The organism is Campylobacter sp. US53 (assembly GCF_004378995.1).
In the GTDB taxonomy this organism is placed as follows: domain Bacteria; phylum Campylobacterota; class Campylobacteria; order Campylobacterales; family Campylobacteraceae; genus Campylobacter_D; species Campylobacter_D jejuni.
Genome location: NZ_RYYH01000002.1, coordinates 114280 through 170494, shown reverse-complemented (window position 1 = coordinate 170494; position 56215 = coordinate 114280). Strand labels below are relative to the sequence as shown.

The following is a 56215-nucleotide window of genomic DNA, read 5'->3' as shown; positions in this document are numbered from 1 at the left end:
ACCAATTTTTTTACGGAAATATTCTGGTTTAACAAAAAGCATTTGAATACACTCTTCATCTGCCCCTAAAAATCCTACAAATTCATCATTTTCATAAGCAAATAAAAAGTTTAAATCTTTAAAATCGGCATTTTGTAAATATTCTTTGATGGTCTGAAAATTTTTTTCATCCAAAAAATCATGCGTTGCCTTAACACTTTGCTCCCAAATTTCTAAAAGTCCTTTGGTTTGTTCTTGATTTAAATTTTCATAATGTTTTATCATTTTCACAATACTTTATATTTTTTATATTTAATCTTATCTTTAACCCCTGCTTTTTCAAAACCTCTTAAACGAAGCAAACAGCTATCACACTCCCCGCAAGCTTCATCTTCACTCTCATAACAAGACCAAGTAAGTTCTAAAGGCACATTTTCTTTTAAGGCTAGTTCTACAATTTTAGCTTTATTTAGTCTAATAAGCGGAGTTTTTATACAAACTTTAAAATTCTTACTCGTGCCTTCATTGATAAATTCTTGTGCCTTTTGTGCAAACTCATCAGTACAGTCAGGATAACCACTGCCATCTTCTTCTACCACCCCTATAAAAATACTCTCACAATTTTCCTTTTCAGCCAAAGATCCTGCTATGCTTAAAAAAATTCCGTTACGAAAAGGTACATAAGTAATAGGTGGAGTATCACTTACACAAAGCTCATTTTTAGGAATATCTATATTTTTATCGGTTAAGGCATTACCCCCTATATCTTTGATAAAACTTACATCTAAAATATAAGATTTTTCTACTTTTAAAGCCCTGCAAATTTGCTTAAAACATTCTCTTTCTTTCTCTTGAGTGCGTTGTTCATAGTCAAAATGCAAAGCAATGATTTCATAACCTTCTTTTTTGGCTAGATAAGCACACAAAGTGCTATCCATACCACCACTTATAATACAAAGTGCTTTTTTACTCATTTTTATCCTTAAATTTGCTATAATTTCGCAATTTTAACGAAAATTTTTAAATTTAAATTGCAAAAAAGGCAAAAGCATGATAAACATAAAACTCATAGAACACATTTTTAAAGCCGCTTCTATCAGTCGTTGGAATGATTATCCAAGAATGGCAAATTTGGTTGAACTTGACAAACAAGCTCATAAATTCATCATTGCATATTTTATCGCTAAAATGGAAAAAGATGTGGATATGAGAGTGATTATAGAAGGGGGAATTTTTGAGTTTTTAAGTCGTGTGGTAGTAACTGATATACGCCCTGATGTGTATCATGAAATCGTGCGTCAAAAAAAAGCTGAAGTTAATGCTTGGGTTTTAAGCAAAATCGAACCTATGATAGAAGATATAGAAGAAGGAGAGTTTTTAAAGCGTTTTGAAGCGTATTTAAACGGCAATGCTTATGCTAAAGAAAGACTTATCTTAAAAGCAGCTTCGTATTTTGCTACAAGATGGGAATTTAACATAGTTTATCAAACCTCAGCTTTTTTAAATGATATTGATGAGATTAAAAACAAAGTTGAAGAAGAATTAGAAGATTACTATGAACTTATAGGAGCTAGAAAAATCGCTTTAAATCAAAAAATTGCAAAAATTATTGATCTTAGCGGAAGACTTCGCTTTCAAAAGCGTTGGGCTCAAACTCCACGCATACCAGAAACTGCAGTTTTAGGACATATGCTTGTGGTGGCGATTTTGGGATATTTTTACTCACTAAAAATCAAGGCTTGCGATAAAAGACTTGAGAATAATTTTTATTGTGCTTTATTTCATGATTTACCAGAGTCTTTAACGCGTGATATTATAAGCCCTGTAAAATACGGCATTGATGGGCTTCATGATATCATAAATGATTATGAAATGAAACTTATTAATGAAAGAATTTTACCCTTTGTACCTGAGGGTTTAAGGGCTGAGTTTTCTTATATTTTAGGCATTAGAGAAGGTAGAAACGATGAGTCAAATTTTGTAAAAAATGAGTTTGAAAATCGCACCTATAAAAATGCTAAAATAGAACTTTGCAGCGGAAGTTTAAGTTCTTTTAATGAAAATGAATTTGGTGCTATAGATGGTAAGGCGCTTAAATACTGCGATAAAATCGCCGCTTATATAGAAGCAGGACTTAGTATAAGCTATGGTGTAAAGTCTAAAGAACTTGAAAGTGGTTTTTTAGGAATGCATGAGTTTTTTAAAGAAAATCCTACTATAGATGGGGTGAATTTTTTTGAAATTTGTGAAAGTTTAAGAGAGTATTTTAAAATTTAAATAAGATTTTTATACTCCTATTTTCAATATATTTTAAATAAAAATATTATAAATTCAAATTTTATTTTGTATAAAATATAAAGGAGTTATTATGAAAAAATACTTTCAAAAGCGCTATACTTTAGCCTTTTTTATAGGTATATTAGCGGGTATTTTCGGAGCTATTGTTAAATGGGGTTGGGAAGTACCTTTTCCTCCAAGAAATCCCAATGTTTTTTGGCCAGTAGATGCCTTAGAACGCGTTACTCCGCCTAAAATTTTTCTAGAACAACTAGGCTTGCCTACTGATTGGACTTATATGTTTTCAGGTATGCAAATGCCTTTGTCAATTTTTATAGTGCATGTCGGTTTTTCTATTGTTTTTGGAGTGGCTTATTGTATGATAGCAGAAAAATGGCGCCGTATTACTATGTGGCAAGGTGCAGTTTTTGGATTTTTTGTTTATCTTTTTGCCCATGTTATTGTAATGCCTTTAATTGCAGAAGTTCCACCACTTTCTGAAATTCCTTTTGATGAACACCTGTCTGAAATTTTTGGCCATATTGTTTGGCTGTGGGGTATGGAAATAGTTCGTAGAGATATAAGAAATCGTATAACTAAAGAAATAGAAGAATGAAAGGTTTCCTTTCATTCCATATCCAAAACCGCACCTTTACTAGCATTGCTAACAAGTTTTTGATACATTCTAAGCCATCTTGAAGGCACTTCTTTTTGAGGTAATACAAATTCTTTTTTGCGTTTAGCGATTTCTTCTTCGCTTAAATTTGCATGGATGGTATAAGCATCTACATCAATTTCTATTTCATCTCCATCTTTTAAAAGTCCTATAAGACCACCTTCAGCTGCTTCAGGGGAAATATGACCCACGCTTAAACCCCTTGTAGCCCCGCTAAAACGACCATCAGTGATTAAAGCCACATCAGCACCCAAACCCATACCCATTAAAAGTGAAGTAGGGCTTAACATTTCTTGCATACCAGGACCCCCTTTTGGACCTTCATAGCGTATTACACAAACATTTCCTTTTTGTACCTTGCCTTTGATAATGCCTTTAATAGCTTCATCTTGAGAGTTAAAACAAACAGCTTTGCCTTTAAATTTTCTTTCTCCGATTATTCCTGCGGTTTTTATAACACAACCTTGCTCAGCTAAATTTCCAAACAAAATAGCAAGCCCACCTACTTTTGAGTAAGCATTATCTACTTTACGAATGATATTTTCATCTTTGATTTTGGCATTTTTTAAGCGTTCTTTGAGACTTTCTCCTGTGATAGTCAGTGCATCAAGTTCTAAAATATGTCCTTGTCTGCTTGAAATTTCAGCCATAACTGCACTCACACCACCTGCTTTGTGGACATCATCCATATAAACACTATTTAGCGATGGGGCTATTTTTGCTATGTGTGCAACTTTACTTGAGATGAAATTTAAATCTTTAATATCTAGTGCCACCCCTGCTTCACGCGAAATGGCAAGCATGTGTAAAACAGTATTGCTACTTCCACCCATTGCCATATCTACTACCATGGCATTACGCACGGCTTTTTGAGTGATGATATTGCGAATTTTAAAACGCTCATCTAAGGCGATTTCACAAATACGACGCGCTGCTTTTCTTAAAAGCTCTTCTCTTTCTTTGCTTAAGGCTAAGATGGTTCCATTACCTTCTAGTGCTATACCCATAGCTTCGCACAAGGTATTCATGGAATTTGCTGTAAACATTCCCGAGCAAGATCCACCACTTGGACAGGCTGAACATTCTATATCTTTAAATTCTTCTTCGCTAATTTTTTTGGCTTCATAAGCTCCTACAGCTTCAAAAACAGAGCTAAGACTGATCTTTTCTCCTTTTTTGGTTACTCCTGAAGCCATAGGCCCACCACTTACAAAAATGGTTGGAACATTAACCCTTAAAGCTCCCATTAACATACCAGGAGTGATTTTATCGCAGTTTGGGATACAGATTAAAGCATCAAGTTGATGAGCATTCATCACCGTTTCAATAGAATTTGCGATGATTTCACGACTTGGTAAAGAATAAAGCATACCTTCATGCCCCATAGCTATACCATCATCTACACCTATGGTATTAAACTCAAAAGGCACACAACCATTTTTGCGTATCTCATCTTTAATGATTTTAGCATAATCATTTAAAAAATAATGCCCTGGGATTATGTCTATATAGCTATTTGCTACACCTATAAAAGGTTTGTCAAAATCTTCATCTTTCAAACCACAAGCACGAAGTAAAGAACGATTAGGCGCTTTTAAATGTCCTTTTTTTATCGCATCGCTTCTCATTGTAACTCCTGATAATAATTTTTTAAAATTATATTTAGCAAAGCTTAATTTTTGTGAAATTTATTTTGATATACATTTTCATAAATGATAAAAATTATTAATTGACAAAAATATTTTTTTATAATACAATGCTTTTTGATAATCAAAAAAGGAGTCAAAATGAGACAATATGAAACCTATAAATGCCAAAAATGTGGCAATGAAGTAGAAGTTCAAAATGTAGGTGGCGGTAAGCTTAGCTGTTGTGGTGAAGAAATGAAATGTATCACTACAGATTTAACTGCAGTAAATTTGATGAAAGCTTTTGCAGGTGAATCTATGGCAAGAAACAAATACGATTTGTTTGCTGATGTGGCTGAAGAAGAAGGTTGGCACGCGGTTGCTAGACATTTTAGAGAAGCAGCTGAAAATGAAAAATGGCATGCAAGAGCAGAATTTAAAGCTTATCATGAAATCGTTGATGGCAAACCTTTAGAAGTAACTACTAAAAACCTAGTAAGTGCTGCAGAAGGTGAAAACTATGAACACACAACTATGTATCCAAATTTTGCAAAAATCGCTGAAGATGAAGGTAAAAAGGCTATAGCAAGATTATTTACAGCTATTGGTAAAGTAGAAATCGAACACGAAAGAGAATATCTAGCACTTAAAAAAATGCTTGAAGAAGAAGAATTTTTTAATAGCGAAGTAGAAGAATTATGGGTTTGTGAAGTGTGTGGACATATACATCGTGGCAAAAAAGCTCCAGCAGCCTGTCCTTTATGTAAAGCACCAAAAGAGTATTTTAAACGCGAATTTTTGGGTTAAGTTAAGAAATTCTTATCCTTTTTAAGATAATATTATAATTATTTTTTAATAAAAGGATAAGAAAATGAAAAAATTACTATTTTTATTTTTTGCTTTAACGGCTTTTCTCTTTGGTGCTGTAAATATCAACACTGCAACACTAAAAGAATTAAAAAGTTTAAATGGTATTGGCGAAGCTAAGGCTAAAGCGATTTTAGAATACCGCAAAGAAGCAAATTTTACAAGTATTGATGATCTTAAAAAAGTTAAAGGCATAGGTGATAAGCTTTTTGAAAAAATCAAAAATGATATCACAGTAGAATAAAAGGGCATTTTTGCCCTTCTTTTTAGAAAAATTTTGAAAACTTTATTTGACACAAAAGAACTTTTAAACGAATTTGATATAAATTTAATCGGTATTGATGAAGCAGGACGCGGTGCTTTAGCAGGTCCTATGATGATGGCGGCTTGTAAACTGAACAAAAAACTTGATGGGTTGTGCGATTCTAAAAAACTAAGCGAAAAAAAACGCGAAGAACTTTATGAAATCATCATCAAAAATTCAAATTATCTCATACTTTCTTTTTCTTCAGAACAAATCGACGCACTAGGCTTAAGCACTTGTTTAAAAACAGGCTTAAAGCTTATAAAAAAGCATTTTAAAGCAGAAAATAACTTCTTATATGATGGAAACACCAACCTAGGCATAAACGGAATAAAAACACAAATCAAAGCCGATGCTAGCATTTTGCAAGTAAGTGCAGCTAGCATACTTGCAAAAGTTAGTAAAGATAGGGCGATGAATTTCTTAGCTAAAGACTTTCCTTGTTATGAATTTGAAAAAAACAAAGCCTACGGCACAAAAGCTCATAAAGAACTTATAGCTAAATTTGGAATTTGCAAACTCCACCGAAAAAGTTTTAAACTTTTATGATTATTTTGCTAAATTTTGATGCAAACTCAAAGCACATTCTATACCATCTTTTATAGCCCAAACAACTAAAGATTGTCCTTTTCTAGCATCTCCACAAGCAAAGATTTTTTTATGAGTGGTTTGGAAATTTTCTGTGCTTATGTTGTTTTTCTCATCTAATTTCACTCCAAAATTTTTAGAAATAGCTTCTTCGCACCCACTAAAACCCATAGCTAAAAGTACTAAATCCGCTTTATAAGTTTTTTTAGAATTTGAAATTTCGACATTTATAGCTTTGCCTTCTTTAAACTCGCGTTTTAAATCATTTGCTTCAACACCTTCTACATGAGTTTTTCCTAAAAATTTCTTTGTCATTTTTTGATATTCCCTAGGATCTTTGCCATATACACCAATGGCTTCTTCTAAACCATAATCAGTAGTAAAAATGTCAGCTTTTAAAGGCCAAGGATTGTTTTGGCCTCTTTGCAAAGGTCTTTTTGGACTTCTTTCAAAACGCACTATAGATTTAGCTCCTTGTCTTGTCGCTACAGCGATACAATCCACACTTGTATCCCCGCTTCCTATAACCAAGACATTTTTACCTTTGGCCGTATCTGCACCCTTGCCTGTTTTTAACAAAGTTTTGGTATTTTGCGTTAAAAAATCAAGAGCAAATTCAACCCCTTTTAGTTTTCTACCTTCTATATCAAGATCTATAGGCTTACTTGCTCCTGTACAAAGTACCAAAGCATCAAATTCTTTTAGAAGTTTTGAAACCTTATCTTTGCTGTCTATATTTTCATTCACTTTAAATTCAATCCCACTTTTTTTAAGCAGATCCACCCGTCTTTGAACTATACTTTTATCAAGCTTCATATCAGGGATGCCATACATCAAAAGTCCGCCTATTTTATCGCTTCTTTCAAAAACACTTACTTTATAACCTAATGAATTTAAAGTATTAGCACAAGCAAGCCCAGCAGGCCCACTTCCTATAATAGCGATTTTTTTGCCATTGTATTGCTTAGGTTTATTTACTCTTACTAAATTTTCCTTAAAAGCATTTTCTATGATGGATAATTCATTATTTTTTATGCTCACACTAACACCATTTATCGCACACACACAAGAATCCTCACAAGGAGCAGGGCAAACACGACCGGTAAATTCAGGAAAAGGATTGGTAAGATCAAGTCTTTCATAAGCTTCTTCCCATAAAGAATGATAAATAAGATCGTTCCATTCAGGAATGAGATTATTTAAAGGACAGCCCACATCTTTTCCTTCGCTCATCACACCCGTATGACAAAAGGCCACACCACAATCCATACATCGTCCGCCTTGAATTTCTTGTTCTTTTTTATCCAAAGGTATAGTAAATTCTTTGAAATTTAAAACCCTTTCCTTAGGAGCAATTTTTTTAAAATCCATTCTTTTAAAGTCTAAAAAACCTCTTGCATTTCCCATTTTTACTCCTTATTTTTGTGTGATTTTCAAAAATGCTGCTAAATTTGGATCTTTTTCATTTTTACAAAGATCAAGCATTTTTAACATCTTTTCATAATCTCTTGGCATGACTTTAAAAAAGTCTTTTTTATCGAATTTTTCTAAGATATCTTTAGCCTTTTTAGAATCTGTATAAGCGATATGTTTTTCTATCACAGCTTTTAATTCTTTTTCATCCTTAGCATTAAGATCTTTAATATCCACAAGCTCGGTATTTACATGAGCTTCATTGTGTCTTCCAAAGATATAAACAACGCCCCCACTCATACCAGCAGCGAAATTCGCACCCACATCTCCAAGAACTACAACTTTTCCACCTGTCATATATTCACAACCATGCACGCCTGTTCCTAAAACCACAGCCAAAGCTCCTGAATTTCTTACGCAAAATCTTTCCCCTGCTATACCATCTAAATACACTTCGCCTTTTGTAGCTCCGTATAAACAAGCATTTCCTGCGATGATATTTTCTTCAGGTGAAAAAGTGGCTTCATTTGAAATTTTTGCTATGATTTTGCCACCACTTAAACCCTTGCCTAAATAATCATTGCTATCGCCTATAATCTCAAGTTTAATGCCCTTTAACAAAAATGCTCCAAAACTATTGCCTGCATTGCCTATAGCTTTGATATGGATACTATCTTCATCTAAAGCATCTTTTCCATAAGTTTTTAAAATTTCACTTGAAAGCATAGTTGCAAAAGTACGACTTTGATTTCCTACTTCTAAAGAAAGTTTGATAGGCTCTTTTTTCTCCACAGCATTTTTACAAAGCGGAAGTAAAATTCTATAATCAATCGTTTTTTCAAGCTTGTTATCTTTATAGTCTTTAAAATGCACAGCGGTTCTATTATAAGTAGGCAAGGATTTTAAAATTTTATCCAAATTTAGTTTTCCTGCTTTACCTTGCACACTTTTTTGGCGGAGTTTATCCACGCGACCTATCATATCATCTAGGCGTTCAAAACCAAGCCTTGCCATATATTCTCTAAGCTCCTCAGCTATAAAATACATAAAATTAATCACATCATCTACTTTGCCTTTGAAACGATCTCTAAGTTCTGTATCTTGAGTAGCTATACCAAAAGGACAGGTATTTAGATGACAAACTCTCATCATCGTACAACCTAAAACAATCAAAGGTGCGGTTGCAAAACCAAATTCTTCAGCTCCTAAAAGTGCTGCTATGGCTAAATCACGCCCATTCATAAGCTTTCCATCAGTTTCTAATCTTACCCTATCTCTAAGCTTATTTAAAATCAAAGTTTGATGCGTTTCAGCCAAACCTAACTCCCAAGGAATTCCTGCATGCGGTATAGAAGTTCTAGGACTTGCACCCGTACCTCCATCATAACCTGAAACAAGGATTAAATTCGCTCCTGCCTTAGCCACACCTGCAGCAACCGTTCCTATGCCATTTTCGCTTACAAGTTTTACTGAAATTTTAGCGTCTTTGTTAGCATTTTTTAGGTCATAAATAAGTTGAGCCAAATCTTCTATAGAATAAATATCATGATGAGGAGGTGGGGAAATCAGCGTCACACCTGCAGTAGAATGTCTAGCCTTGGCTATCCAAGGATAGACTTTAAAGCCCATTAATTGTCCGCCTTCACCTGGTTTTGCGCCTTGAGCGACTTTGATTTGAATTTCTTTTGCATGACTTAAGTAGTTTAAATCCACGCCAAAACGCCCACTTGCTACTTGCTTAATGGCTGAGTTTTTATCCACACCCTCTTTGATTTCATAGCGTTCTTCATCCTCGCCACCTTCACCTGAATTTGATTTAGCACCTATTTTATTCATAGCCTGTGCTAAACACTCGTGTGCTTCTTTAGAAATAGAACCATAACTCATCGCTCCTGTTCTAAAGCGTTTAACTATACTTTCTACACTTTCAACCTTATCTATACTGATAGCTTCACTAAAATCAAATTCCATCAAAGAACGCAAATTAACTTGTTTTTCATCTACTAAAGCCGAGTATTTTTTAAAGCTTTTATAGTCTTTGTTGCGACAGGCTTGCTGAAGATTAAAAATCACAAGTGGATCGATTAAATGTTCTTCTTTAGCACTTCTAAAACCATGAATTCCTTTAGAATCTAAAGCCTTATGTGTATCGTTAAAAGCATGTTTGTGTAAAGCAATGAGCTCTTTTTCAAAATCTTCTAAATCCATACCTTCAATGCGTGAAGTTGTAGAAGTGAAGTATTTATCAATCACCTTAGAGCTTAAGCCCAGACATTCAAAAAGTGCAGAGCCATTATAACTTTGCAAGGTAGAAACTCCCATTTTAGAAGCAATTTTGACTATGCCACTTGAACTTGCCTTGATGAAATTTTCTACCGCCTTTTCATAACTTAAATTTAAATCTTTATTGGCAATGAGTTTTTGTATGCTCTCATAAACCAAATAAGGATTAATAACAGTCGCACCATAACCTAAAAGACATGCAAAATGATGAATTTCTCTAGGTTCACCACTTTCGATGATAAGACTTGTGTGTGTTCTTAAATTTTTTCTTACTAGATGATTATGCACTCCAGAAACAGCAAGCAAAGCGGGGATATAAGCGTTTTTTTCATCCACTCCTTTATCGCTTAAAATGATAATAGAAACACCTTTTTTAACCTCATCTTCTATCTTAACGCAAAGCTCATCTAAAGCCTTTTCTAAAATTTTTTTAGAATAATCATAAAGTATAGAAAATTCTTTAACTTGAAATTTATTTAAAGCCTTAACTTCAAAAAGTTCTTCATTGCTTATCACAGGCAGGGCTATTTTTACGCGTTTTGCATTGTTTTCATCGGGTTTTAATAAATTGCCTTCGCTTCCTAGATAAATCCTTGTAGAAGTAACGATCTCTTCTCTTATGGCATCAAGAGGAGGATTAGTTACTTGTGCAAAAAGTTGTTTAAAATAATTATACAAAGGTTGATAAGTTTTAGAAAGTATAGCCAAAGGAGTATCTACACCCATAGCTGCTATAGCTTCTTTGCCATTTTGAGCCATAGCAGCCACACTCATTTTAAGCTCATCATAACTCCAACCAAAAGCTTTTTGAAGTTTTAAAACCTCATTTTCTTTTAAAAACTGATGTTTATAAACTCCGCTTTTTTGTTTTTCAAGTTCAACTAAATTTTTAAGCCATTTTTTATAAGGCTTAGCATTAGCATAATGCTCTTTGATTTCATTATCAGCTATAACCCTACCTCTTGCTGTATCAACGAGTAAAAGTTTTCCAGGTTCTAAGCGTTTTTTGGCTTTGATATTTTTTTCATCAAGTTTTAAAGCCCCTGTTTCACTTGAAAGTATGAGCATATCATCTTTTGTAAGATAATACCTTGAAGGACGAAAACCATTTCTATCCAAACTCGCCCCCATAATGACTCCATCAGTAAAAACTATAGCAGCAGGTCCATCCCAAGGCTCCATCAATAAAGAATGATATTCATAAAAAGCACGCTTTTTGCTTTCCATATTTTCATTTTTATGCCAAGGTTCTGGCACCATCATCATAAAAGCTTCTTCTAAAGTGCGACCATTTAGAGCTAAAAATTCTAAAGTATTATCAAACATTGCAGAATCACTGCTAGGTTTAGCTATGATGGGAAAAATTTCATCTAAATTTTCAAAATACTCACTTTGCATCAAGCCTTCTCTAGCTCTTGTGCTATCAACATTTCCGCGTATGGTATTAATCTCTCCATTATGTACCATATAGCGGTTTGGGTGGGCTCTTTCCCAACTTGGAAAAGTATTAGTCGAAAAGCGAGAATGCACCAAAGCGATGGCTGATTTCATATTGACATCTTTAAAATCAAGATAAAAATCGCTCAATTGAGTTGAAAGAAGCATTCCTTTATAAACTATGGTACGTGAAGAAAAACTTGAAAAATAAAATTTTGGCACATTAATAGCTCTTTTTTCTATAAGTCGACGCGTACTATAAAGCACTCTTTCAAACTCAAGTCCTGCATTTATTTTACTTGGTTTTTTCACAAAGGCTTGTAAAAAATAAGGCATAGCTTTTAAAGCACTTGCACCTATATCGCTAGGATTAAAAGGCACTTCTCTAAAACCTAAAAATTCAAGTTTTTTATCCTTTAAACCTTGTAAAAATATCTCTTTTGCTTCTTCTTTTGCATCAGTATTGGGTGATAAAAACATCTGTGCTACAGCATAATCACCCTTTTTAGGAAGTTCAAAACCCAATTCTTGAGTTTTAAAAAAATCATGTGGAATTTGGATCAAAATCCCCGCCCCATCACCTGAATTTTCTTCAGCTCCTGCACCACCTCGGTGTTCAAGATTCATCAAAATTTCTAAAGCATCACAAATAACCTTATAAGAGGCAATACCGCGTATATTAGCAACTGCAGCGATACCACAGGCATCGTGTTCGTTCTTTGGGTGATATAAACCTATGCTTTGATTATTTTCTAGGATATTTTCTAAATCCATTTTGCTCTCCTTATAAGACTGATTTAAATTTTGTTAGCTTTATAAGGATTATAGCATACATTTTTTTAAAATCGATATAATTTTTATCTTAAAAATAAATAAATTAAAAAATATTTTGATAGATTTGTAAAAATTATAAAAACATGGCGATAATACTACCTAAAATCAATAATGGACCATTATAAAAAATAAAAGTTGGTATGCAAGTATCTTTAATGTGATCGTGTTGTTTATCAGCATTTAATCCTACAGTAGTTCCCATGGTTGTTTCACTGGCTGGACTTCCTGCATCTCCTAAAGCTCCTGCTACTCCTAAGATAAATATAATAAGTGCTGTACTAAAACCAAGTTCCAAACAAATAGGACAAAAAAGCGTAGCTATGATAGGTATAGTTCCAAAAGAAGTACCTATACCCATAGTGATGATAAGTCCTATTAAAAGCATGAAAAATACTGCTAAAAATTTACTTTTCTCCATCCAAGGAACGACTGAATTTACAAGATCTACTACTGATCCACTTTCTTTTAAAACTTCTCCATATCCTGCAGCAACAAGGATAACAAAAGCTATAAAACCCATCATTTTAAGCCCATCATCAAAAACTTCATTGACTTTTGAAAATTCAACTCCACCCAAAATAACCATTAAAACAAAACCCAAAAGCCCTGATAAAGGCAAATTCATAGTCAAAATTTGCAAAATTAAAGTTAAAACAAGCCCAGCTAAAACGCCCCATTCCTTACGCGTCATTTCAAGATTTTCTAAATCCACTTTAGCAATTTCTACTTCTTGATACTCTCTTGGCTTACAATAAAACACAAAAAGCGCTAGAAAAAGTCCTGCTATCATACAAATAGCAGCAAAATACATAGTATTTGTAACATCATTTAAAGATACACTTACATTATTTGCATTTAAATTATCTTTTAAAAGATCTTGAAAAGTAAGCCCAAAACCTACTGGCAAAACCATATAAGGCGTAGTAAGGCCAAAAGTTAAAGCACAAGCAACCGCTCTACGATCAATTTTAAGTTTATTAAAAAGACTTAAAAGAGGTGGAATCAACAAAGGTATAAAAGCTACATGAATAGGAATTAAATTTTGAGAAAAACAAGAAATCAAAGCTATAGACAAAAGCAATAAATATTTTTTATGAGATATAAAATGACTTACTATCTTGATCAAATATGCAGTTAAATTTGTCTTTGAAATCGCTGCGGCAATGGCCCCTAAGAGTATATAGCTAAGAGCTGTTTTTAAATTTTCTTTCATTCCGCTTATAAGTATATTCATAGTATCTACGAGTTCAAGATGAGAAAATACACCTGCAACAAGAGCTGAGATCAAAAGACTCAAAAGCACATTAAAACGAAACAAACAAAGTAAAGTCATCAAAACAACACTGATAATGATAGGATTAGTAAGTAAAGTCAAAATCATTCCTTAAATAATTTTAAAAATTTAATTGTAGAAAAAACTTAGTTAAAATGTAATAAAACTCGAACATATAATGATTTTATTTTAATATGCAAAATTATAAAAATAATTAATTTTTTTAATCAAAAAGATTAATATAATCAATTATTTAAATTCCTAAAATTTATAATAAAATAAAAAAATCATAAAAATATAAGGATATTTCAATGAAACAAAACAATCAAAAAGAAGATCGCAGAGATTTCTTAAAAAATATAGGATTTGGTTTGCTTGGTATTAGCGTATTGTCAAATTTTTCTTTTGAGAATTTTTTAGGAAGTAAGGCTTTGGCAAAAGAATTGCCTGATTTTAAAATAGAAGGTAAAAAAGATCTTATCTACCATGGCGAAAAACCATTAACAGCAGAAACTGAAATTTATGCTCTTGATTCTGATTTTACCAAACCTGAAAATTTCTTTGTTAGAAATAATGGCTTACCACCAAGCCTAGAAACGATAAAAGAAAGACTTCACAAAGGTTGGACTTTAGAAATTGATGGAGAAAGCATTATCAATAAAAAATCTTACACCATAGAAGATTTAAAAAAGAAATTTAAAACCTATACTTATGCCTTAACAGTTGAATGCGGTGGAAATGGTAGATCCGAAGTTATACCTAGCACAAAAGGAACTCAATGGGGTTATGGTGCAGTAGCTTGCGGTAGATGGACAGGAGTGCGTTTAAAAGATATTTTAAAAGATTGTGGCATCAAAAATAATGCAGTTTATATCGGATATTATGGCATAGATACAAAATTAAATGGTGAAGAAACTTCACCTATTAGTAGAGGAGTTCCTATTTCTAAAGCTTTACAAGATGAAACTCTAATAGCTTGGGCTTATGAAGGCAAAGATATTCCTTTAGTCAATGGCTATCCACTTAGACTTGTTTGTGGTGGTTACCCTGCAAGTACAAGCGGTAAATGGCTTTATAAAATTTCAGTAAGAAATAAAATTCATGATGGTGAAAAAATGGAAGGTTCTTATAAAGTTCCTGTAAATCCGGTAAAACCAGGAGATTTTAACTATAAAGGCGAGATGAAAATCATAGAATCAATGCCTATAAGATCTGTAATTACTAATATCAAAAATGGTTCTGAAATAAAAGCAAATAAAAAATTTGAAGTTAGAGGTAAAGCTTGGGCTGGAGAACTTGAAGTTAGTGAAGTTTATGTAAGCAATGATTATGGCGTAACATGGACTAAAGCAAAGGTAGAAAAACCATTAAATAGATTAGCATGGCAAAAATGGAGTGCTCAAATATCAATACCAACAAAAGGATATTATGAAATTTGGGCAAGAGCTATCGATAGTCAAGGTAACAGTCAACCTATGGTTTTAGCACAGTGGAATCCAGGAGGATATATCAATAATGCATGCCATAGAGTTAATGTTTATGGAGTTTAAGTATGAAAAAAATTATATTGATCTTAGCATTGTTTTTAAGTGCAAGTTGGGCTCAAAATCTTGAAATTAACCCTGATACAGGATTGATTATCGATCCTGATTCACCTTTAGTGGAAGCAAATTGTTTAGCTTGTCATGGATCTAATCTCATTACCAATATGCATGCAAGTAGAAAAGCTTGGTTAGCAGCTATAAGATGGATGCAAGATAGTGAAGGACTTTGGGAAATAGAACCTGAAGATGAAGAAAAAATTTTAAATTATCTTGAAAAATATTATGGAGAAAAATACGATACAAGAAGAAGAATTCCTCTAGCTATACTCTTACAAAACAAAACTCATTGAAGAAATCATTTCTTCAATGATAAATTTACACATCCAAATGCTTTACATCTTTAGCGTGTGCTTGGATATAATCGCGTCTTGGTTCAACCTCATCACCCATAAAGAGATTAAAGGTATCATTTGCACTTTGTGCATCTTCAATAGTGATTTTTAAAAGTCTTCTTACGCTTGGATCCATTGTGGTTTCCCAAAGTTGCTCAGGATTCATTTCCCCTAAACCTTTATAGCGTTGTATAGTAGCACCTTTTTTAGCATTGGTTTCAACATCTTCAAGAACTTCTAAAATATCTTTATCAAATTCCAAGCCTCTATCTTTAATCTTATCAAAAATATAATTTGCTTCTTCATATAATGGATGAGTGAAAAGTTCTTCATTGATCACAAGTTCTTCTAAGCCATTTTGAGTTTGAACGAAAGCTCGAATTTCATTTTCGTTGATATAATGATTTAAGATATTGTGTCCTTGTGTTTCTAAAAATTGTTTGATTACACTAAATAATTCTTCATTATTTCCTTTAACTAAATTTGAATTTTCTATCATATAGCGTATTACAGAAATTACATTAAAACGCTTTTCAAGATCTTTTAAAATCGCACGATAAGCTGCAACGATTTTTAAATAATCTTTTAAATCATTCATTCCTATACCTTCATAGTTTAAACCTTCTATTCCTGTTTCTATCAGGTATTCGCTCAAAGCTTTTTCATCTTTTAAATAAATTTGCTTTTTAGCTTTTTTATAAAGATATAAAGGTGGTTGTGCTAGATAAATATGTCCATTTGCTACAAGTTCATTCATAAAACGGAAGAAGAAAGTTAAAAGTAAGGTTTGTATATGAGATCCATCAACATCCGCATCTGTCATGATGATGATTTTATGATATCTAAGTTTTGAAAGATCAAAATCTTCACCTATACCACAGCCAAAAGCGGTAATCATATTTTGAATTTGCTCAGATTTTAAAATTTTATCTAATCTTGCTTTTTCAACATTTAAAATTTTACCACGCAAAGGCAGTATAGCTTGGAAAGATCTTTCCCTACCTTGTTTTGCAGAACCTCCTGCAGAATCCCCTTCCACAAGATAAATTTCACTTTCACTTGGATCTTTACTTTGACAATCAGCTAATTTCCCTGGTAAAGTTCCTACGCTTAAACTTTCTTTTTTACGCGTTAATTCTCTAGCTTTTTTCGCTGCTTCTCTTCCTCTAGCTGCCATTAAGGCTTTGTTCATTATAGCTTTAGCTTCGATAGGATTTTCTTCAAAGTATTTAGTCAAATACTCAAAACTTGCTTTTGAAACTATAGGACGCACATAAGTTGAACCAAGTTTTCCTTTGGTTTGTCCTTCAAATTGTGGTTCAGGCACCTTTACACTTACAACAGCGATCAAACCTTCACGCACATCTTCACCCGTGATTTTATTGTCCTTTTCTCTAGCACTTGCATTTGCTTCTATATAGTTACTTATCACACGAGTTAAGCCCATTCTAAAACCAGCTTCGTGTGTTCCACCATCTGGGGTTTTGATATTATTTACAAAAGAGAGTAAATTTTCACTATAAGTATCATTGTAAAGCAAAGCTACTTCAACATTCACATCTTCTTCATCTACGCTAAAAAAAATTGCTTTAGTTAAAGCTTCTTTTTTATTTAAGTCTGTAACAAACTGAGAAATTCCACCTTCAAAGTGAAAACTTTCATGTTTGCCTACGCGGTTATCTTTAAAATTTATAGTGATTTTTGGATTTAAGTATGCAAGTTCACGAAATCTTTTAGCCAAAATTTCATAATCAAATTCAGTTACTTCAAAAATTTGATCATCAGGCCAAAATTCTATAGTTGTTCCTGTTTTTTTACTTTTTCCTATCACACCAAATTCACTGATAACTTTACCTTCTGAAAATTCTTGACGATAAATTTCTCCATTTCTTTCAACTGTAGCTACAAGTTTTTTAGAGAGTGCATTTACAACCGAAACCCCAACACCGTGCAAACCACCTGAAACTTTGTAAGTATCTTTATCGAATTTTCCCCCTGCATGAAGGACAGTTAAAACAACAGTTAAAGTTGGCATATTTTCAGTTGGGTGCATATCAACAGGAATACCACGACCATTATCACTAACTATACAGCTTCCTTCAGTAGTGATTTCTACATCTATAGTATCACAATGTCCTGCCATAGCTTCATCGATAGAATTATCCACAACTTCATAAATCATATGATGAAGTCCGCCTATGTTTGTATCTCCTATATACATACCTGGGCGTTTTCTAACAGCTTCTAGGCCTTTTAGGACTTTAATATTACTCGCACCGTAATTTTCTTGCATATTTTTCCTTTATCTTTTACTTGTTTTATTACAAAATCATAGGCATGATAATCATTGATAGTCCTTGGGATTTGACTATAAATGCTGAATTAGGTTCATTTACACTTAAAGTGAATTTTTCTTCTTCTATAGAAGTTAAAAAATCAAGTAAATATTTGATTTTTATAGTAAGATTAAATTCTTCACTTACTCCTGTTTGAATTTCAAGTTCTGTTTTTGCTTCCATATTGTCTAAACTTATACCTTCAAAGATGATTTTATCTTTGTTAAAATGAAGTTTCATTTTTTCAGTTACAACGCTGATTTTTTTAAGACTATCTATAAAATCTTCAGTTGAAAAACTGAGTTCTTGTTTGAAAGTTTTTGGTATAACTTTTTCATAATCTGGAAATTTATCATTGATAAGTTTTGTAAAGAATTCAAAATTTTCATTTTTAGCGATAAGCATATTTTGATCATAAAAAATTTCTATTTTTTCATAGAAAAGTTTTTGCATTTCCATAATAGCTTTTTTAGGGATACTAAAACTAAATTCTTGATTATTTGCTTTTTCTAAAGTATAGATTGCAAGGCGTTTTGTATCAGTTCCTACGAAGTTAATTTTATCTGTTTTTATATCTAAAAATGCACCATTTAAGGAGTATTTTGGGTTGTTTGTATCAATACTTGGTAATATCTTTTTAAGAGAACGACTTAAGTCACTTGAATCAATATCAAATTGGTTTTTTCCTTCTGTATTTGGAAAATTTGGAAAATCTTCATGATTAAACATAGGAAGTTTGTATTTTGTGCTTTTTTGTCTTATAAATAAAAAATTATCAATGGTTTCTAAAACAACTTCTTCATTGTTTAAGCTTTTAATAACATCTGCAATACTTTTTGCGTTTGCAGTAGCAAAACCACTTGATTCTACGCGGATTTTTTTTATCTTATAGTTGATACCTATTTCATAATCACTAGCTCTAATAAGAAGTTTATCTTCATCAGCATGAAAAAAAAGATGAGAAGTAATGGTGCTTGAATCTTTTTTTTCTACATAAGCATTACATAAAATCACTGCAGATTCTAAAGTATTTTTATTGATACTTAACTTCATTTTTTCTCCTTGGTTTATTTTAATTTTAAATTCGTTGTAATAATAAGCTTGTTGAAATTGTGAAATTCTTCAAAGCAAAATAATCAAATTTGTATTTTATCATACTTTGCTTAATTTCTTTTTTTCACACTCTAGAATTTATTTTTCACATCCTTTCACTTAACTTTGACTTTTAACAAGAATTTTGTTTTTAAGTTCTTCGATTTTTGCTTTTAAAGAAGCATCATTTTCTATCATTTCTGTGATTTTTTTAACATTATGTGAAATAGCTGTATGATCTTTCATTTCAAAATAATTCGCAAGTTGTGGCATAGTCAAAGCTGTAAGTATCCTAGCTAGGTAAATCACAATGCGTCTTGCTGTGACTATATTTTGAGTTTTTTTATTGGATTTCACATCGCTTGGTTTGATGTTAAATTCCTTACATACCAAAGATAAAATGTCATCTATAGTGATATTTTCTTTCTTTTCTTTGATATGATCTTTCATCACACTTTTGGCAAGTTCGAGTGTGATTTCTTGTCCTAGTATGGTTGCATAAGCATTTAAACTTATGATGATACCTTCGATTTCTCTTATATTATCCCCTAAAGAAGTGGCGATATAGTTTATGATATCATTAGAAAGATTGATATCGTTAAATTCACATTTTTTTCTTATGATGGCTATTTTTGTATCTAGTTGAGGTGGAGTTATATCAGCTATGATCCCATGTGCAAAACGACTTTTTAAGCGTTCGGTTATACCTTTTAGCATGTTGGGTGGATTGTCTGAAGTCATGATGATTTGTCCATCGTTATTTTTGATTTCATTAAATATAAAGAAAAATTCTTCTTGAATTTTATCGGTTTTTCCTAAAAACTGCACATCATCTATAAGCAAAACATCGCAGTTTCTATACTTTTCATGAAATTTATCTAAAGAGCCACTTTTTAAATTTGAAGTAAAATCATTGATAAAATTTTCACTGGTAGCGTAAATAACTTTTTTTCCCATTTCTAAGCTTGCATTTCCAACTGCTTGAAGTAAATGTGTTTTTCCAAGTCCTGTAGGCCCATAAACAAAGATAGGATTATAAAGTTTTCCAAGCTTGTCTTTATGTGTTATAGCTTTACATGCTCCATAAGCGTATTTGTTAGAATCCCCCACAACAAAACTTTCAAAAGTAAAAGAAGGATTTAAAATCGTGCTTTGTGCCTTTATATGAGCTATGTCGATTTTTGTGCTTTTGTTACTTTGTTTAGCACTTTGTGCTTGTATGTTTATGATAGCTTTATTTCCGCTTTGCACTTCATAAAAATGCGCAATTTTTTTGCCGTATTTTGTTTGTATGAATTTAGCCATGAGTTCATTTGGAGCGTTAAAAACCAAAAGATCTGCTTTGCTTTGCTTTTCGTTGAATTTTAAATTTGATAGGTAGTTTTCGTATTCATTTTCGCTTAATTCTTTTTTTAAATTTTCAAGTATTTGGCTTGGATTCATAATCTCTCTTTAAATTTTGCATAATGTATAAATTTTATCTTAAATTTCATAAAAAAAGGTTAAAATCCGCTTTTGTATTTTATTTTTCAAAAGGTATGAATTTGAAAATTTTAGGTATAGATCCAGGTTCGAGAAATTGCGGTTATGCTATCATAGAAGCCAACAAAGGAAAAAACATTCTCATAGAAGCAGGACTTATAAAGATAAAGCCGAGTACCTTACAGTATCAAATCACAGAGCTTTGTGAGGGTTTGGATTTAATTTTTAAAAACCATTCTTTTGATGAGGTAGCCATAGAAGATATCTTTTTTGCTTACAATCCAAAGACCGTTTTAAAACTCGCACAATTTCGTGGAGCTCTATCTTTAAAAATTCTTCAAATTCATGGAGATTTTGCAGAATACACTCCCTTACAAGTGAAAAAAGCCGTTACAGGAAAAGCTAAAGCAACCAAAGAACAAGTTGCTTTTATGGTAAAAAGACTTTTAGGACTTAGTAAAGATATCAAGCCTTTAGATATCACAGATGCTATCGCAGTGGCTTTAACCCATGCAGCAAATTTAAGAGTTAGGGTATGATTTTGGTAATTTTCATTACATAAAAGTCCAAAGCTTCATAAACTCCTAAAATACCTTTAAATTTTTTCTATATTTTTTATAAAATTTCCTAAAAAATTTTAAAAGTTGGAACAGAACTTGCTTGTAAAATTTCACATAAACGCAAAAGTTTTTTAAAGCCAAAGCGTTAAATTTTTAAAGCAATATTTTATAAAGGATTTAAGATGATGAGATCACTTTGGTCTGGCGTAAGCGGACTACAAGCACATCAAGTTGCGATGGATGTTGAAGGTAATAACATTTCAAATGTTAATACGACTGGTTTTAAATACTCTCGTGCAGATTTTGGAACCATGTTTAGCCAAACTGTGAAAATCGCTACAGCACCAACTGACGGAAGAGGTGGATCAAACCCACTTCAAATCGGTCTTGGTGTTTCAGTAAGTTCTACTACAAGAATTCACTCTCAAGGTTCAGTTCAAACTACAGATAAAAACACTGACGTTGCTATCAATGGTGATGGTTTCTTTATGGTAAGTGATGATGGGGGTCTTACAAACTATCTTACAAGAAGCGGAGACTTTAAGCTTGATGCTTATGGAAATTTTGTTAATAATGCAGGCTTTGTGGTTCAAGGATGGAATATAGACTGGGGTACTCAAAGTATAGATAGTTCAAGAAGCCCACAAAATATTTTCATCGATCCAGGTATGCATATCCCTGCAGCACAATCAACCGAAGTTGCAATAAAAGCAAATTTAAATAGTGGGCTTAGTATAGGCACAGCTAGTACCCCTTTATATGCACTTGATTCTGTTCATGGATATAATGTAAAAACAAGTGAAACTAAAGATGAAAATGATACAGGAACAACTCAGTTTTATACTACTTCTAAAAATTCAGTTGAAGTAACTGAAAAAGGTGTGGATGCGGCTTCTTTATTTAATTCTAATGGCCAAGGCTTAAATTTAAGAGATGGACAAGGAATTTGGGTTTCATATACAGATGCACAATATTCTACCAATAAATTAGGTGTAAGTGCTTTTGATTCAAATTTACACCAAAACCAAACTGCAGCCTTTTGGGGAAATGGCAATCAAAAAACAAAATTAAGCATAGTTCTAAATGGTGTTAAAATAGAAAATGAAAATATAACAAGTATAGATGAAGCTATAACTTATATTAACACTTTCACAGCTTCTAATGACACAAGAACAGGAACAGGAGTAAAAGCAGTTAAAAATAAAGATGGAAGTGGAATTGATTTTGTCAATACAAATTCTGATGGTACCACAGATAGTATGAAAAATATCAATCTTGTAGTAAATTCTGATAATACTGCAGGTGAAGTTTGGACAGCAACTTGGAAAGATGGAGAAAATGGAGCTGAAGGTTCATTTAGTTATGCAAAGGTAGATCAAAATAATGCTTCTTTATGGACAGCTACTGGAGGTAATGGTGGGCAAGCTAATAATTTAACAGGTGGTAGAAATGCTCAAGTTATCACTGCACATAAATACATTTATAGTTCTTCAGCTCAAACTCTTCCTCCTATGTATAATCCTGATGGAGGTTATGCTTATGTTCAAGGAACAGGAGATAATGGTACTACTTGGGCAGGAACGGATACTGCTAGTGTAGGTTCGCAAAATTATTATAATGCAGTAATGAATGGATCTTTATTAAATACCAATGTAAGGACTTTTCACACTACTGAGGATTTAAGAGAACTTTTACAAAGAGATGCAAGATATGGGGTGGATTATGATGGAAGTGGAACATTTGCTGCAGCAGATGTAAATGAAAATGTTAAAGTGGTGGTAAATTCATCAGGAGCTTTTTCTATCACTAATGTTAATGAAACTTCAAAAAGCCCTGTTTTATCAAATAAACAAGAAGCATTAACTTTTAATGCTCACAATATGAATTTTAACATTACTTCTTATACAGATGAGAAAGGCACTGTAAGTACCAATGATGCTTTTACAAAGATCTTTAAAGGTCTTGATGGATCTTTTCCTGCAGGAAATCAAGTTAAACAAAGCGAACTTTTAAAACTTAGCGCTTTTTCAGCTGGACTTGAAATTTATGATTCTTTGGGATCAAAACACACTTTAGAAGTGCAATTTGTCAAACAAAGCACTACTCAAGATGGGGGTAATGAATGGCAAATGATTATCCGTGTACCTGAACCTGCAGAGATTAACACTACAGGAGAAGGTCCGAACAATATTATCGTAGGTAGTGCAAGATTTAACAACGATGGATCTTTATCAAATTATACTCCAAGAACTATAAATTTCTCACCAAATAATGGTGCTGCACCAAACCAACAAATCAAACTTTCTTTTGGAACAAGTGGAAGCAATGATGGTCTTGTAAGTTCAAATTCAGCTTCAACTTTAACTTCTCAAGCAACTGATGGTTATACTTCAGGAAACTTAAAACCTGATGCAATCCGCGTTGATGATAAAGGTAATATCTTAGGTGAATTTACCAATGGTAAAACTTTTGCAGTAGCAAAAATAGCTATGGCTTCAGTGGCTAATAACTCAGGTCTTGAAGAAATAGGTGGAAATCTTTTCAAAGTCACTGCAAATAGTGGTTCTATAGTAGTAGGTGAAGCAGGAACAGGTGGTCGTGGTGAGATGAAAACCTCAGCTCTTGAAATGTCAAATGTGGATTTAAGCCGTTCTTTAACTGAACTTATCATCATTCAAAGGGGTTATCAAGCAAACTCTAAAACCATTTCAACGAGTGATCAAATGCTTCAAACCTTGATCCAGCTTAAACAATAATTTAAGCTTTAATATTCTATAAAATATTGTTTTTTGCTCCCTTAAAGGGAGCAAGCCTTGCTTTACAAGCCTATCTTGGTAGTCTTGTAATACTAGGCTTAGGCTTGAACTGCCTTCAATTTATTGCTAACTCACTCTTGCTAGGAGTGAGTTGCAATAAAATTGCATTTTCTTATCTGTATCATAATCGTTTTAAAAACTTATTTTGTTATAATTTTTGCTTGAATTTAAATTTTTAAGGAAAATCTATGCGTTATGGTGAAAAAGAAATCAAAGAATTTGATGTAGAAAATATGGAAATTTGGCCAAATGATGCGAAAAATGACTATATCATTAAAATCACTTTACCTGAATTTATGTGTACTTGTCCGCGTTCAGGTTATCCTGACTTTGCGACGATTTATCTTGAGTATATGCCTGATAAATTTGTGGTTGAGCTTAAGGCGATAAAACTTTATATCAATACTTTTATGTATAGAAATGTTTCACATGAAGCAAGCATCAATGAAATTTATAATACTTTAAAAGATAAATTAAAACCAAAATGGATTAAAGTTGTGGGGGATTTTAACCCGCGTGGAAATGTACATACGGTAATAGAATGTCGTAGTGATATAGTTGTTCCAAAATAATATTTGAGTAAAATATTCACATATTTTTATGTAAAGATTAAATATTTTATAAAAAGATCTTATTTAACCTTTGAAGAATATATAATATAAAAAGATCTAAATTTTTTAGATCGAATTTTATTATAAGGAGTTAGGTTATGAATAAAAAATTATTAAGCATTGTCGCAAGTGCTACTTTGTTTTCAAATTTAGCTTTAGCAGATGAGAATTCTGGTTTTTTTATAGGTGCTGATGCAGCTTTTTTACATACTAAAGTAAAAAGCGATCTTAAGCATAATGGGAATAAAAGTTCAGTGATCAATGGAGATATGATAGAAAATATTCCGGTTTTAGATTTGAAAATAGGATATCGTTTAAATCAACTTCATAGAATTTATTTTCTTTATGCTAATTCTGATGGCTTTGATGATTTTATTACAACTCCTCAGTTTAATATAGAAGCTGATTTTTCTATAAATAAATTTTTATTAGGTTATGATTTTACTCCAGAACTTTTTGAAAAAACAAGAGGAGTTTTAGGTGTGTATTCTGGTTATGCAAGAACAGATATTGATTTAAAAACTTCGCGTTTATCTTTATCTAAAAAATTTGATGGTTTTGTTTATGGAGTTAAAGCAGGCGCTATATATGAGCTAACTGAACACAATGAAATAGAACTAGGTGTTAAAGCTGAACAAATAAGATATAATTCTAGAAATTTTTATGAAAATAGCATTGGATCAAATTTTTATGATCCTAAACAAACAAACTATAGTATTTATTTAGGATATGCTTATAAATTTTAAAAAAATGCAACTTAAAGTTGCATTTTATCAACCTCCACCAATAAAGTATTTTTCAACATCATCAAGTAATTTTTCACAAATTTGAGAATCTGTGCTTTTTTCTACTATAAGATTTATATAAGTTTTAGTATCTCTAAAGCTTCCTGCTGATTTTGAATTTTCGCGAGTGAGTTTTTGAGTATCTCTAGTGTATTCTATATTGATGTTAAATTTTAGTGCAGCACTTGCTTCACCTAAATTCGTTTTTACTACTACATTCATTTTAGAAGCTTTAGCGAGTGTAGCTTGGGTTTTATTTATGATTTCTTTAAAGCGTTGGCAAGATCGTATGAGCGTAGCAATAAATTTGTTATCAAGTCCCTCATAAGCTACTTTGAGTTTGTTTTTGATATCTTTTGTACTTTCCTTTTCAGGGGCGACAAAAACCATGTAAAAACCGTTTTTTATAGCTACATTGTCTGTTTTTACATCGCGTCCACTTGACATAACTTTAACATAAATGGCATTATCAAGATAAACACGATCTACCATAGGGCCATAAATTTCGTATTCTTTTTTTCGGACTATGACTTCACGGGCTAGCATATTTAATTTTACATTGGCTTCGTGAATAACAGGTTCCATTTCTTTTTTAATCTCTAAGAGTTCTTTTAACATCAACATCCTTTTTGTTACTTAAAATTACAATTATATCAATAATTTTCTTAATTTAAGAATTTTACAAATACATTTACTAAAAATATGATACATTAAGGATTGATTTTAAACAAAGGAGGAAAAGATGAAACAAATTTTTGAAATTTCAAATTCAGTCCAACAAAAAAGTAAAGATACTTTTAATCTACTACTGCAACTCTCACTCTAAAACTCAATTTTATTTTTAATCATTTTTTATATTTTTAAGTTTTTATCATTGTTTGTCAAGTTTTTGAATTTTTTAAATTCATTTAGTCTGTTTGGTTTTAAAGGATTAAATCATGAAAGATAATAAAATCATAATCTTTGATACCACTTTGCGTGATGGAGAACAAGCTTTAGGTAGTTCTTTGGGTATCAATCAAAAATTACAAATTGCTTTAGCGCTTGAAAATTTAGGCGTAGATGTGATAGAAGCAGGTTTTCCGGTATCTTCACAAGGGGATTTTAAAGCGGTGCAAAATATCGCTTCTAAGGTTAAAAATTCAACCATTTGTGCACTTTCTAGGGCATTGGATAAAGATATAGATATGGCTTATGAAGCTTTAAAAGTGGCAAAGCATTTTAGAATTCATACTTTTATAGCCACTTCGACTTTACATATACAAGATAAATTAAAAAAAGATTTTGATGAAATTTTGTCTATGGCAAAAAGAGCGATTATAAGAGCAAGATCTTATACTGATGATGTAGAATTTTCATGTGAAGATGCAGGAAGAACTCCTATAGACAATCTTTGTTTTATGGTAGAAAATGCGATAAAAGCAGGCGCTAAAACCATAAATATCCCAGATACTGTGGGCTATACCTTGCCAAGTGAATTTGCTAATATCATCAAAATTTTATTTAACAAAGTGTCAAATATAGACAAAGCTATCATTTCTGTGCATTGTCACAATGACTTAGGTATGGCAACGGGCAATAGTTTAAGTGCTATTTTACAAGGTGCAAGACAGATAGAGTGCACTATAAATGGACTTGGCGAAAGGGCGGGCAATTGCGCTTTAGAAGAAGTGGTTATGGCGATAAGAACTAGGAAAGATTATTTAAAAGGTTTTTATACTGATATTAAATGTGAAAATATCTCTAAAACTTCAAAATTAGTTTCAGCTATCACTAATGAAAGCATACCTTCGCATAAAGCTATAGTTGGTAGCAATGCGTTTTCTCATAGTTCAGGCATTCATCAAGATGGAGTGCTTAAAAATAGGCAAACTTACGAGATCATAAGCCCTAGTGCCATAGGAATTCATGAAAATCGTATGCTAATGACAGCAAGAAGCGGAAGGGCTATGATAAAAACTTGCCTTGAAAATTTAGGCTATGATGAAAATACTTATAATTTAGATGATGTTTATGAGCGTTTTTTACGCCTTGCGGATAAAAAGGGTCAAGTGTATGATTATGATTTGGAAGCTTTGATGTTTTTAAGCTATGAAAATGAAGAAGAAAATGAATTTATACTTGAAAAATTAAGCGTGATTAGTGGCAATATCCCAACCGCTTGTGTTTGTATGCGTATCAAAGAAGAGCTAAAAACTGAAGCTTGCACAGGAAATGGTCCTGTTGAAGCAGTTTTTAACTGCATTGCTAGGATAACGAATTTAAAGCCTGTGTTAAAAGCTTATAGTATCAATGCAAAAAGTTCAGGGGTAGATGCTCAAGGACAAGTGGATGTGGATTTGGAATTTAAAGGGAGAAAATTCCATGGAAAAGGACTTTCAACAGATGTTATAGAAGCTTCAGCACAAGCTTTTGTGAGTGCTTACAATGCGATTTATCGCTCTTTAAAAGTAGAAGAAAGGAAAATGGCATGAAAACTTATAAAGTAGCTGTTTTAGCAGGAGATGGCATAGGGCCTTTGGTAATGAAAGAGGCTTTAAAAATTTTAACTTTTATCGCGCAAAAATACAATTTTAGTTTTGAATTTAATGAAGCTAAAATAGGTGGTGCAAGTATAGATGCTTATGGAGTGGCTTTAAGTGATGAAACTTTAAAGCTTTGTGAGAAAAGTGATGCGATTTTATTTGGTTCTGTGGGTGGGCCTAAGTGGGATAATTTACCCATAGATCAAAGACCTGAAAGAGCCTCGCTTTTGCCTTTAAGAAAGCATTTTAATTTGTTTGCAAATTTGCGTCCTTGTAAAATTTATGAAAGTTTAACTCATGCTTCACCTTTAAAAAATGAGATTATCCAAAAAGGAGTGGATATTTTATGTGTTAGAGAGCTTACAGGTGGGATTTATTTTGGTAAGCAAGATTTAGGTAAAGAAAGTGCGTATGATACTGAAATTTACACTAAAAAAGAGATAGAAAGGATAGCTCATATCGCTTTTGAAAGTGCAAGAATAAGAAAGAAAAAAGTCCATTTAATCGACAAGGCGAATGTTTTAGCAAGTTCTATTTTGTGGCGAGAAGTGGTGGCAAATGTTGCAAAAGATTATCAAGATATAAACTTAGAGTACATGTATGTGGATAATGCTGCGATGCAGATTGTAAAAAATCCTAGCATTTTTGATGTTATGCTTTGTTCAAATCTTTTTGGTGATATTTTGAGTGATGAGTTAGCTGCTATTAATGGATCTTTGGGTTTGTTAAGTTCAGCAAGTTTAAATGATAAAGGTTTTGGACTTTATGAGCCAGCAGGTGGAAGTGCGCCTGATATAGCTCATTTAAATATAGCCAATCCCATAGCTCAAATTTTAAGTGCGGCTTTGATGTTAAAGTATAGTTTCAAAGAAGAACAAGCCGCACAGGATATAGAAAATGCTATATCTTTGGCATTGGCACAAGGAAAAATGACTAAGGATTTAAATGCTAAGTCGTATTTAAATACCCATGAAATGGGGGATTGTATTTTAGAAATTTTAAAGGAGAATGACAATGGCTAAAACTTTATATGAGAAAGTCTTTGATGCTCATGTGGTTTATGAAGGCAAAAACGAACTTCCTATACTTTATATTGATAGACATTTAATCCATGAAGTAACAAGCCCTCAAGCATTTTCAGGGCTTAAAATGGCTAAGCGTAGAATGGCAAGAGCGGATTTAACTTTGGCTACTATAGATCATGATGTTTCAACTAAAAGTATGGATTTAAATGCTTGTTCTGATATGGCAAAAGAGCAAATTACAACTTTGATGCAAAATACTAAGGAATTTGGAGTAAGGCTTTTAGGACTTGGAGATAAAAATCAAGGCATAGTTCATATAGTAGGTCCTGAGCTTGGCTTTACTTTACCTGGGGTTACTTTAGTTTGTGGGGATTCTCATACGGCAACACATGGGGCTTTTGGAGCTTTAGCCTTTGGTATAGGCACGAGTGAAGTAGAGCATGTCATGGCAACGCAAACTTTAAAACAAGCCAAACTTAAAACTATGAAAATCGAATGTAAAGGGCAGTTTCAAAAAGGCGTTTATGCTAAGGATTTGATTTTGTATTTGATCGCACAATACGGCACGGCAAAAGGCACAGGCTATGCTATAGAATTTTGCGGAGAACTTATAAGAAATTTAAGTATGGAAGCTAGAATGACTCTTTGTAATATGGCTATAGAATTTGGAGCTAAAGTAGGTATGATAGCTCCTGATGAGATCACTTTTGAGTATATTAAGGGAAAGGAATTTGCACCTAAAGGAGAAGAATTTCAAAAGTATTGTGAGTATTGGAAGAGTTTAAGAAGTGATGAAGGAGCAAAATATGATGAGAGTATTACTCTAGATGTAAGCAAGATACAACCACAAATTAGCTATGGAACAAATCCTTCGCAAGTGATTGGTATAGATGAAAAAATTCCAAAAATAAGTGATTTTAAAAATCAAAGTGAGCAAAAATCTTTGCTTGATGCTTTATCTTATGTAAATTTAGAGCAAGATCAAGTTATAGAAGGGGTAAAAATCGACATTGTATTTATAGGATCTTGCACAAATGGGCGTTTAGAAGATCTTAAAATAGCCGCTGATATCTTAAAAGGGCATAAAATTCATAAAAATGTTAAAGCTTTAATCGTGCCTGGTTCAATGCAAGTAAGAAAAGAAGCTGAAAATTTAGGGCTTGATAAGATTTTTATTGAGGCAGGGTGTGAGTGGAGATATGCAGGGTGTTCTATGTGTCTTGGTATGAATGATGATAAAGCAAATTCAGGTCAAAGAGTTGCTTCAACTTCAAATCGTAACTTTGTAGGCAGACAAGGTAAAGGTTCTATCACTCATTTGATGAGTCCTGCAAGTGCGGCAGCTTGTGCCATAGAAGGTGTTATTTGTGATAATAGAAAGTATTTAGGAGTTTAATATGCAAAAATTTATTATACATAAAGGCATAGCTTGTCCTTTAGAATATGCTAACATAGACACAGATCAAATTATACCTAAGCAATTTTTACTTGCAGTGTCTAAGCAAGGTTTTGGTAAGCATTTGTTCCATGATTTGCGCTATTTGGATGATAAAGAAAGTGTTTTAAATATGGATTTTAATCTTAACAAAGAAGAATATCAAAATAGTTCTATTTTGGTAAGTTTTGAAAATTTTGGTAGTGGATCTTCAAGAGAGCATGCGCCTTGGGCTTTGGTTGATTATGGTATTAGAGCTATTATCGCACCTTCTTTTGCGGATATTTTTAAAAACAATGCCTTAGGAAATGGTTTGCTTACCATAGAACTTGTTAAAGATGAGGTTTTAGAAATAGTTGAGGAGTTAAAAAAATCCCGAGATAAAAATATAGAAATTTATTTATTGGAAAAAAGAGTAATTTTTAAAGATAAGACTTTTTCTTTTGATTTAGATGATTTTCACAGAACTTGTCTTTTGGAAGGACTTGATAATATAGCTTTGACTTTAAAACATGAAGCACAAATCAAAGCCTATGAAAAAAACTCAAAAAGCTTTTTGGTTTAGAATTTTTTCATAAGCTAAAAAAGGATCTTGGTAATTAGGTATGTCAAAGTTTCCACAAAAATTAAAATCAAGCTTTTTAAAAAGCGAATTCATAGGAAAATTTTTACCATGAGTATCTGCTCTTAAACTTGCCTTGTGATTTTCCAAGGCAAAATTTTCGCAAAAATTTAAAAGTTTTTGTGCTACGCCTTTGCCTTTTGCATTTTGTTTGACGGCTAAACGGTGTAGATAAAAGGCTTTATCATCATAATTTTTGTTAAAAATAACTTGTTTGTAAAATTCAGGTTCAAATTTTTCATTGATGCAGATAAAGCCTAAAATTTCATCATTTTCTTTAAACACATAAAGTTCTTGTGCTTGTATATCTTCTTGAAAAACTATTTCATTGGGATAATTCTCATCCCATTGGTGAAAATTCATAGCTTTCATAGCATTTAAAGCATCTTTTGTGATTTCAAGTATAGAATTTAAATCTTTATGGACGGCTTTTTGTATGATAGTGTTTTGCATGATAATCCTTTGTATAAGGAAGGGTGATGGTGGCTCCGATTGGACTTGAACCAACGGCCACTACCATGTCAAGGTAGTGCTCTACCAGCTGAGCTACGGAACCATATGGTGGAGCATAGCGGGTTCGAACCGCTGACCCCAACGCTGCCAGCGTTGTGCTCTCCCAGCTGAGCTAATGCCCCTTTATAAGTCTGAGATTTTATCGCAATATTACTTGTTTTTGGCTGAAAACTAAAATCAAATTTTTAATTTATGATGTAATATATGTATAAAAAGATTTATTTTTTATGAAAAATTAGAGAATTAATGAGAGTAATTTTACTATTTGATTAATTCTAAAATATCTCTTTTTTTGTTAAGTTCAAGTTGTCTAGAATAATAAAAATATTTGGTCAAAACCAAAATTCCTATATGGAATTCTTTTTTCTTATCTAAAAATTTCTTAATATATTGATGAGCATTATTAATAATTTCCAATGCATCTTTTGGGCGACTTTAAAATATTCAATTACTGCTGACAAATTCTCATTATCAATCAAAGCAAAGTGATAATTTGGTTTTAAAGTTCCTTCCATAAACCAAGTTTCGCAAGTTATTTTTGGAGCTAAAACTAAAGAATTAGAATTCATAGCCCATTTTAAGTTGCTTGCTACATCGTTACCCTCTAAAGAAATTATAAATTTATATTTCATTTGTTCTTTTTTGTTTAAAAAGTTTTTTTCCATTGGCTAGGTTGTTTTGAAGTATCTCCTATATCGCAAAAAGTTCTACTAAAATAAGAATCAAAAAATTCTTTTCTATGTTTTTGATATACTGCTCCTCTAAATATTGCTATATCCTTTTTATTTTCATAGTTTATGTTATCTTTTAAAAAGCAAAAGTGCCTATTTTTATCAAGTTTTAATAAAATATTATTTATATTATTTTCCAAAGATCTCGATTTGCAAATAGTTGCTTCTTTAAAAGTATGTCTTACATCGCCAAATTCTTTATTCCATAAAAATTCATCTTTAAAGTATTTACTGATTTCATAAGCATCAAAAGCATAAGAGGTGCTTTTAAAAGGAAATTTTCCTATTTTTTCCTTTGCTGTAGGTGTAAAAAATTCATTTATTTGATTATAATATTTAACTCGAGCTTGTATTTCTTCTAAGTCTTTAATATTGTATTTTAAAATATCATTAAAAATTTTATCTAAATTTATTTGAAAAAAATTTCTTGGTATAAAAGATATTCCTATTCCTTTTAAATTCATCAAAAGTCTTGATTGTAGCATTATAAAAAACCTGATAAATAAAATTTTTAAAATTTTATCAAAAATTTAAGAATTTATAAACAATAAAATAACTTTTGACAAAACAATAATATTTTAAATATTAAAAATAAGAATGGCAGACAGGAAGGGATTCGAACCCTCGAAAGCTTGCACTTTACACGCGTTCCAGGCGTGCTCCTTCAACCGCTCGGACACCTGTCTATGAAATAAAGAATTCATTATATCTATAAAAGCTTTAAAAATAAAGAAATTTTTTAAATATTGAAAATAAAATTATTTTTTAAAAAATCAGAAAATTTTTAGTAAAAAGTAGTATAATTATATTTTTATTTTTAGTCAGGGTAGCTCAGCTGGTTAGAGCGCTGGTCTCATAAGCCGGAGGTCGGGAGTTCAAGTCTCCCCCTTGACACCATTAAGTGTAATAATTATTTTTTTTCTTTTGTTACTACAAAAACAATTCCACCAAAACCTATAATCACAACAGCTGTTATAAAAACGATTTCGAAAATATCTAGTATTGTCATTGTTCTTTTGCCCTTTCTTTAAGCTGTCCACAAGCAGCTGAGATATCAAGTCCTTTACTTTCTCTTATAGTGCAAGTTACACCTTTATTGCTGAGTAAATCTTGGAATTTAATCGCATTTTCTAAACTAGGACGTTTATATAAACTTCCTTCATGTGGATTAAAGAGTATTAAATTTACTTTAGCTTTAATGCCATTTAAAAGTTTAACTAATTCTTTGGCGTGTTCAAGCTTATCATTGATACCATCGATCAAAAGATATTCAAACATTATTCTTTTTCTTTGATCTATAGGAAATTCACGCACCGCATCCATAATCGCAGCGATATTATAAGCTTTATTGATAGGCATGAGTTCGGTTCGAAGCTCGTCATTAACCGCATGTAATGATATAGCAAGTAAAACACCTAAATTCATTTGACCTAATTCTTTGATTTGTTTTGCCAAACCGCTAGTACTGATGGTTTGACGGCGAGGACTTATGGCAAGCCCATCATTTTGTGCTAAAATTTTTACCGCTTTGGAAACATTTTTAAGATTATCCAAAGGCTCGCCCATACCCATATATACTATATTTACACGGTGTTCATAAGGGATATTATTTTGTTTTTTGATCCATAAAATTTGTCCGACTATCTCCCCTGCACTTAAATTTCTTTTCAAACCACCCTTGGCAGTAAGACAAAAACTGCATCCACTTTTACAACCCACTTGAGAAGAAACACAGATAGTGTATCTTGCATGAGAAATTCTTTTGCCTTCTGCATCTATTTTTTCTTCTTTCATAGGCAAAAGCACACTTTCTACCCTTAAACCATCAACGAGTTCAAAAAGATATTTTATACTTCCATCTTTACTTTGCTCATTTTTAACACATTTTACAGGGGAAAAATGAAAATTTTGCGCAAGTTCTAAACGCAAATCTTTTGGCAAACTTGACATATCGGAAAAATTATTGGCATATTTTTGATAAATCCATTGATAAATTTGTTTCACGCGAAACATCGGTTTGATTTTTTCTCCTAATTCTTCAGGTAAAAAATCTAAAATATTAACAAGCTCTTTCAAAATTATTTTCCTTTTTGAATTTTTAAATATAATGATATTTTTTTAAGTATTCTTCTAATTTTTCTTTTGCCTTTTGATGATTTTTTATAAAATCTTCGTGAGCGTTTTCATTGCAAAAATTTGTTGCACACAAAATACACTCTGCATCAATATTTAAATTTTTAGCTACACTTAAAACAGAAAAGGCTTCCATATTTTCTGCAAAAAAACCTAATTTCGAAAATTCTTTTGCTGCTTTTGAATTTTGACAAATATAATTTGAAGAATTGATCTTGATTGTTTCACGAGAAACATTTTCTTTTTCTAAACAAATTTCATATTTTGTAGGAGTATAAAAAGCATGTGAAATTTTAGAAAATTCTACATTAAAAGCGTGTGAACTTTTGTAAATTTCTAAAATTTTACCCTTATCGTAAAGCCCACAAGTTCCTATAAATATAAGTTTTGATGGTTTTTCTTTGAAGCAAAGTTGACTCAAATGAAAAGCTGATTCAACCAAACCTATACCTATAGCTTTTGCAAAAGAAAAATTTTCATTTCCACCCGCACAAACAATCATTTTGATCCTTATGAAATTTTACAAAAAATAATTCTACCTAAAAAGACTTAATTAAGAATTTTTAGATAAAATTATTTCTTATGGTTAAAGCAAAAAAACAATACGGACAAAATTTTTTAATCGATAAAAGCGTATTAGCAAAAATCATCCAAGCCATACCCAAAGAGATGAACAATATCATTGAGATTGGGCCTGGCTTAGGTGATTTAACGCAAGAACTTTTAAAAATTTCTCAAGTAAAAGCTTATGAAATCGATAATGATCTCATACCTATTTTAAAAAAGAAATTTCAAAAAGAACTTGAATGTGGAAAATTTAACTTGATCCATCAAGACGCAAGCGAAGCTTTTAATCCTAGTCTTGATGAAAAACCATATTTTTTGGTTGCAAATTTGCCTTATTATGTTGCAAGTCACATTATATTAAAAGCCTTAGAAGATAAAAATTGTCTAGGGCTTATTGTAATGGTGCAAAAAGAAATGGCTGAAAAATTCTGCGCTAAAGAAGGAAATAGTGAGTTTTCTTCCTTAGGTGTTTTAAGTGCAATGATTTGCGAAAGAAAAATGCTTTTTGATGTTGATCCACAATGTTTTAATCCTCCACCAAAAGTTATGTCAGCGGTGATGAGTTTGATTAAAACTAAGGATTTTGATGAACTTTGCGAAATAGAAAATTTCAAAAATTTTCTAAAAGACTGTTTTAAAGCTCCTAGAAAACAACTCTTAGGAAATTTAAAAACATATAAAGCAAAAGTTTTAGAAGTTTTAAGCACCCTTGGCTTAAAAGAAAACATCAGACCACATGAAATTTGCGTTGATTCATACCTTAAAATTTATGACAAATTAAAGGATGAATATGGACGAAAACAAAGAGATAAATAAAAACGAACAAAATCCGAACTCAAATTCAAAAAACAATAAACGCTATAAATATAAAAATCGCAGAAAAAAATTAGCTGATTCTTTGCAAAATGAAAACGATATTCCAAAAATCGATCAAAATTCCAACAAGGAAAATTCTCAAAACTCAGAAAATAAAACTGATAAAAAAAAGAAGAAAAATCGTAATCTTCCTTCAAAACTCACAGGCAATGAAGATTGGCAAATCGCTCTTGCAGAATGTATAGAAGCCAACCGTGTTTCACATGAAAACCGCTTGCACCCTTTAAAATATAATAATTCTAGCGAACATAAAATCCGCATCACTCCTTTAGGGGGCTTAGGAGAAATTGGTGGAAATATCAGTGTTTTTGAAACCAATAAAGACGCAATTATAGTAGATATAGGTATGAGTTTTCCTGATGGAACTATGCATGGGGTAGATATTATCATCCCTGATTTTGACTATGTAAGAAAAATTAAAGATAAAATTCGTGGTATAGTGATCACTCATGCACACGAAGATCATATCGGTGCGGTGCCTTATTTCTTTAAAGAATTTCAATTTCCTATCTACGCTACACCTTTGGCTTTAGGAATGATTTCAAACAAATTTGAAGAACATGGCTTAAAAGCAGAACGCAAATGGTTTCGCCCTGTAGAAAAACGCAAAGTTTACGAGATAGGTGAATTTGATATAGAGTGGATCCACATCACGCATTCTATCATTGATGCTTCAGCACTTGCGATCAAGACAAAAGCAGGAACGATTATCCACACAGGTGATTTTAAAATCGATCAAACTCCAATTGATGGCTATCCAACAGACTTAGGACGTTTAGCATATTATGGAGAAGAAGGGGTTTTATGTCTTTTAAGCGATAGTACAAATTCTTATAAAGAAGGCTATACAAAAAGTGAAAGCTCGGTAGGACCAACTTTTGATCAAATTTTTTCACGCACTAAAGGCAGAGTGATCATGAGTACTTTTAGTTCTAATATCCACCGCGTTTATCAAGCTATCACTTATGGTTTAAAATACGGTAGAAAAGTTTGTGTTATCGGTCGTTCTATGGAAAGAAATCTTTATACTACAATGGAACTTGGTTATATTAAGTTAGACAGAAAAATTTTCATCGATGCTGATGAAGTAAGCAAATATAAAGACAATGAAGTACTTATTGTAACCACAGGAAGTCAAGGCGAAACCATGAGTGCGCTTTATAGAATGGCAACAGATGAGCATAAATTTATAAAAATTAAGCCTACAGATCAAGTGATCATTTCAGCTAAAGCCATACCAGGAAATGAAGCAAGCGTTTCTGCTGTGCTTGATTATCTTTTAAAAGCAGGAGCTAAAGTAGCATATCAAGAATTTAGTGAAATTCATGTAAGCGGACACGCTAGTATAGAAGAGCAAAAGCTTATGCTAACCCTTACTAAGCCTAAATTTTTCTTACCAGTTCATGGAGAATACAATCACATCACCAAGCACAAAGAAACAGCGATGAAATGTGGTATCCCTGAAAGAAATATTTATCTTATGAGTGATGGCGATCAAGTAGAACTTTGCCAAAAATATGTCAAACGCATAAAAACCGTAAAAACAGGTAAAGTTTTTGTGGATAATCAAATCAACAAACAAATCGCCGATGATGTAGTTATAGATCGTCAAAAACTTGCAGATAGTGGTATAGTGGTTATTATCGCACAAATTGACAAAGCCACAAAAACACTGATCAACAAACCAAGAGTATTTAGCTATGGGCTAGTAGCTGACAAACACGATCATGCTTTTAGTAAAGATATGGCTGAAGTTTTAGGACAATTTTTCATCAATGTTAAAGATGAAGTACTCAATGATCCAAGATTTTTAGAAAATCAAATCCGCCAAGTTTTAAGAAAACACATCTTTAGAAAGATTAAAAAATACCCAACCATAGTTCCAACTATTTTTGTAATGTAAAAAAGGGCAAAAACGCCCTTTTTAAGGAAGATCAAATGAGAATTAATAAATTTATATCCCATAACACCCGCTATTCACGCCGTGAAGCTGATGAACTTATCAAACAAGGCTTAGTAAAAATAAACAACAAAATTGCCCTTTTAAGCGATGAAGTTAAATTTGATGATAAAGTCTTTGTTAAAGGTAAAAGAGTACAAAAAAGAACGCAATTTAGCGTGATAATCTACCATAAACAAAAAGGTGAAATTGTCAGTAAAAAAGACGATCGTGGAAGAAAAACTATATACGATACCTTGCCAAGACAATTTAGTACTTGGCTTAGCGTAGGTAGGCTGGATTATGCAAGTGAAGGCTTACTTTTGCTTACAGACTCTCCTGTGATTGCCGATGCTTTAATGCATAGCGATTTAGAAAGAGAATACTACCTTAAAGTTAAAGGCACGGTGAGCAAACAAGTCATCGAAGCCATGCAAAATGGACTTGAGATTAAAAATGAAAAAAAAGGCGCACATGCAAAAACTAAAATTACCTCTATGAGTTTTGCTCCTTTTATAGACTTTGAAATTTTTGGATCAAGTGGAGGCTATACCAAGCTTAGAGTGGTTATAAATGAAGGTAAAAATAGAGAGCTTAGACGCTTTTTTGGACATTTTGATCTTGAAGTCATGGATCTTAAGCGTGTTGCTTTTGGGGCCTTAGATCTTGGTATGTTAAAGGCAGGAAAACATCGTTATTTAGAAAATGGCGAATATGAAAAATTGAGAGATTTTTTAAAATTTAATGAAATAAGATATTGACCATTATATACAAAAATTTAAAAAATAATGATAATTTTTAAATTCTAAAAATTCTATTTTTGTCCTTTTTAAAAGGAAAATAATAGAAAAATTTCATCAAATTCCTTGACTTTGAAAACAAGATTTTATATACTCTCATTTCAATTTTTATAAATTGGTTAGTTTTTAACTAACGAGTTCTTTTTAAAGGAAATATTATGGAAAGAATTAGGCTTAAGCTAAAAGCTTATGACCATCGAGTACTAGACAGAACAGTTGCAGCAATCGTAGAAGCTGTTAAAAGAACAGGTGCGGATATCAGAGGTCCGATACCAATGCCTACTAAAATCAAACGCTATACAGTTTTAAAATCTCCACACATTAACAAAGATTCTCGTGAGCAGTTTGAAATAAGAATTCACGCGCGTATGCTAGATATAGTAGCAGCGACTCCAGATACAGTTGATTCTTTAACTAAGCTTGATTTAGCGCCAGAAGTAAGCGTTGAAGTAAGAGCTATGGGTAAGTAAGGATAAGATATGGAATATATTGTAGAAAAAATCGGAATGAGCAGAACAATTACTAATCCAAGTATCGCTGTAACTTTACTAAGAGTTGTAAATGCAAAAGTATGTGAAGTTGAAGGCGGAAAGGCTTTAGTAGCATATCCAAAAGGTAAAGCAAGTAATAAATGTGTCGCAGGACAACAAAAAAAGTATAATCTTTCTGCAGAATACAATAGATTTGCGACTTTAGAAGTAGCAAATACTGAAGCAGGAGATTTAGATGAAACTCCATTAAATGAAGCAAAAATTTTAAAAGTAAGCTTTAACACTAAAGGTAGAGGTTATAGCGGTGTTATGAAAAGACATAACTTCGCAGGGGGTCCAGCAAGTCATGGTTCGAGATTTCATAGACGCCACGGATCTATTGGTAATAGAGAATGGCCAGGTCGTGTTCAACCAGGTATGAAAATGGCAGGACATTATGGAAATACTAAAGTAACCGTTAAAAACGAAGTTGTATCTTATGATGCTGAAAACAAAATTTTAGTAGTTAAGGGTGCAGTACCAGGTTATAATGGTGCTATGGGTAAAATAAGGATTGCAAAATGAGTAAAGTAGTTGTTTTAAATGATAAATTAGAAAAAGCAGGTGAACTTGATTTACCTTCAAAATATGCGGAAGTAAATCCACACAATCTTTACTTATATGTAAAATCTTACCTTGCAAGTTTAAGAGCAAATACAGCTCATACTAAAGGTAGAAGTGATGTAAGTGGTGGTGGTAAAAAACCTTGGAGACAAAAAGGTCGTGGCGGTGCTAGAGCGGGTTCAACAAGAACTAACGTTTGGGTAGGCGGTGCGGTTGCTTTTGGTCCAACAAATGAAAGAAACTACTTCCAAAAAGTAAATAAAAAACAAAAAAGATTGGCGCTTGAAAGAGCTTTAGCAGATAAAGCAGCTAAGGGTGCGTTATTTGCTACTGATTCTTTAGCTATTGAAAGTGGCAAAACAAAAGATGCAAACGCTGTGATTAAAAAACTTGGCGTCAAAGATGCTTTAATCGTTAAAGATTTACTAGATGAAAAAACACTTTTAGCTTACAGAAATTTAGCAAATTGCTATGTAGTTGATGTAAGCGAAGTAAATGCTTATTTAGTATCTGTATTTAATGCTGTTATCATAGAAAAATCAGCGTTAGAATCTATTACAAAAGAGGGATAATTATGGCAGATATTACTGATATAAAGACTATACTTTACACAGAAAAAAGTTTGAATTTGCAAGAGCAAGGTGTCGTAGTTATTCAAACTTCACCAAAGATGACTAAAACAGGCTTAAAAGCGGTTTTAAAAGAGTATTTTGGTGTAACTCCAAAAAGCATCAATTCTTTAAGAATGGATGGAAAAGTTAAGCGTTTTAGAGGTCGTTTAGGTCAAAGAAACGATTACAAAAAATTCTATGTTAAGCTACCTGAAGGTGTTAGCTTAGAAAATACGGAGGCTTAAGATGGCAATTAAAACTTATAAACCATATACTCCAAGTAGAAGATATATCACAGGTTTAAGTTCTGAAGATATTACAGCTAAACCAAGTGTACGCTCACTACTTGTTAAACTTCCAGCACACGCAGGTCGTAACAGTTATGGAAGAATTACAAGTCGTCATAAAGAAGCAGGTGCTAAAAAACTTTATAGAATTATTGATTTTAAACGTCGTAAATTCGGTATAGAAGGCAAAGTAGAAGCAATCGAGTATGATCCATATAGAAATTGTAGAATTGCTTTGATTGCTTATAAAGATGGGGAAAAAAGATATATTCTTCAACCACGTGGATTAAGCGTTGGAGATATTGTTGCAGCTGCTGAAAGCGGACTTGATATTAAACCAGGTAATGCAATGAAACTTAAAAACATTCCTGTGGGTACTATTGTTCATAATGTTGAGTTAAAACCAGGTAAAGGCGGTCAAATGATCCGTTCTGCGGGTGCTTATGCACAACTTATGGGTAAAGAAGAAAAATATGTTATTTTAAGACTTGCAAGTGGCGAAATGAGACAAGTTTTAGCTGAATGTATGGCAAGTATCGGCGAAGTTGGAAATGAAGAATGGGCTAACGTAACTATCGGTAAAGCAGGTAGAAATCGCCATAGAGGTATCCGTCCACAAACTCGTGGTTCTGCTATGAACCCAGTAGATCACCCGCACGGTGGGGGTGAAGGTAAGAAAAATTCAGGCCGTCATCCAGTAACTCCATGGGGTAAACCAACTAAAGGTGCGAAAACTCGTCGTAAAAAAGCTAGCGATAAGCTAATAATTTCAAGAAGAAAAGGAAAGTAAGATGGCTAGATCACTAAAAAAAGGTCCTTTTGTTGATGATCATGTAATGAAAAAAGTCATCGCTGCTAAAAAGGCTAATGATAATAAACCAATTAAAACTTGGTCAAGAAGAAGCACAATTACTCCTGATATGATAGGACTTACATTTAATGTTCATAATGGTAAAAGTTTCATTCCGGTTTATATTACTGAAAATCACATCGGTTATAAACTCGGTGAATTTGCTCCAACACGCACATTTAAAGGGCATAAAGGCTCTGTGCAAAAGAAAATTGGTAAGTAAGGGATAAGATATGAGTAAAGCATTAATTAAATTCATAAGATTATCTCCAACTAAAGCAAGATTGATTGCTAGAGAAGTTCAGGGGATGAATGCAGAATTAGCTATGGCTAGTTTAAAATTTATGCCAAATAAAGGTGCAAAATACATCGCAAATGCAATTTCAAGTGCAGTAGCAAATGGTGGCTTTGAAGCAAACGAAGTGGTTGTAAAAAGTTGTCGTGTTGACGCAGCTGCGGTATTAAAAAGATTTAGACCAAGAGCTAGAGGAAGTGCAAGTCGTATTAGAAAACCAACTTCACATATTTTAGTAGAAGTGGCAAAAGCAGAAGTGAAAGCTGAAGAGAAAAAAACAGTAGCTAAAAAAGCTCCAGCAGCTAAAAAGACTACTACAACAAAAGCTCCAGCTAAAAAAACAACAAGCACTAAAAAAGCAACAGCGAAAAAGGAAAGCTAATGGGACAAAAAGTTAATCCAATTGGTCTAAGACTAGGAATCAATAGAAACTGGGAATCAAGATGGTTTCCGACTAAAGCAAATTTAGTAGAAAATATCGGTGAAGATTACAAAATCAGAGCTTTCTTAAAAAGAAAACTTTATTACGCAGGAATCAGTCAAATTTTAGTAGAAAGAACTGCTAAAAAACTTCGTGTTACTGTAGTTGCTGCAAGACCAGGTATCATCATCGGCAAAAAAGGTAGTGATGTTGATAATTTAAGAAAAGAATTGCAAGATTTAATTGGTAAAGATGTAAATATCAATATCAAAGAAGAGAGAAAAGCAGGAGCTTCAGCTCAACTTGCTGCTGAAAGTGTTGCAACTCAACTTGAAAAAAGAATTGCTTTTAGAAGAGCAATGAAAAAAGTAATTCAAGGTGCGCAAAAAGCAGGTGCTAAAGGGATTAAAGTTTCAGTTTCTGGTCGTTTAGGCGGTGCTGAAATGGCAAGAACAGAATGGTATCTTGAAGGACGCGTTCCACTTCATACTTTAAGAGCAAAAATCGATTATGGTTTTGCAGAAGCTAGAACTACTTATGGAAACATAGGGGTTAAAGTATGGATCTTTAAAGGTGAAGTATTACACAAAGGTATGCAACCTGAAAAAACTGAAGAAAGTGCTCCAGCTAAAAAGCCAAGACGCACAAGAAGGGGTAAATAATCATGTTAATGCCAAAAAGAACTAAATATCGCAAAATGATGAAAGGGCGTAACAGAGGTTATGCTAATCGTGGAACAGAATTTACTTTTGGTGAATTTGCATTAAAAGCAACTGAAGCAGGACGCATTAACTCACGCCAAATTGAAGCAGCGCGTATCGCTTTAACTCGTTTTGTTAAAAGACAAGGAAAAACTTGGATTAGAGTTTTCCCAGATAAGCCTTTGACAAAAAAACCTTTAGAAACTCGTATGGGTAAAGGTAAAGGTGCTGTTGAAGAATGGGTAATGAATATCAAGCCAGGTCGTATCATTTATGAAATGGCAGGAGTAAGCGAAGAAATGGCAAGAGAAGCATTGACTTTAGCTATGCATAAACTTCCATTTAAAACTAAGTTTGTTACAAGAGAGAGCCAAAATGAAATATACTGAGATTAAAGATAAAACAGCAGCTGAGCTTGCAACAATGCTAAAAGAAAAAAAGGTGCTTTTATTCACTTTAAAACAAAAGCTAAAAACAATGCAACTTACTAATCCAAAAGAGATTAGCCAAGTAAAAAAAGACATTGCTAGAATAAATACAGCAATTAACGCTTTAAGATAAGGATAGAAAATGGCATTTAAAAGAGAAATTCAAGGCGTTGTTGTTAAAATCGCTGGTGAAAAAACCGCAAGTGTTTTGGTTGAAAGAAAAGTGGTTCATCCAAGATATAGAAAAATTGTTAAACGCTTTAAAAAATATCTAATTCATGATGAGAGAAATGAAGTTAAAGTGGGTGATACTGTTGTTGCAGTAGAATGCAGACCACTTTCAAAAAGAAAATCATTTCGCTTAAAATCTGTATTAGCTACAGGAGTTGAGTAATGATTCAAAGTTTTACAAGACTTGCAGTTGCTGATAATAGCGGTGCAAAAGAATTAATGTGTATCAAGGTTTTAGGGGGTAGCAAAAGAAGATACGCTACCGTAGGTGATGTAATCGTTGCATCTGTTAAAAAAGCTTTACCAAATGGAAAAGTTAAAAAAGGTCAAGTGGTAAAAGCGGTTATCGTTAGAACTAAAAAAGAAATTCATAGAGATAATGGTTCTTTGATTCGTTTTGATGAAAACGCTGCAGTTATTCTTGATAACAAAAGAGAGCCTATCGGAACTCGTATCTTTGGGCCAGTGGGCAGAGAAGTTAGATATGGTGGCTTTATGAAAATCGTTTCACTAGCACCGGAGGTATTATAATGGCGGTTAAATTAAAAATCAAAAAAGGTGATAGCGTTAAGGTTATCACAGGTGATGATAAAGGTAAAACAGGTAAAGTTTTAGCGGTATATCCAAAAACACTTAAAGTGGTAGTTGAAGGATGTAAAATCGCTAAAAAAGCTATTAAGCCGAGTGAGAAAAACCCAAATGGTGGTTTTATCAATAAAGAAATGCCAATGGATATTTCCAATGTGGCAAAAGTTCAGGAGTAAGCGATGATGAGATTAAAAGAAAAATACAATCAAAGCATTAAACCTGCATTGGTTAAAGAATTTGATATCAAAAATCCTATGCTTATCCCTGTGATCGAAAAAGTAGTTATCAGCGTAGGTGCTGGTGAGTTGGCTAAAGATCAAAAAGTATTGCAAAATGTTGCAGATACGATTTCTTTAATTGCAGGACAAAAGGCTGTGATTACTAAAGCTAAAAAATCAGTTGCAGGATTTAAAGTTCGCGAAGGTTTTCCTGTGGGTGTAATGGTAACTTTAAGAAAAGAAAATATGTATGCTTTTCTTGATAAATTAATTTCTATTGCTTTGCCAAGGGTGAAAGACTTTAGAGGTTTAAGTAGAGATGGTTTTGATGGACGCGGAAACTACAACTTCGGTCTTGATGAGCAGTTGATGTTCCCAGAAGTGGAGTATGATAAAATTTTAAGAACTCATGGTATGAACATTTCTATAGTTACAACAGCACAAAATGATAAACAGGCACAAAAGTTATTAGAACTTATCGGTGTGCCATTTACAAAAGGAAAGTAAGATGGCTAAAAAATCAATGATTGCAAAAGCGGCACGCAAGCCTAAATTTAAAGTTAGAGCTTATACAAGATGCCAAATTTGTGGGCGTCCGCATTCGGTTTATAGAGATTTTGGAATTTGCAGAGTTTGCTTAAGAAAAATGGGTAACGAAGGTTTGATTCCAGGTCTTAAGAAAGCAAGTTGGTAAGGATAAAATATGATAAATGATATTATTTCAGATTCACTCACTCGTATCAGAAATGCAGGAATGAGAAAGCTTGAAACAACCAAGCTTTTACATTCTAAAGTTGTAGAAGCTTTAGTTGGAATTTTTCAAGCTAAGGGCTATATTGAGAGTTTTAATGTTATTGAAGAAGATAAAAAGAAATTTATCAATGTAGTTTTAAAATACGATGAAAAAGGTAAGAGTGTTATCAATGAGCTTAAAAGAATTTCTAAGCCTGGTCGTCGTGTTTATAAAGGTAAAGATGAAATCAAGCGTTTTAAAAATGGTTATGGTACTATCGTAGTTAGCACAAGTCATGGTGTTTTAGCTAATGATGAAGCTTATAAAGCAGGTGTTGGCGGCGAAATTTTATGTACCATTTGGTAAAAAATCTGCTTTTTATGGCATTGGGTATCCATTCTTTTAAAAAAGTAGAAATATCCTAGACAAATAAAAAGGAAAAATATGTCTCGTATAGGTAAACAACCGATTGCTATTCCAGCAGGAGTAGAAGTAAAATTAGAAGGAAATTTGCTTAAATTTAAAAAAGGAAATTTGGCAAAAGAACTTGATACTAAAGCAAATGTAAATGTTGAGATTAAAGATAATAATATTCTTTTTTCTCCAAAAGGTGAAGACAGACAAAGTAGAGCTTATTGGGGAACTTACAGAGCTTTAGCTTACAATATCGTTGTAGGTTTAACTCAAGGTTTTTCAAAAACTCTTGAAATCAATGGAGTTGGTTATAAAGCAGCTTTAAAAGGTAAAGTTTTAGAACTAAGCCTTGGTTTTTCTCATCCTATTAATTATGATATTCCAGAAGGAATTGAAATTGTAGTGGATAAAAATACTATTGCAGTTAAAGGAAGTGATAAACAAGTTGTAGGTCAAGTTGCTGCTCAAATTCGTGAATTTAGACTGCCAGAGCCATATAAAGGAAAAGGCGTTAAGTATTCTGATGAACGCATTATCCGCAAAGCTGGTAAGACATCTAAGAAGTAAGGGTAGAATATGAGAGCAAATGTATTAAAAAGAAAACTAACTTTAAGAATCAAAAGAAAAAAAAGAATTAGAGCGAAAATTTCAGGTTGTGAAAATTTTCCAAGAATTTCTGTATTTAAATCAAACAGAACTCTATATATCCAAGCGATTGATGATGTAAAAGCTGTAACTTTAGCAGCAGTTGATGGACGCAAACTTGGCGTTAAAGCAAATAAAGAAGGTGCTAAAAAAATCGCTGCTGAATTTGCTAAAACTTTAAAAGCTAAAAAGATAGAACAAGCTGTTTTTGATAGAAATGGTTATGTATATCATGGTGTTATCGCAGCATTGGCTGAATCTTTAAGAGAAAATGGCATTAGGCTATAAGGGGTAAATCGATGGAAAAATATAATAGAGAAGAATTTGAAGAAGTAATCGTCGATATCGGCAGAGTTACTAAGGTTGTTAAAGGTGGTAGAAGATTTAGATTTACTGCTTTAGTTATCATTGGAAACCGCAAAGGTTTAGTAGGTGTTGGTTATGGTAAGGCTAAGGAAGTTCCAGATGCTATCCGTAAAGCTGTTGATGATGCGTTTAAAAATATCGTTGAAGTTAAAACTAAAGGCTCAACTATCGCTCACGATGTAGAGGTAAAATATAACGCAAGTAGAATTTTACTTAAACCAGCTAGTGAAGGTACAGGAGTTATCGCAGGTGGTTCTACACGCCCTATCGTGGAACTTGCAGGTATTAAAGACATCTTAACCAAGTCTTTGGGTTCAAATAATTCAGCTAATGTGGTTCGTGCTACAATCAAAGCTTTAACAATGTTAAAAGGATAAGAAGATGAATTTAACAAAAGCAGCGGGTTCAACGCATAAAACTAAAAGAATTGGCCGTGGTCAAGGTTCTGGCATGGGTAAGACTGCTACTAAAGGGGGTAAAGGTCAAACTGCTAGAAAAGGTTATAATGAAAAAAGAGGTTTTGAAGGGGGTCAACAACCACTTCAAAGAAGACTACCAAAAGTAGGTTTTACTTCTAAAATTCAAAAACCTTATGTGATCAATGTTGAAAAAATCACAGCTATAAAAGAGCTTAGTGAAATTACATTTGAGAGCATTAAAAGTGTTCACAAAATTTCAAAATCTGTGAATAAAATCAAATTAATTGGTGTAAGTGCAAAAGACTTAGTATCAAAAATCAAAGACGAGAATATTAGCGTCACCGGATCAAAATAATGAATAGAGCATTGACGAATAAGATTTTAATCACCTTAGCATTTTTGTTTGCTTATAGGGTTCTGGCTTATGTGCCAGTTCCTGGCGTCAATGCTGATGTGATTGCGGAATTTTTTAATAACAATCAAAACAATGCTTTGGGTTTATTTAATGTTTTTAGTGGTGGAGCGGCTGAACGCTTTTCTATCATTTCTTTAGGTATTATGCCTTATATTACTGCTTCTATTATTATGGAGCTTCTTGCAGCAACTTTTCCAAATATCGGTAAGATGAAAAAAGAGCGTGATAGTATGCAAAAATATATGCAAATTATCCGTTATGCGACTATTGTGATTACTTTGGTTCAAAGTATAGGCGTTGCTATAGGTTTGCAAAGCTTACATGGTCGTGGTGGTGCAGGGGCTATAATGGTGGAAGATTTAAATATGTTTATCGCACTTTGTGCTATTTCTATGCTTGCAGGAACTATGCTTTTAATGTGGCTTGGTGAACAAATCACACAAAGAGGTATAGGAAATGGTATTTCTTTAATCATTTTTGCAGGTATTGTTTCAGGTATTCCAAGAGCGATTTCAGGAACTGTAGGGCAAATCAATTCAGGCGAGATGAATTTCTTAACCGCTTTTGCAATTTTTGCTTTGATTTTAATCACCATAGGCGTGATTATTTATGTAGAACTTGGAGAAAGAAGAATTCCTATTTCTTATTCTCGTAAAGTTGTAATGCAAAATCAAAACAAACGCATTATGAATTATATTCCTATTAAACTCAATCTTAGTGGGGTTATTCCACCGATTTTTGCTAGTGCGATTTTGATGTTTCCAACAACGATTTTACAAACTAGTACAAATCCTTATCTACAAGCTATTAATGACTTTTTAAATCCAAATGGTTATTTGTTTCATGTTTTAACTTTCTTGTTTGTGATTTTCTTTGCTTATTTTTATGCTTCTATCGTATTTAATGCTAAAGATATAGCAGAAAATTTGAAAAAACAAGGTGGTTTTATCCCTGGAATTCGTCCAGGTGAAGGAACTTCAAGTTATCTTAACGAAGTAGCTTCTCGTTTAACTTTATCAGGTTCTATTTATTTAGGGCTTGTTGCAACCTTACCTTGGGTTTTGGTGAAATTTATGGGTGTACCTTTTCATTTTGGCGGTACTTCTGTACTTATTGTAGTTCAAGTAGCACTTGATACGATGAGAAAAATTGAAGCTCAAATTTATATGAGTAAATACCAAACTTTAAGTGCGGTAGGTTTGTAATATATTTCAACAAGGGTAATTTTCCTTGTTGAAATAATTTTTTTATTTTATTCTTTTTCTTGTATGTTTTATTTTTATCAAATGTGTAAATAATCTACAAAAATTTAAATTAGCTTTTAAAATTTTTCTATTTTTTTTAAAAAATACTAAAAATATGTAATACTAAAATTAGATTTGTTTAGGAGCAGCCATGAAGAATACTTTAAAAAAGAATTTTTTCACTTTGATTTTGCTTTCTTTTTGTGGCTCTATTATTTATGGTTTGCCTTATTTTAGAAAGTATTATTATGATGATTATATGGCTTTATATCATTTAGATAATTTTCAAATGGGTTTATTAGGTAGTGCTTATGGTTTGTTAGGACTTTTTTCTTATGCTTTGGGTGGATATTTAGCAGATCGTTTTGCTCCTAAGAAGCTTTTGATCTTTTCTTTGGTGGCTACAGGATGTGGGGGTTTGCTTCATCTTTATTTTACTTCGCTTAAGGCTCTTATGATTATTTATGGGCTTTGGGGTATTACTTCGCTTCTTACTTTTTGGCCTTCTTTGATGAAAATCATACGCACTTTAGCCAGCGAGCAAGAGCAAGCAAGAGCTTATGGGGTCTTTGAAGGGGGTCGTGGTGTGGTTAGCGCTATACATTTAGCTATTGCTACGGCTATTTTTGGCTATTTTCAAACCAAGGCTTTAGCTTCTAAGGGTATAGAGATGATTATCATTTTTTATTCTTTAGCTCCTATAATTAGTGCAGTGATTTTGTTTTTTCTTTTAAAAGAGAGTAAGCATGAGAAAAGTGAAAATTTAAAATGGAGTGATTTTTTATCTCTTATTAAAAATCCTGCTTTATGGCTTGTGGTGGCCATCACTTTTTGTACTTATTTTTTCAATATGAGTTTTTATTATTTTACCCCTTATGCGAGTAATGTTATAGGCACTTCTGCTGTATTTGCAGCTATTTTAGCGGTTTTAGCCTCTTATATACGCCCCATTGCTTCTATAGTAGGTGGTTTTGTAGCTGATGGTTTTGGAAAGGCTAAGGTTATGTTAGTGGGTTTTGTAACTATGGGACTTGGAGTGGTGCTTTTAATGTTTAGTGCTTATTGGGGTGGTTTTATACAAATGGTGGCTTTAACCTTAGCTTGTGTGATTGTTTATGTGGCTATGTATTCTAATTTTAGTATTTATTATTCTTTATTAAGCGAGGGTAAAATTCCTGTACATTTAGCTGGTATGGCCATAGGTATAGTTTCTACTTTTGGATATTTACCTGAAGTTTTTGCACCTGTTTTAGCCGGAGATTTGCTTGATAAATATCAAGGAGTAAAGGGTTTTCATATCTATTTTAGTATCATGATTGCTATGGCTATTATGGGTGCTATTTTTTGTTTGCTTTGGATAAAAAAATACAATAAAAAAGGAAAAAAATATGAAGAAAATAATTAAAGATTTTAAATTTAAAGTGAAAGTGATAGAAAATATTTGGATCACTTTAAAAGATGGCACAAGGCTTTCTTCTAGAATTTGGCTTCCACAAACCGATGAAAAACTTCCTGCTATTTTAGAATACATTCCTTATAGAAAAAATGATGGTACAAGAACAAGAGATGAACCTATGCATGGCTATTTTGCAGGCAATGGTTATGTTGTTGTAAGAGTGGATATGAGAGGCAGCGGGGAATCTGATGGACTCTTAAGAGATGAGTATTTAAAGCAAGAACAAGATGATGCCTTAGAGCTTATAGAATGGATAGTCAAACAAGAATGGTGCAATGGCAAAGTAGGCATGATGGGTAAGTCTTGGGGTGGTTTTAATTCTTTACAAGTGGCTGCTAGAAGACCTAAGAATTTAAAAGCCATTATAGTAGTGGGTTTTACCGATGATAGATATAACGAAGACATACATTATAAAGGCGGGTGCTTACTCAATGATAATTTTTGGTGGGGCAATATCATGCTTGCTTATCAAGCCCGTTTTGTAGATCCAAAAATCGATCCAAATGGAAGAGAGAAATGGCTTCATAGACTTGAAAATATGCCTTTATGGCCTGCTTTATGGATGGAACATAATTTAAAGGATAAGTATTGGAAACATGGCTCGGTGAGTGAAAATTATGAGGATATACAAGTACCTGTTTTTGCTTTAGATGGATGGGCTGATTCTTATACCAATCCTGTTTTTACTCTCATGCAAGGTTTAAAGGTTCCAAGAAAAGCCATTATAGGCCCTTGGGCTCATGTTTATCCGCACGATGGTTTTCCGGCTCCTGCTATGGGATTTTTACAAGAAGCTTTAAAATGGTGGGATAAATGGCTAAAAGATGAAGATAATGATGTTCTTGATTGTCCTATGATACAAGCTTATATAGAAGATCCTTTAAAACCTAGTTCTAAAGTGAGTGAGGTTAAAGGGCGTTTTGTGGGATTAGAAAGTTATCCTAGTAAGGATATAAATTATCATACCTATTTTTTAAATCCTTATAGACTCACTCAAGAAAAAAGCAAGCAAAGCATTAAGATTAATACCCCACAAAATCATGGACTTTTAGCTGGAGAGTGGATGGGAGCAGCCGTTTTGGGAGAAAGTCCTGCAGATCAAAGATTAGATGATGGTTTAGCTGTGGTTTTTGAAAGTGAAATTTTGCAAGATGAGCTTGATGTTTTAGGTTATCCTTTGTTAAAAGTGAAATTAAATAGCGATAAGCCTAAAGCTATGCTTTTTGCACAACTTAGTGAAGTAAGGGAGGATGGCTTTGTACAAAGGGTGAGCTATGGGGTTTTAAATTTAGCCTTAAATAAAGAAAGAAGTGAATTTACACCCTTGATAAAAAATGAATGGATCCAAAGAGAACTAAGGCTTGATTGTTGTGGGCATCGTTTTGCTAAGGGATCTAAGATAAGACTTTCTTTGGCTACAACCTTTTGGCCTATGTTTTGGCCTATGCCTGAAAATGTGACCTTGACTTTGGATTTAAATGAATGCGATTTTGCTTTACCTGTTTTTAGTGGCAAGGATAGCAATAAAGTGAATTTAGAAGCTCAAAGCGCTCCTTTAACTCCTCTTACTTTGCTTAAAGAAGGTAGGGTAGATAGGAGTATAACTTATGATATTTTAAGCGATACTTACACTTGTATAACCGATGGAGTGGGTGGAGTTTTTGGCGAAGGTGTTTATAGATTTGATGAGATTGATGTTTTAGTAGAACACAATCTTAAAAGAGAGCTAGTCCTTCAAAATGAAGATCCTCTAAGTGCTAAATACACTATCACTCAAAAGATGAAAATTGGTAGGGAAAATTGTATGATGGATGCTGATATTATTCTTACTCAAACCAGTGATAAGGAGTATTTTTATATCAAGGGTAAAATGCAGGTTAAGGAAAATGAAAAACTTGTCTTTGATAAAAATTATAATTATAAAACTCTAAGAAAGAGTTTGTAAATCCTAGATAATTAAACCTAAATTTATCAGGTTTAATTAAAAATTATGAAGAATATAATTAATTTATCCTAGGTTTTTGCTTTAAAAATAAAAACACAATGCACACTATAAAAATTACTATTGACCATATTAAAAAAGCATCTACAAGACCCATTTGTCTAACGATGGGTTGAGAGATAATAGGACTTAAAAATTGTCCTAAAAATATACAACTTGCTAAAATTCCATAAGCCCTAGCGCGAGCATTTTCAGGACAGATTGAAAAAAGATAAGCCGTATTATTTACAAGCATAATACCTCCACCCATTCCAAGCAAAGCTAAGGTGATTAAAACTGTGAAAAAGCTATCTACTAAAAAAAGCAGCAAAAAAGAACAAGATACGATAAAAAGAGTTAAAACATAGATAGTTTTAATACTTAAGAATTTTATAATATATCTATAGCTTAGAGAGAAAAAACCATAACATAGTGCAGATACAGACATCGAAATACCTATATATTTAGGATCCAATCCTAAATGTTCTTCTATATAGTAAGGAAGTTGAGTTGGCGAAATATAATAAACTACCATGATAAAAAAACCTATAAAATAGATAGGGAAAAATTGCCAATAATTTGTTTTTGCTTCTATTTTTGTATGATTATAGAATTTAAATTTTCTAGGTTCAAAAAGATAAATGATAGCCATTAAGGTAATTAAAATTCCAAGTCCATATACTAAAAAAGGATAACGCCAAGAATAACTCGAAACAAATCCTGCAATAGAAATAAAAACAGCACCCCCTACCGCACAAAAAAATCCTTGAAGACTTAAAGCATTTTCTCTGCGATTAAAGCCACCACGACTATAATAATCTCCAAGTAAAGCCGAAGCACCTGTCATTATAAAAGCAGTTGCCATACCAAAAATAGCTCTTGAAGTCAGTATAGCATAAATATCATTTAAGAAAAAGCCACTTACTCCAGAAATAGTCCAAACCACCATAGCTGGAAGAATGAATTTTAATTTGCCAAATTTATCCATTAAAATACCAGCAAATGGAGATAAAATGACAACAAAAATAGCAGGGATGGTTAAAACTAAGCGAACAAGTATATCAAGATGGGCTAATGTGAAACTTGAAGCAAGAGTAGCGCCACTTTGGGTTAAAAGTTCTTCAAAATGTCTGTTGATAGCAGGCAGAGCAGATGAAATGACCACACTTCCTAGCATAGTCATAGCGGCCATAGAAAACACAGCCGCTTTAAATCCGGACTTTTCAGTAATTTGAATTATTTTTTTATCCATTTTCGTGTCATTTGGATGAAATTTATAAGTTTTGCCATTCATAATTTTTGCCTTTTTTGTTTTATTATACTCTAAAAATTATGGTTTGTATTTAAAATTACTTAAAATTATATTTTATTTATTTTGTTATGATAGTTTTGTTTTTAAAATATTTTAGCTTGATTAAAATATATTTTATAAGTAGAATTTTAAATATTTTTAGCTAAATTCAGCTTTTTATTTAACAAGGGTGCAAAATGAAGAAAAATTTAATCATAGTAGAATCTCCTGCAAAAGCTAAAACCATAGGAAATTTTTTGGGAAAAGATTATGAAGTTATCGCTTCTAAAGGACATATTAGAGATTTGCCTAAATCAAGCTTTGGGATTAAAATAGAAGATGATGAATTTATCCCTGAGTATAGAATCACAAGTGATCATAGCGCCTTAGTTAAAGAACTTAAAAGCAAGGCTAAAGATGCCAAAGAAGTCTATCTTGCAACGGATGAGGATAGAGAAGGAGAGGCTATAGCCTACCATATTGCAAAAGCTATAGGAAAAGATGAAAACACCTTACCACGTATTGTTTTTCATGAAATCACTAAAAACGCTATAGAAAATGCTTTAAAAAATCCAAGAAAATTAGATATGCACTCTGTAAATGCTCAGCAAACTAGACGCCTTTTAGATCGCATTGTAGGATATAAACTCAGCCCCTTATTGGGACAAAAAATTCAAAGAGGGCTTAGCGCAGGGCGTGTTCAAAGTGCGGCTTTAAAGATCATAGTCGATCGTGAAAAAGAAATTCGTGCCTTTGTACCCCTAGAATACTTTAGTATAGATATGATTTTTCAAAAAGATTTAGATGCAGAACTGGTTGAGTTTGACAAAGCTAAGATAGAAAAACTTACCATTGCCAACAAAGATCGTGCTAAGCTTATACTAGAGGCTTGTAAAAATGAAGCTTATGTTATAAGCGACATTGAAAGCAAAGAAAGAAAAATCGCTCCGCCGCCTCCTTTTATGACTTCAACCTTGCAACAAAGTGCTAGCAATCGCCTTGGTTTTAACCCTAAAAAAACCATGATGATAGCTCAAAAACTCTATGAGGGAGTAAATACCCATGAAGGCGTGATGGGGGTTATTACCTACATGAGAACCGATAGTTTAAATTTAGCCAAAGAAGCTATAGAAAATGCAAGAAAATTCATACAAGCAAATTTTGGCAAAGACTATCTTCCAAGCAAAGCAAATGTATACACTACAAAAGCCAAAGGTGCTCAAGAAGCTCATGAAGCTATACGCCCTACAAATTTAAGTTTTACTCCAGAAATTGCGGCCAAATTTTTAGACAAAGATGAGCTAAAACTTTACACACTCATTTATAATCGCTTTTTAGCCTGTCAGATGAACCCTGCTATTTCTCAAACTCAAAATGTATTTGTAAAAAATGATAGAGCAGTTTTTAAAATAAGCGGTAGAAAAATCCTTTTTAATGGATATTATAAAGTTTATGGTGATATGGATAAGGATAAAATTTTACCAAATTTTAAAATAGGTGAAAATTTAAAAATACAAAATTTAGAAATGAACTCGCATTTTACCGAACCACCTTCAAGGTATTCAGAAGCAGGACTTGTAAAAAAACTTGAAAGTTTAGGCATAGGTCGTCCTTCTACCTATGCGCCAACCATTTCTATACTTACAAGCCGTGATTATGTAAAAATAGATAAAAAACAACTCATTCCTAGCGATGTTGCTTTTAATGTAACCGAAGTGCTTGAAAAAAATTTTAGCGATATAGTAGATAGTAAATTTACTTCAAACCTTGAAAATACCTTAGATGAAATCGCAGAAGATAAGGCAGACTGGCAAGAAACTTTAAAAGAATTTTACTATCCTTTTATGAGAAAAATCGAAGAAGGAAAAACAAAAATTGCTAGTCAAAAAACTGTCACAAAACTAGGTGAAAGTTGTCCTGATTGCGGCGGGGAACTTGCTATTAGAAAAGGGCGTTTTGGAGAATTTGTAGCGTGTTTAAATTTCCCAAAATGCAAGTATTCAAGAAATTTAAAAAGTGAAAGTAAAAATGAAAGCGAAGATACTGCCGCAAAAGCTAAAGCTAATGGTACAGGTATTACTTGTCCAAGTTGTCAAAAAGGTGAAATCGTAGAACGCTTTTCAAAACGCGGTAAATTTTATGGCTGTAGTGCTTATCCAAAATGCAATTTTATAAGCAAATACAAACCAAGTGAAGAAAAATGCGAAGAGTGTGGCGAAACTTTAGTGATAAAAGAGCTTAAAAAAGGTACATTCTTAGAATGCTTAAAGTGCAAAATCAAAAAAGAAATGAAGGATTAGAATGCAAATCATGCTTTGTGCTATTTCAAATATAGCGAGTGGAAATTGTTCAGAAGACTGTAAATACTGTACCCAAAGTGCCCATGTAAAAACAGATATTCAAAAATATCGTCGCAAAGAACTTTCACAAATCGTTTTAGAAGCGAAAATGGCAAAGAAAAATGAAGCCTTGGGTTTTTGTTTGGTTACAGCAGGACTTGGGCTTGATGATGAAAAGCTTGAGTATGTTTGTGAGGCTGCTAAGGCTGTGCAAAAAGAAGTGCCTAATTTGCTTTTAATTGCCTGTAATGGTATGGCAAGTGTGGAACAACTCAAAGAACTTAAAAAAGCAGGAATTTTTTCTTATAATCACAATCTTGAAACTTCTAAGGAATTTTTTCCACAAATTTGCACCACTCATACTTGGGAAAGTAGATTTCAAACCAATTTAAACGCTAAAGAAGCAGGACTTATGCTTTGTTGTGGTGGAATTTATGGTATGGGTGAGAGTGAAGAAGATAGGCTAAGTTTTAGAAAATCTTTGCAAGAATTACAGCCTTTTTCAACGCCTATTAATTTTTTTATAGCCAATGAAAATTTAAAACTACAAGTTCCAAGACTTAGTGCTGATGAAGCTTTAAAAATCGTGCGTGACACCAAAGAGGCTTTACCGCAAAGCGTGGTAATGGTAGCAGGTGGGCGTGAAGTGGTATTGCAAGAAAGGCAGTATGAAATTTTTCAAGCAGGTGCTGGGGCTATTGTTATAGGGGATTATTTAACCACTAAAGGTGAAGAACCAAGTCAAGATATAGTAAAATTAAAAGAAATGGGATTTACTTTTGCATCAGAGTGTCATTGATCCGCAAGGTTTAATTGATCTAAAAATTCTTATTGTTATAGCTTTA

General features: G+C 32.7%; 61 protein-coding genes and 4 tRNA genes (2 of these 65 running past the window's edge). 45 read left to right on the top strand and 20 right to left on the bottom strand.

The genetic code is table 11. From position 1 onward, the window contains the following. Positions 1–264, bottom strand: the 5' portion of a protein-coding gene (locus ELQ05_RS03060) for a GNAT family N-acetyltransferase (protein ID WP_002837854.1). It extends 165 nt beyond the left edge of the window; 264 of the gene's 429 nt are visible here — the first part of the coding sequence; the start codon lies at positions 262–264; the stop codon falls past the left edge of the window. A 2-nt stretch (positions 265–266) separates the two neighbouring features. Next, the gene (gene queC, locus ELQ05_RS03055; protein WP_134239929.1) at positions 267–953 is read right to left on the bottom strand and encodes a 7-cyano-7-deazaguanine synthase QueC; all 687 of its coding nucleotides are present in this window, start codon (positions 951–953) and stop codon (positions 267–269) included. 76 nt (positions 954–1029) lie between these two features. Here queC and ELQ05_RS03050 point away from each other — a divergent pair, with 76 nt between their 5' ends. Together ELQ05_RS03050 and ELQ05_RS03045 are read left to right on the top strand one after the other, a co-directional pair. Next, complete coding sequence (locus ELQ05_RS03050) at positions 1030–2256, top strand: HD domain-containing protein (protein WP_126214489.1); 1227 nt, start codon at positions 1030–1032, stop codon at positions 2254–2256. A 91-nt stretch (positions 2257–2347) separates the two neighbouring features. Then, complete coding sequence (locus ELQ05_RS03045; protein ID WP_070316619.1) at positions 2348–2872, top strand: YagU family protein; 525 nt, start codon at positions 2348–2350, stop codon at positions 2870–2872. Between the two features lie 11 nt (positions 2873–2883). On the opposite strand, the gene ilvD is transcribed toward ELQ05_RS03045, so the two are convergent. Beyond that, a complete protein-coding gene (gene ilvD, locus ELQ05_RS03040; protein ID WP_134224680.1) occupies positions 2884–4560 on the bottom strand; it encodes a dihydroxy-acid dehydratase in 1677 nt (558 codons plus the stop codon). A 159-nt stretch (positions 4561–4719) separates the two neighbouring features. Here ilvD and ELQ05_RS03035 point away from each other — a divergent pair, with 159 nt between their 5' ends. The 3 genes from ELQ05_RS03035 to ELQ05_RS03025 all read left to right on the top strand — a co-directional run bounded on the left by ELQ05_RS03035 (position 4720) and on the right by ELQ05_RS03025 (position 6280). Next, positions 4720–5367, top strand: coding sequence for a ferritin family protein (locus tag ELQ05_RS03035; protein ID WP_002855562.1), 648 nt, complete (start codon positions 4720–4722; stop codon positions 5365–5367). Between the two features lie 64 nt (positions 5368–5431). Further along, positions 5432–5671, top strand: coding sequence for a ComEA family DNA-binding protein (locus ELQ05_RS03030; protein ID WP_002855574.1), 240 nt, complete (start codon positions 5432–5434; stop codon positions 5669–5671). A 33-nt stretch (positions 5672–5704) separates the two neighbouring features. Next, on the top strand, positions 5705–6280 hold the full coding sequence (locus ELQ05_RS03025; RefSeq protein ID WP_134224679.1) for a ribonuclease HII: 576 nt from the start codon (positions 5705–5707) through the stop codon (positions 6278–6280). On the opposite strand, the gene ELQ05_RS03020 is transcribed toward ELQ05_RS03025, so the two are convergent. The 3 genes from ELQ05_RS03020 to ELQ05_RS03010 all read right to left on the bottom strand — a co-directional run bounded on the left by ELQ05_RS03020 (position 6281) and on the right by ELQ05_RS03010 (position 13667). After that, the gene (locus tag ELQ05_RS03020) at positions 6281–7726 is read right to left on the bottom strand and encodes a glutamate synthase subunit beta (RefSeq protein WP_134239928.1); all 1446 of its coding nucleotides are present in this window, start codon (positions 7724–7726) and stop codon (positions 6281–6283) included. A 9-nt stretch (positions 7727–7735) separates the two neighbouring features. Beyond that, entirely contained in the window at positions 7736–12226 is a 4491-nt protein-coding gene (gene gltB, locus ELQ05_RS03015) for a glutamate synthase large subunit (protein WP_070316615.1), read from the bottom strand. A gap of 133 nt (positions 12227–12359) precedes the next feature. Beyond that, positions 12360–13667: a Na+/H+ antiporter family protein gene (locus ELQ05_RS03010; protein WP_134239927.1), complete on the bottom strand. Its 1308-nt coding sequence runs from the start codon at positions 13665–13667 to the stop codon at positions 12360–12362. A 203-nt stretch (positions 13668–13870) separates the two neighbouring features. Between ELQ05_RS03010 and ELQ05_RS03005 the strand changes: the two genes are divergently transcribed. Further along, positions 13871–15109, top strand: coding sequence for a sulfite oxidase (locus ELQ05_RS03005; protein WP_070316613.1), 1239 nt, complete (start codon positions 13871–13873; stop codon positions 15107–15109). 2 nt (positions 15110–15111) lie between these two features. After that, the gene (locus ELQ05_RS03000) at positions 15112–15453 is read left to right on the top strand and encodes a monoheme cytochrome C (protein ID WP_002853099.1); all 342 of its coding nucleotides are present in this window, start codon (positions 15112–15114) and stop codon (positions 15451–15453) included. 25 nt (positions 15454–15478) lie between these two features. Here ELQ05_RS03000 and gyrB read toward each other — a convergent pair whose 3' ends face one another. From gyrB to dnaA, 3 genes are all read right to left on the bottom strand, one after another. Next, positions 15479–17788, bottom strand: coding sequence for a DNA topoisomerase (ATP-hydrolyzing) subunit B (gyrB, locus tag ELQ05_RS02995; RefSeq protein WP_057031568.1), 2310 nt, complete (start codon positions 17786–17788; stop codon positions 15479–15481). Between the two features lie 28 nt (positions 17789–17816). After that, on the bottom strand, positions 17817–18884 hold the full coding sequence (gene dnaN, locus ELQ05_RS02990) for a DNA polymerase III subunit beta (protein ID WP_002855594.1): 1068 nt from the start codon (positions 18882–18884) through the stop codon (positions 17817–17819). Positions 18885–19043: 159 nt separating this feature from the next. Continuing rightward, positions 19044–20366, bottom strand: coding sequence for a chromosomal replication initiator protein DnaA (gene dnaA / locus ELQ05_RS02985; RefSeq protein ID WP_070295531.1), 1323 nt, complete (start codon positions 20364–20366; stop codon positions 19044–19046). 95 nt (positions 20367–20461) lie between these two features. Between dnaA and ruvC the strand changes: the two genes are divergently transcribed. From ruvC to ELQ05_RS02960, 4 genes are all read left to right on the top strand, one after another. Beyond that, a complete protein-coding gene (ruvC, locus tag ELQ05_RS02980) occupies positions 20462–20944 on the top strand; it encodes a crossover junction endodeoxyribonuclease RuvC (RefSeq protein WP_011050020.1) in 483 nt (160 codons plus the stop codon). A gap of 203 nt (positions 20945–21147) precedes the next feature. Then, positions 21148–23721 (top strand): flagellar hook protein FlgE, encoded by a 2574-nt coding sequence (flgE, locus tag ELQ05_RS02975; protein WP_134239926.1) that lies wholly within the window; start codon positions 21148–21150, stop codon positions 23719–23721. Positions 23722–23969: 248 nt separating this feature from the next. Beyond that, entirely contained in the window at positions 23970–24353 is a 384-nt protein-coding gene (gene queF, locus ELQ05_RS02965; RefSeq protein ID WP_070209957.1) for a preQ(1) synthase, read from the top strand. A gap of 137 nt (positions 24354–24490) precedes the next feature. Then, complete coding sequence (locus tag ELQ05_RS02960) at positions 24491–25138, top strand: outer membrane beta-barrel protein (protein ID WP_070316610.1); 648 nt, start codon at positions 24491–24493, stop codon at positions 25136–25138. Positions 25139–25165: 27 nt separating this feature from the next. On the opposite strand, the gene ELQ05_RS02955 is transcribed toward ELQ05_RS02960, so the two are convergent. Continuing rightward, complete coding sequence (locus ELQ05_RS02955; RefSeq protein WP_052785408.1) at positions 25166–25795, bottom strand: hypothetical protein; 630 nt, start codon at positions 25793–25795, stop codon at positions 25166–25168. 320 nt (positions 25796–26115) lie between these two features. Between ELQ05_RS02955 and leuA the strand changes: the two genes are divergently transcribed. Genes leuA through leuD form a run of 4 tightly spaced genes read left to right on the top strand, consistent with a single transcriptional unit; the run spans position 26116 to position 30727 of the window. Next, a complete protein-coding gene (gene leuA, locus ELQ05_RS02950) occupies positions 26116–27651 on the top strand; it encodes a 2-isopropylmalate synthase (RefSeq protein WP_134239925.1) in 1536 nt (511 codons plus the stop codon). Continuing rightward, a complete protein-coding gene (gene leuB, locus ELQ05_RS02945) occupies positions 27648–28724 on the top strand; it encodes a 3-isopropylmalate dehydrogenase (protein ID WP_088303439.1) in 1077 nt (358 codons plus the stop codon). The genes leuA and leuB overlap by 4 nt, the downstream gene beginning before the upstream one ends. Beyond that, entirely contained in the window at positions 28711–30123 is a 1413-nt protein-coding gene (gene leuC / locus ELQ05_RS02940; protein ID WP_134239924.1) for a 3-isopropylmalate dehydratase large subunit, read from the top strand. The genes leuB and leuC overlap by 14 nt, the downstream gene beginning before the upstream one ends. Position 30124: 1 nt before the next feature. Beyond that, a complete protein-coding gene (gene leuD, locus ELQ05_RS02935; protein ID WP_096702759.1) occupies positions 30125–30727 on the top strand; it encodes a 3-isopropylmalate dehydratase small subunit in 603 nt (200 codons plus the stop codon). Here leuD and ELQ05_RS02930 read toward each other — a convergent pair. From ELQ05_RS02930 to ELQ05_RS02910, 6 genes are all read right to left on the bottom strand, one after another. Beyond that, a complete protein-coding gene (locus ELQ05_RS02930; protein ID WP_134239923.1) occupies positions 30707–31237 on the bottom strand; it encodes a GNAT family N-acetyltransferase in 531 nt (176 codons plus the stop codon). The genes leuD and ELQ05_RS02930 overlap by 21 nt on opposite strands. A 27-nt stretch (positions 31238–31264) precedes the next feature. Beyond that, a tRNA-Val gene (locus tag ELQ05_RS02925) sits at positions 31265–31340 on the bottom strand. 3 nt (positions 31341–31343) lie between these two features. Continuing rightward, positions 31344–31419, bottom strand: a tRNA-Ala gene (locus ELQ05_RS02920). A 249-nt stretch (positions 31420–31668) separates the two neighbouring features. Beyond that, complete coding sequence (locus tag ELQ05_RS08380; RefSeq protein WP_243832730.1) at positions 31669–31929, bottom strand: hypothetical protein; 261 nt, start codon at positions 31927–31929, stop codon at positions 31669–31671. A 14-nt stretch (positions 31930–31943) separates the two neighbouring features. Beyond that, positions 31944–32513, bottom strand: coding sequence for a hypothetical protein (locus ELQ05_RS08375; RefSeq protein ID WP_243832729.1), 570 nt, complete (start codon positions 32511–32513; stop codon positions 31944–31946). A gap of 113 nt (positions 32514–32626) precedes the next feature. Then, a tRNA-Ser gene (locus ELQ05_RS02910) sits at positions 32627–32714 on the bottom strand. Between the two features lie 134 nt (positions 32715–32848). On the opposite strand from ELQ05_RS02910, the gene ELQ05_RS02905 reads away from it, so the two are divergent. Then, positions 32849–32925, top strand: a tRNA-Met gene (locus ELQ05_RS02905). A gap of 13 nt (positions 32926–32938) precedes the next feature. On the opposite strand, the gene ELQ05_RS02900 is transcribed toward ELQ05_RS02905, so the two are convergent. From ELQ05_RS02900 to ELQ05_RS02890, 3 genes are read right to left on the bottom strand one after another with little or no spacing between them, the layout of a single operon-like run. Further along, positions 32939–33037 (bottom strand): hypothetical protein, encoded by a 99-nt coding sequence (locus ELQ05_RS02900; protein ID WP_070240248.1) that lies wholly within the window; start codon positions 33035–33037, stop codon positions 32939–32941. Continuing rightward, positions 33034–34104: a 23S rRNA (adenine(2503)-C(2))-methyltransferase RlmN gene (gene rlmN, locus ELQ05_RS02895; protein ID WP_070316607.1), complete on the bottom strand. Its 1071-nt coding sequence runs from the start codon at positions 34102–34104 to the stop codon at positions 33034–33036. The genes ELQ05_RS02900 and rlmN overlap by 4 nt, the downstream gene beginning before the upstream one ends. Before the next feature lie 22 nt (positions 34105–34126). Beyond that, positions 34127–34663: a purine-nucleoside phosphorylase gene (locus tag ELQ05_RS02890; RefSeq protein ID WP_070316606.1), complete on the bottom strand. Its 537-nt coding sequence runs from the start codon at positions 34661–34663 to the stop codon at positions 34127–34129. 80 nt (positions 34664–34743) lie between these two features. Between ELQ05_RS02890 and rsmA the strand changes: the two genes are divergently transcribed. The 26 genes from rsmA to ELQ05_RS02760 all read left to right on the top strand — a co-directional run bounded on the left by rsmA (position 34744) and on the right by ELQ05_RS02760 (position 51704). Continuing rightward, positions 34744–35544, top strand: coding sequence for a 16S rRNA (adenine(1518)-N(6)/adenine(1519)-N(6))-dimethyltransferase RsmA (gene rsmA / locus ELQ05_RS02885; RefSeq protein ID WP_002937496.1), 801 nt, complete (start codon positions 34744–34746; stop codon positions 35542–35544). Continuing rightward, positions 35513–37507, top strand: a complete 1995-nt coding sequence (locus ELQ05_RS02880; protein WP_079862122.1) for a ribonuclease J — start codon at positions 35513–35515, stop codon at positions 37505–37507. The genes rsmA and ELQ05_RS02880 overlap by 32 nt, the downstream gene beginning before the upstream one ends. A 35-nt stretch (positions 37508–37542) precedes the next feature. Beyond that, complete coding sequence (locus ELQ05_RS02875; protein ID WP_002853086.1) at positions 37543–38304, top strand: pseudouridine synthase; 762 nt, start codon at positions 37543–37545, stop codon at positions 38302–38304. 197 nt (positions 38305–38501) lie between these two features. Next, positions 38502–38813, top strand: coding sequence for a 30S ribosomal protein S10 (gene rpsJ, locus ELQ05_RS02870; protein ID WP_002779353.1), 312 nt, complete (start codon positions 38502–38504; stop codon positions 38811–38813). A gap of 9 nt (positions 38814–38822) precedes the next feature. Beyond that, positions 38823–39398, top strand: coding sequence for a 50S ribosomal protein L3 (gene rplC, locus ELQ05_RS02865; protein ID WP_002779987.1), 576 nt, complete (start codon positions 38823–38825; stop codon positions 39396–39398). Beyond that, positions 39395–40009, top strand: a complete 615-nt coding sequence (rplD, locus tag ELQ05_RS02860; protein ID WP_057033979.1) for a 50S ribosomal protein L4 — start codon at positions 39395–39397, stop codon at positions 40007–40009. Before rplC ends, rplD begins: the two co-directional genes overlap by 4 nt. Positions 40010–40011: 2 nt before the next feature. Further along, complete coding sequence (locus ELQ05_RS02855) at positions 40012–40293, top strand: 50S ribosomal protein L23 (protein WP_002856384.1); 282 nt, start codon at positions 40012–40014, stop codon at positions 40291–40293. 1 nt (position 40294) lies between these two features. Further along, a complete protein-coding gene (gene rplB / locus ELQ05_RS02850) occupies positions 40295–41125 on the top strand; it encodes a 50S ribosomal protein L2 (protein WP_002825501.1) in 831 nt (276 codons plus the stop codon). 1 nt (position 41126) lies between these two features. Then, positions 41127–41408, top strand: a complete 282-nt coding sequence (gene rpsS, locus ELQ05_RS02845) for a 30S ribosomal protein S19 (RefSeq protein ID WP_002851509.1) — start codon at positions 41127–41129, stop codon at positions 41406–41408. 10 nt (positions 41409–41418) lie between these two features. Next, positions 41419–41862 (top strand): 50S ribosomal protein L22, encoded by a 444-nt coding sequence (rplV, locus tag ELQ05_RS02840; protein ID WP_002855723.1) that lies wholly within the window; start codon positions 41419–41421, stop codon positions 41860–41862. Continuing rightward, positions 41862–42563 carry a 30S ribosomal protein S3 gene (gene rpsC / locus ELQ05_RS02835; protein ID WP_002851138.1) on the top strand — a complete coding sequence of 234 codons (702 nt, stop codon included), beginning with the start codon at positions 41862–41864 and terminating at the stop codon, positions 42561–42563. Before rplV ends, rpsC begins: the two co-directional genes overlap by 1 nt. A 2-nt stretch (positions 42564–42565) precedes the next feature. Further along, positions 42566–42991 carry a 50S ribosomal protein L16 gene (gene rplP / locus ELQ05_RS02830; RefSeq protein WP_002779441.1) on the top strand — a complete coding sequence of 142 codons (426 nt, stop codon included), beginning with the start codon at positions 42566–42568 and terminating at the stop codon, positions 42989–42991. Beyond that, a complete protein-coding gene (gene rpmC, locus ELQ05_RS02825) occupies positions 42978–43163 on the top strand; it encodes a 50S ribosomal protein L29 (RefSeq protein WP_002851566.1) in 186 nt (61 codons plus the stop codon). The genes rplP and rpmC overlap by 14 nt, the downstream gene beginning before the upstream one ends. Before the next feature lie 9 nt (positions 43164–43172). Next, the gene (rpsQ, locus tag ELQ05_RS02820) at positions 43173–43424 is read left to right on the top strand and encodes a 30S ribosomal protein S17 (protein ID WP_002851549.1); all 252 of its coding nucleotides are present in this window, start codon (positions 43173–43175) and stop codon (positions 43422–43424) included. Next, the gene (gene rplN / locus ELQ05_RS02815; RefSeq protein WP_002779438.1) at positions 43424–43792 is read left to right on the top strand and encodes a 50S ribosomal protein L14; all 369 of its coding nucleotides are present in this window, start codon (positions 43424–43426) and stop codon (positions 43790–43792) included. Before rpsQ ends, rplN begins: the two co-directional genes overlap by 1 nt. After that, positions 43792–44025, top strand: a complete 234-nt coding sequence (rplX, locus tag ELQ05_RS02810; RefSeq protein ID WP_002779437.1) for a 50S ribosomal protein L24 — start codon at positions 43792–43794, stop codon at positions 44023–44025. The genes rplN and rplX overlap by 1 nt, the downstream gene beginning before the upstream one ends. Positions 44026–44028: 3 nt before the next feature. Further along, positions 44029–44574, top strand: a complete 546-nt coding sequence (rplE, locus tag ELQ05_RS02805; RefSeq protein ID WP_002851453.1) for a 50S ribosomal protein L5 — start codon at positions 44029–44031, stop codon at positions 44572–44574. A 1-nt stretch (position 44575) separates the two neighbouring features. Then, complete coding sequence (locus tag ELQ05_RS02800) at positions 44576–44761, top strand: type Z 30S ribosomal protein S14 (RefSeq protein WP_002851478.1); 186 nt, start codon at positions 44576–44578, stop codon at positions 44759–44761. A 9-nt stretch (positions 44762–44770) separates the two neighbouring features. Continuing rightward, positions 44771–45166: a 30S ribosomal protein S8 gene (gene rpsH / locus ELQ05_RS02795; protein WP_002851353.1), complete on the top strand. Its 396-nt coding sequence runs from the start codon at positions 44771–44773 to the stop codon at positions 45164–45166. A 78-nt stretch (positions 45167–45244) separates the two neighbouring features. Next, positions 45245–45781, top strand: coding sequence for a 50S ribosomal protein L6 (gene rplF / locus ELQ05_RS02790; protein WP_057033977.1), 537 nt, complete (start codon positions 45245–45247; stop codon positions 45779–45781). A gap of 9 nt (positions 45782–45790) precedes the next feature. After that, entirely contained in the window at positions 45791–46147 is a 357-nt protein-coding gene (rplR, locus tag ELQ05_RS02785; protein WP_002785535.1) for a 50S ribosomal protein L18, read from the top strand. Positions 46148–46158: 11 nt separating this feature from the next. Continuing rightward, entirely contained in the window at positions 46159–46602 is a 444-nt protein-coding gene (rpsE, locus tag ELQ05_RS02780) for a 30S ribosomal protein S5 (RefSeq protein ID WP_052777998.1), read from the top strand. 4 nt (positions 46603–46606) lie between these two features. Then, positions 46607–46999 carry a 50S ribosomal protein L15 gene (gene rplO / locus ELQ05_RS02775; protein WP_070316604.1) on the top strand — a complete coding sequence of 131 codons (393 nt, stop codon included), beginning with the start codon at positions 46607–46609 and terminating at the stop codon, positions 46997–46999. Then, complete coding sequence (gene secY / locus ELQ05_RS02770; RefSeq protein WP_002866819.1) at positions 46999–48264, top strand: preprotein translocase subunit SecY; 1266 nt, start codon at positions 46999–47001, stop codon at positions 48262–48264. The genes rplO and secY overlap by 1 nt, the downstream gene beginning before the upstream one ends. Before the next feature lie 190 nt (positions 48265–48454). Beyond that, positions 48455–49708: a nitrate/nitrite transporter gene (locus ELQ05_RS02765; RefSeq protein WP_070316603.1), complete on the top strand. Its 1254-nt coding sequence runs from the start codon at positions 48455–48457 to the stop codon at positions 49706–49708. Continuing rightward, the gene (locus ELQ05_RS02760; protein ID WP_070316602.1) at positions 49692–51704 is read left to right on the top strand and encodes a CocE/NonD family hydrolase; all 2013 of its coding nucleotides are present in this window, start codon (positions 49692–49694) and stop codon (positions 51702–51704) included. Before ELQ05_RS02765 ends, ELQ05_RS02760 begins: the two co-directional genes overlap by 17 nt. Before the next feature lie 58 nt (positions 51705–51762). On the opposite strand, the gene ELQ05_RS02755 is transcribed toward ELQ05_RS02760, so the two are convergent. Next, a complete protein-coding gene (locus ELQ05_RS02755; protein WP_070316601.1) occupies positions 51763–53034 on the bottom strand; it encodes an MFS transporter in 1272 nt (423 codons plus the stop codon). A 194-nt stretch (positions 53035–53228) separates the two neighbouring features. On the opposite strand from ELQ05_RS02755, the gene topA reads away from it, so the two are divergent. The 3 genes in view from topA to ELQ05_RS02740 are tightly spaced (at most 1 nt apart) and all read left to right on the top strand, a layout consistent with a single transcriptional unit that may run on beyond the window. Further along, on the top strand, positions 53229–55331 hold the full coding sequence (topA, locus tag ELQ05_RS02750; RefSeq protein WP_070300799.1) for a type I DNA topoisomerase: 2103 nt from the start codon (positions 53229–53231) through the stop codon (positions 55329–55331). Between the two features lies 1 nt (position 55332). Beyond that, positions 55333–56169, top strand: a complete 837-nt coding sequence (locus tag ELQ05_RS02745; RefSeq protein WP_002932087.1) for a biotin synthase — start codon at positions 55333–55335, stop codon at positions 56167–56169. Continuing rightward, positions 56150–56215 carry the start of a cation:proton antiporter gene (locus ELQ05_RS02740; RefSeq protein WP_070300798.1) on the top strand. 1110 nt of this gene lie beyond the right edge of the window, so 66 of the gene's 1176 nt are visible here — the first part of the coding sequence; it begins with the start codon at positions 56150–56152; the stop codon falls past the right edge of the window. The genes ELQ05_RS02745 and ELQ05_RS02740 overlap by 20 nt, the downstream gene beginning before the upstream one ends.

Bases quoted from the DNA above. Each gene is read 5' to 3' on its own strand.
- queC (WP_134239929.1), bottom strand. From the start codon at position 953: ATGAGTAAAAAAGCACTTTGTATTATAAGTGGTGGTATGGATAGCACT.
- ELQ05_RS03050 (WP_126214489.1), top strand. From the start codon at position 1,030: ATGATAAACATAAAACTCATAGAACACATTTTTAAAGCCGCTTCTATC.
- ELQ05_RS03045 (WP_070316619.1), top strand. From the start codon at position 2,348: ATGAAAAAATACTTTCAAAAGCGCTATACTTTAGCCTTTTTTATAGGT.
- ilvD (WP_134224680.1), bottom strand. From the start codon at position 4,560: ATGAGAAGCGATGCGATAAAAAAAGGACATTTAAAAGCGCCTAATCGT.
- ELQ05_RS03035 (WP_002855562.1), top strand. From the start codon at position 4,720: ATGAGACAATATGAAACCTATAAATGCCAAAAATGTGGCAATGAAGTA.
- ELQ05_RS03030 (WP_002855574.1), top strand. From the start codon at position 5,432: ATGAAAAAATTACTATTTTTATTTTTTGCTTTAACGGCTTTTCTCTTT.
- ELQ05_RS03020 (WP_134239928.1), bottom strand. From the start codon at position 7,726: ATGGGAAATGCAAGAGGTTTTTTAGACTTTAAAAGAATGGATTTTAAA.
- gltB (WP_070316615.1), bottom strand. From the start codon at position 12,226: ATGGATTTAGAAAATATCCTAGAAAATAATCAAAGCATAGGTTTATAT.
- ELQ05_RS03010 (WP_134239927.1), bottom strand. From the start codon at position 13,667: ATGATTTTGACTTTACTTACTAATCCTATCATTATCAGTGTTGTTTTG.
- ELQ05_RS03005 (WP_070316613.1), top strand. From the start codon at position 13,871: ATGAAACAAAACAATCAAAAAGAAGATCGCAGAGATTTCTTAAAAAAT.
- ELQ05_RS03000 (WP_002853099.1), top strand. From the start codon at position 15,112: ATGAAAAAAATTATATTGATCTTAGCATTGTTTTTAAGTGCAAGTTGG.
- gyrB (WP_057031568.1), bottom strand. From the start codon at position 17,788: ATGCAAGAAAATTACGGTGCGAGTAATATTAAAGTCCTAAAAGGCCTA.
- dnaN (WP_002855594.1), bottom strand. From the start codon at position 18,884: ATGAAGTTAAGTATCAATAAAAATACTTTAGAATCTGCAGTGATTTTA.
- dnaA (WP_070295531.1), bottom strand. From the start codon at position 20,366: ATGAATCCAAGCCAAATACTTGAAAATTTAAAAAAAGAATTAAGCGAA.
- ruvC (WP_011050020.1), top strand. From the start codon at position 20,462: ATGAATTTGAAAATTTTAGGTATAGATCCAGGTTCGAGAAATTGCGGT.
- flgE (WP_134239926.1), top strand. From the start codon at position 21,148: ATGATGAGATCACTTTGGTCTGGCGTAAGCGGACTACAAGCACATCAA.
- queF (WP_070209957.1), top strand. From the start codon at position 23,970: ATGCGTTATGGTGAAAAAGAAATCAAAGAATTTGATGTAGAAAATATG.
- ELQ05_RS02960 (WP_070316610.1), top strand. From the start codon at position 24,491: ATGAATAAAAAATTATTAAGCATTGTCGCAAGTGCTACTTTGTTTTCA.
- ELQ05_RS02955 (WP_052785408.1), bottom strand. From the start codon at position 25,795: ATGTTAAAAGAACTCTTAGAGATTAAAAAAGAAATGGAACCTGTTATT.
- leuA (WP_134239925.1), top strand. From the start codon at position 26,116: ATGAAAGATAATAAAATCATAATCTTTGATACCACTTTGCGTGATGGA.
- leuB (WP_088303439.1), top strand. From the start codon at position 27,648: ATGAAAACTTATAAAGTAGCTGTTTTAGCAGGAGATGGCATAGGGCCT.
- leuC (WP_134239924.1), top strand. From the start codon at position 28,711: ATGACAATGGCTAAAACTTTATATGAGAAAGTCTTTGATGCTCATGTG.
- leuD (WP_096702759.1), top strand. From the start codon at position 30,125: ATGCAAAAATTTATTATACATAAAGGCATAGCTTGTCCTTTAGAATAT.
- ELQ05_RS02930 (WP_134239923.1), bottom strand. From the start codon at position 31,237: ATGCAAAACACTATCATACAAAAAGCCGTCCATAAAGATTTAAATTCT.
- ELQ05_RS08380 (WP_243832730.1), bottom strand. From the start codon at position 31,929: ATGAAATATAAATTTATAATTTCTTTAGAGGGTAACGATGTAGCAAGC.
- ELQ05_RS08375 (WP_243832729.1), bottom strand. From the start codon at position 32,513: ATGCTACAATCAAGACTTTTGATGAATTTAAAAGGAATAGGAATATCT.
- ELQ05_RS02900 (WP_070240248.1), bottom strand. From the start codon at position 33,037: ATGACAATACTAGATATTTTCGAAATCGTTTTTATAACAGCTGTTGTG.
- ELQ05_RS02890 (WP_070316606.1), bottom strand. From the start codon at position 34,663: ATGATTGTTTGTGCGGGTGGAAATGAAAATTTTTCTTTTGCAAAAGCT.
- rsmA (WP_002937496.1), top strand. From the start codon at position 34,744: ATGGTTAAAGCAAAAAAACAATACGGACAAAATTTTTTAATCGATAAA.
- ELQ05_RS02880 (WP_079862122.1), top strand. From the start codon at position 35,513: ATGAATATGGACGAAAACAAAGAGATAAATAAAAACGAACAAAATCCG.
- ELQ05_RS02875 (WP_002853086.1), top strand. From the start codon at position 37,543: ATGAGAATTAATAAATTTATATCCCATAACACCCGCTATTCACGCCGT.
- rpsJ (WP_002779353.1), top strand. From the start codon at position 38,502: ATGGAAAGAATTAGGCTTAAGCTAAAAGCTTATGACCATCGAGTACTA.
- rplC (WP_002779987.1), top strand. From the start codon at position 38,823: ATGGAATATATTGTAGAAAAAATCGGAATGAGCAGAACAATTACTAAT.
- rplD (WP_057033979.1), top strand. From the start codon at position 39,395: ATGAGTAAAGTAGTTGTTTTAAATGATAAATTAGAAAAAGCAGGTGAA.
- ELQ05_RS02855 (WP_002856384.1), top strand. From the start codon at position 40,012: ATGGCAGATATTACTGATATAAAGACTATACTTTACACAGAAAAAAGT.
- rplB (WP_002825501.1), top strand. From the start codon at position 40,295: ATGGCAATTAAAACTTATAAACCATATACTCCAAGTAGAAGATATATC.
- rpsS (WP_002851509.1), top strand. From the start codon at position 41,127: ATGGCTAGATCACTAAAAAAAGGTCCTTTTGTTGATGATCATGTAATG.
- rplV (WP_002855723.1), top strand. From the start codon at position 41,419: ATGAGTAAAGCATTAATTAAATTCATAAGATTATCTCCAACTAAAGCA.
- rpsC (WP_002851138.1), top strand. From the start codon at position 41,862: ATGGGACAAAAAGTTAATCCAATTGGTCTAAGACTAGGAATCAATAGA.
- rplP (WP_002779441.1), top strand. From the start codon at position 42,566: ATGTTAATGCCAAAAAGAACTAAATATCGCAAAATGATGAAAGGGCGT.
- rpmC (WP_002851566.1), top strand. From the start codon at position 42,978: ATGAAATATACTGAGATTAAAGATAAAACAGCAGCTGAGCTTGCAACA.
- rpsQ (WP_002851549.1), top strand. From the start codon at position 43,173: ATGGCATTTAAAAGAGAAATTCAAGGCGTTGTTGTTAAAATCGCTGGT.
- rplN (WP_002779438.1), top strand. From the start codon at position 43,424: ATGATTCAAAGTTTTACAAGACTTGCAGTTGCTGATAATAGCGGTGCA.
- rplX (WP_002779437.1), top strand. From the start codon at position 43,792: ATGGCGGTTAAATTAAAAATCAAAAAAGGTGATAGCGTTAAGGTTATC.
- rplE (WP_002851453.1), top strand. From the start codon at position 44,029: ATGATGAGATTAAAAGAAAAATACAATCAAAGCATTAAACCTGCATTG.
- ELQ05_RS02800 (WP_002851478.1), top strand. From the start codon at position 44,576: ATGGCTAAAAAATCAATGATTGCAAAAGCGGCACGCAAGCCTAAATTT.
- rpsH (WP_002851353.1), top strand. From the start codon at position 44,771: ATGATAAATGATATTATTTCAGATTCACTCACTCGTATCAGAAATGCA.
- rplF (WP_057033977.1), top strand. From the start codon at position 45,245: ATGTCTCGTATAGGTAAACAACCGATTGCTATTCCAGCAGGAGTAGAA.
- rplR (WP_002785535.1), top strand. From the start codon at position 45,791: ATGAGAGCAAATGTATTAAAAAGAAAACTAACTTTAAGAATCAAAAGA.
- rpsE (WP_052777998.1), top strand. From the start codon at position 46,159: ATGGAAAAATATAATAGAGAAGAATTTGAAGAAGTAATCGTCGATATC.
- rplO (WP_070316604.1), top strand. From the start codon at position 46,607: ATGAATTTAACAAAAGCAGCGGGTTCAACGCATAAAACTAAAAGAATT.
- secY (WP_002866819.1), top strand. From the start codon at position 46,999: ATGAATAGAGCATTGACGAATAAGATTTTAATCACCTTAGCATTTTTG.
- ELQ05_RS02765 (WP_070316603.1), top strand. From the start codon at position 48,455: ATGAAGAATACTTTAAAAAAGAATTTTTTCACTTTGATTTTGCTTTCT.
- ELQ05_RS02760 (WP_070316602.1), top strand. From the start codon at position 49,692: ATGAAGAAAATAATTAAAGATTTTAAATTTAAAGTGAAAGTGATAGAA.
- ELQ05_RS02755 (WP_070316601.1), bottom strand. From the start codon at position 53,034: ATGAATGGCAAAACTTATAAATTTCATCCAAATGACACGAAAATGGAT.
- topA (WP_070300799.1), top strand. From the start codon at position 53,229: ATGAAGAAAAATTTAATCATAGTAGAATCTCCTGCAAAAGCTAAAACC.
- ELQ05_RS02745 (WP_002932087.1), top strand. From the start codon at position 55,333: ATGCAAATCATGCTTTGTGCTATTTCAAATATAGCGAGTGGAAATTGT.